Origin of the sequence: Dyella solisilvae (genome assembly GCF_003351225.1) — a bacterium.
Lineage (GTDB): Bacteria > Pseudomonadota > Gammaproteobacteria > Xanthomonadales > Rhodanobacteraceae > Dyella > Dyella solisilvae.
This window is the reverse complement of record NZ_QQSY01000001.1, coordinates 619795-676272: the sequence shown is the minus strand read 5'-3', so window position 1 is coordinate 676272 and position 56478 is coordinate 619795. Positions and strand designations below refer to the sequence as shown.

Genomic DNA, 56478 nt, shown 5'->3' with positions numbered 1-56478 from the left:
CGCATGGAATCCGGGGCGCATGTCTCCTAACTACGCCTATCGCCCGGCAGGAAGCCCGGGCATGGCCCACGCGCCTGCGGCGCATCCGGCTCCGGCACGGGCGCCGAGTGGTGGCCACAACGCTGACCCCAGGGCGCACCACTGATACCGCGGGCAAACGGTGCTGCCGTGCAGATCACGGGTCACACCAGGGATCAACGCCGCCATGCCTGTGCGGCGCAGTGCATCGATGGCTCGAGGGTCAGGACCCGTCAGGTGGATGAGAGGGAATAGGGCAGCCGAGCGCTTGCGCCAGCCGCTGGTGCGTAAGCATCCCCGTGACCGCTCGCGCGGCGCACGGGGATGCTCGGCACTTTCAGAACTTCCCTGAGATGCTCACGCCGTAGGTGCGCGGCGAGCCCGGGATGTAGGTCGGCAGACCAAACGTTTCGCCCGAGTTGCCCGCATCGATGAGGTACTTCTTGTTGCTGAGGTTGTTGCCCCACAGGCCCAGGTCCCAGCGGCCGTGGTCGAAGGTGATGCCGGTGCGCAGGTTGAACAGGCCATAGGCAGGCTGCACGTAGTTGGGGTTGTTGTCGTCTTCGAAGTACACCTTCGAACGCCACGTGTAGCTGGGGCGAACATAGACCGCGCGGCTGTCGTCCAGCGGGAAGTTGAGCAGCAAGCCGAGCGCCACCGAGTTGTCAGGCGCCAGGCGCAGGTGGTTGCCTGCGTACTGCTGCGGGTTGCCGTTCTGGTCGGTGTCGTCGAAACGTGCGTGCAGGTAGCTGTAGTTGAGGAACACACTGGCGTGCTCGCCCAGCAACTGCTGCAGCGACGCCTCGAAGCCCGGGCTGTGGGCTCGGCCTGAGTTCACCGTGACGTAGCGACCGCCCTGGATCACCTGGCTCTGGAAGTTTGTGTAGCTGTAGTAGAACGCCGAGAGATCGTAGAGGAAGTTGCCGTTGGCGGCCGCTCCCTTGAGGCCCGCTTCGTAGTTCCAGAGGATCTCCGCGGGCAGCACTGCGTTGTAGTAGCCGACGCCATTCGTGTTGATGTTGAAGGCGAGCACGTTCGGTCGGCGGCCGCGCGAGACGCTCAGGTAAGCGTTGGTGTCGTCCCCAAAGCGGTAGCTGCCGATCAGGCGCCCGACCACCGACGTGGTGCTCTCCTCGTTGGTGAGCTTGCCGCCGGTCGGCGGGAACAGGTCGTTCATCTCGGTGATGCCGTTCACGCCGACACCAAGCAGGGTGAGGGCAGGGCCGATGCCGGCCGCGTACGGCCCATAGGAGTTGAAGACCTGGTAGCCCGCGGTGATCTTTTCGTGCGACAGGCGCAGCCCGCCGGTCAGGTCGAACTGGTCGGTGACATGGAACGTGCCATCGGCAAACGCCTCGTAGGAGCGCGTGCTGCCGTAGTTTTCGTAGCCTTCGCGCTCATCCGGGTTGAGCGGGTAGCCCAGCAGAGGAACGCTGCTGTACGGCTGGTTTGGCTGGAAATCCGGCGTCAGCAGCGGAATCGGATTGGGCCCGAACAGCAGCTTGATGATAGGCGCCGACGCAGGTGAGATGGAGGGCGCGATGTTCACCAGCTGCACCAGCAGGCTGCGCTCGTCGGTGTTGAACGGAACCGCCTGGCTGCCGTTCTCGTAGAAGAAATTGGCGCCCATGAAGCCGGTGAAGCGGCCACCATTGTCGAAGTTGAAGCGCACTTCCTGGCTGGCCTGATGACTCTTGGAATGCTCCTGGAAGTTGAGCATGTCCACCTGCGAACCATCGGCGTCGAAGGTCTCGAGGGAATCGAACTTGCGCAGGCCGGTCACCGTGGAAAGCGACCAGCTGTCGCTCAGCACGAAGTTGCCCAGCGCGGTGAGGCCATACACCTTGCGGCGAATGCCCAGGGCGTCGCCCTCGTTGAGGTCGGCAGGTCCGAACACATCGGTCGAGCCATTGCGCGTGGGAACGGTGGCGCTGCGGAAATCCGTGCCCGGCGGTGCGTCGCGCTGGTAGTTGGCGATCAGGTCGATACCGCTCTGATCACCGGTCTTGATGTGCAGCGAGGCACGGATGGCCTTGGTGTCTTCGCCGTTGAGGCTGCCGCCGCTGAGGTTCTTGATGTAGCCGTCGTGCTCGCTGTCGTACACGGCGACGCGCGCGTCCACGCTGGAGCTGATGGGCGTGTTGAAGTAACCGGTCAGCAGCCGGCTGTTGAAGTTGCCGAACTCGGTCGTGAAGGCGCCGGAAGTGTTGTCCTGCGCCTTGTTCTGGATCAGCGAGATCGCGCCGCTCTCGGCGCCACGACCGAACAGCGTGCCTTGCGGACCGCGCAGCACCTCGATGCGGTCCATGTCATACAACGCAACCACCGACCCGCGGGAACGACTGATGTCCACGCCATCCTGGAAGATGGATACGCGCGACGGCGCGTTGGCCGAGCCATCGTCGGTGGTGATGCCGCGCACGGCGAAGCCGGGGTTGTTCGGGCTCTGCACCTGGATCTGCACGCCCGGCACGTAGCGGGCAAGGTCTTCCATGCGCGTGAGGCCCATCGTCTTCAGGAAGTTGCCGGAGAAGGCCGAGATGGAGATCGGCACGTCGACCACCTGCTGCTCGCGCTTCTGCGCGGTCACCACGATGCGGTTGAGGTTGACGGCATTCGAGGTCGACGGCGTGTTGGCGGTGGCGGGCGCGGCGGTGTCGCTGTTTGCGGGGCTGGATTGCGTGTGGCCGGTGAGCGGCAGGCCCGTCAGCAGGCACGAAATGGACAGCGACAACCATCGGCGGCGCGGCAAGCCCGCGCAGCCTGAATCCTTGATCGGCATGTTTTCCCCTTGGTGACGCGATGGACTCTCAATCGAGAGCAGTCCGCCATACTTGCGAGTATGTGTGGCGGTTCTGTCAAGGAATCATGACAGCTTCGCGTCAGGTTTGGCGATAGGGAGCCGCCTGTGACGGGGGCAACTCAGCCCAGCGGCAGTCCGCGCAGTTCCGTGCCTTGTGGCGTGATGCGAAGCAGCGAGCCCTGGTCGTACCAGTCGCCCAGCACGATGCGCTCGGCCGTCTGGCCGTCCAGGTCGAAGGCGTGAATGGCCGGGCGATGGGTGTGCCCGTGGATAAGCCGCGTCACGCCAGCGTGGCGCATGGCTTCGGCCACGGCGTTGGCATTGACGTCCATGATGGTCTCCATGGCGCTGCCGGTGTGCGCGCGGCTTTCCTCGCGGGCCTTGGCGGCGAGGGCGCGGCGGGCCGGCAACGGCATCGCGAGGACCTGCGCCTTCCACGCCGGCGTGCGCACCTGCTGGCGCACCGCCTGATAGGCGAGATCGTCCGTGCACAACACATCGCCGTGCATCAGCAGGGTGGGGCGACCGTACAGCTCGTGCACGGCGCCGTCGTCGAGCAGGGTCAAGCCAGCGCGCTGGGCGAACGCCTCGCCGAGCAGGAAGTCGCGATTGCCGACCATGAAGTACACCGGCACGCCGCTGTCGTGCACTGCACGGGTGGCGTTGGCGATGCGCGTGGGCAACTCGGCGTCGTCGTCGTCGCCGACCCAGGCTTCGACCAGATCGCCGAGGATGTAGAGCGCGTCGGCGGATCGAACCTCCGGGCCGGCGAGAAACGTCTCGAACAGGTGGGTGATCTGCGGCCGGCTGTCGTCCAGGTGCAGGTCGGAGATGAACAGCGTGGCCATCAGAACTCAGCCCTTGGTCTTGGCGGCGGGCTTGTCGGCTTTGGCTGGCTTCTCGGCAGCGGGCGCCGCCGGAGCGTTTTCGGTGGCCGGTGGCTCTTCGCCCACCACGTTGGCGCTGTCGATCGCGATCAGCGGATTGGGCACGTCACCGGCAAAGGGCCCCATGCCACGGGTGGGCAGGGCGGCGATCTTGTCGACCACGTCCATGCCCTTGACCACTTTGCCGAACACGGCGTAGCCCCAGGTCAGGCCGCTCTGGTTGCCCACGAAGTCGAGGCGGCGGTTGTCCACCAGGTTGAAGAAGAACTGCGACGTACCGGAGTTGGGATCGGCGCCTCGCGCCACCGCCACGGTGCCCCGCAGGTTGGACAGGCCATTGTCCGCTTCGCTGGGAATGGCTGCGCGCGTGCGCTTGGCCTGGAGGTCACGCGTATACAGGCCGCCCTGCACCAGATAGCCCAGGATGGCCCGGTGAAACACGGTGCCGCTGTAGAAACCATCCCGCACGTACTGCAGGAAGTTCGCCACGCTCTTGGGCGCCTTGTCGGGATAGAGCTCGATGGTGATGTCGCCCTGCGTTGTGTGCAGCACCACTTCCGGATGTGCGGCGGTGGCGGCGGCCGGCGCCGCAGGTTTGGCGGCCTGAGCGAGCAGCGCGAACGGCGAGATGAGCAGGAGCGTGGCGAGCAGCAGTCGGGTCATGGCAGGTCGGGCGGCGGATGGCATCGCGACATGATACGCGGCGAAGGCGCGCTGTGGTTCAGCGCGGACCAGCGGCATACGGGCGCCGCTCAGGACGGATGAACTTCCAGCAGCAGGCCCAGCTCGTTCATCGGCGACTGCTCCTGTTCCAGGTCGGCCTCGCTCAGCGGGTGCAGGTCGAGCCAGGCGCCCGGCACGCTCAGGCGCATGCGCTGGCTGGTGGCGGCCAGCTGCATCGGCGGGAGCGATTCGGCGCGGCGCGCGCGGCGGAACAGCACGGCCAGGCGCAGCAGGGCGGTGATGTAACGGGCGAGCTGGCGGTAGCGCTGTGGCAGCGCCAGGAAGGTGGCCTTGTCCGGCTTGCGGCGGTGGGCTTCGACGATGGCCGCCAGCAGTTGCTGCTCCTGGCGGGAGAAGCCGGCCAGGTCTGCGTGGCGCAGGATGTAGGCGCCATGGTGATGGTGCTGGCTGTGCGCGATGGCCAGGCCGATCTCGTGCACGCGCGCCGACCACGACAGCCACTCGCGCGCTTCGGCATCGAGCTTCCAGATACGTGCGACCTGGTCGAAGAACAGCAGGGCGGTCGATTCCACGCGTCGCGCCTGGGCGCGGTCCACGCCGTAGCGGTTGGCCAGTGCATCGATGCTGGCGGTGCGCGGGTCGGTGCCGCCGGCGCGGCCGATCAGGTCCCACAGCAGGCCTTCGCGCATCGAGCTCTCGCACACGCGCATGCGCTCGATGCCCAGCGCCTCGAAGGCGGCCTCGAAGATGGCCACGCCGCCGGCGATCACCGGCGCGCGGTCCTCGCCCAGGCCCGGCAGCTTCAGCGTGCTGATCTGGCCCTGGGCCAGCAGGGCGTCGCGCAGGGCGGCGATGGAGCCCGGGGTGATGCCGTCGTCGGACAGCCTCATCGCCTGCACCACCGAACCAATCGCCTTGGCCGTGCCGGACGAGCCGAAAGCCTCTACCCAGCCGGACTCGCGATAGTCCTCGGCAAACTGCTGCAGCAGCACGCCGATCTCGTTGTTGGCGCGCTGCCAGCGCTTGCGGTTGAGCTTGCCGCCGGGGAAGAAACGCAGGGTGGACGCGATGCAGCCGGCCTGCACGCTTTCCGTATGCATCGGTGCGATGCCTCGGCCGATGATGAATTCCGTGCTGCCGCCGCCGACGTCCATCACCAGGCGGCTCTCGCGTGAGGAAGGCAGATCGTGCGACGCGCCGAGGAAGATCAGTCGGCCCTCCTCGCGACCGGAGACGATTTCCACCGGATGCCCCAGCGCCGCCTCCGCCGCGGTGAGGAAGGATTGCGGCGAGGCCAGTCGACGCACGGTGTTGGTCGCCACGGCGCGCACGCGGATGGTGGGTACGCCGGCGATGCGCTGGCCGAAGCGGGCCAGGCAGTTGAGCGCGCGGGCGCGATGCTCCGCGTCCAGCGTGCCGTCGGCACGAAGTCCGGCGGCCATGCGTACGGTTTCGCGCAGGCGATCGATCACGCGCGGCTCGCCGTGTTCCACACGCGCCACCACCATGTGGTAGCTGTTGGAGCCCATGTCCACGGCGGCGATCAGTTCGCCGTCCTTGATCTGGATCTGATCGCCTTGGCTCATGCGGGGCTCATATCGGGCTGCAAGGCCCGAATTCTCTCACGCCACCGCCACGCCGCGAAGCCACGGCGGCCCAACGCATCCTCAATTGCTCGGTGGAACCAGCTTGTCCAGCAACCACTGCTGGGCGCTGTGGGGTGGCGTGGCGCCAACCTGGGCGCGCGCGTAGCGGCCGTTGCCGTCGAGCAGCCAGGCTTCGGTGTTGTCCGCCAGATAGTTGGCCAGCGTTTCCTCGTACACACGCTGGGCCAGGGCCGGATCCAGAATGGGGAAGGCCACCTCGATGCGGCGCTTGAGATTGCGCTCCATCCAGTCGGCGCTGCCGCAGTAGATCTCCGGCGCGCCGTCGTTGGCGAACCAGTACACGCGGCTGTGCTCGAGGAAGCGACCGACGATCGAGCGCACTCGGATGCGCTCGGATATGCCGGGCAGACCGGGTCGAAGGGTGCAGGCGCCGCGCACGATCAGGTCGATCTCCACGCCGGCCTGCGAGGCCCGGTAGAGCGCCTGGATCACGTGCGCCTCGTTGAGCGCGTTGAGCTTGGCCACGATGCGCGCGGGCTTGCCGGCCAGTGCGTGCGCGGTCTCGCGCTCGATCTTCTCCAGCACGCTGCGGTACAGCGTGAACGGCGAGTGCAGCAGGTGGTTCAACTCGATCACCGGCCCCAGCCCGGAGAGCTGCTGGAAGACCTTGTGCAGATCCTCGCCGATGCCCGGGTGCGCCGTCATCAGGCCGATGTCGGTGTAGCTGCGGCTGTTGGCCTGGTGGTAGTTGCCGGTGGAAAGGTGCACATAGCGGCGCAACATTTCCTCTTCGCGTCGCACGATCAGCAGCATCTTGGCGTGGGTCTTGAAGCCGACCACGCCGTACACCACCTGCACGCCGGCCTCCTGCAGGCGCGTGGCCAGGCGGATGTTGGCCTCCTCGTCGAAGCGCGCGCGCAGCTCGATCACGACGGTGACGTCCTTGCCGTTGCGGGCCGCTTCCACCAGCAAGTCCACCAGCGGCGTGTCTTCCCCCGCGCGGTAGAGCGTCTGCTTGATGGCCAGCACCGCCGGGTCCTGGCTTGCCTGGCGCAGCAGGTCGACCACCGCGGCGAAGGATTCATACGGATGGTGCAGCAGCACGTCGCGCTGGCGTAGCACCTCGAACTTGCAGCGGGCGTCCTTGAAGATCGCCGGCAGCTGCGGAATGAAGCGTGGGAACTTCAGCTCCGGCCGCTCCAGGCCGTCGTAGATGGTGCCGGCGCGGATAATGTTGACCGGGCCGTCGCAGCGATAGACGTCCGTTTCCTCCAGCTCGAAGTTGCTTACCAGCATCTGCACGATCGCCTTGGGGCAGTCGTTGCCGATCTCCAGCCGCACTGGTCGTGCATAGCCGCGACCGAGCAACTCCTCGCTGAGTGCGCGCGCGAGGTTGTCGACCTCCGCTTCCTCCACCATCAGCTCGCTGTTGCGGGTGACGCGGAACTGGTACGAGCCGGCCACCTTGAAACCGGGGAACATCAGGTCGACGAAGCCCTGCAGCAGCTCGGCGAGGAAGATGTAGTGCACGCCGCCGTCGGACACTTCGTCGGGCAGGCGGATGATGCGCGGCAGCGAGCGCGGCGCGCGCACCAGCGCCATATGACCCTCGCGGCCGAACGCGTCGCGACCCTTGAGCACGACGGCGATGTTGAGCGTCTTGTTGAGGATGCGCGGGAACGGGTGCGCCGGGTCCAGGCCCAGCGGCGACAGCACCGGCATCACCTCGTTCTCGAAATAGCCCTGAAGCCAGCGGCGCTGGCGGCTGGTCCAGCGGTCACGCTTGAGGAAGTGGATGCCCTCGGCATCCAGCGCCGGGCCGATGTCCTCCTGCCAGGTCTCGTATTGCTCGGCCACCAGGTCCAGCACGCGCGTGCGGATGCGCGAGAGCAGCTCGCCCGACGACAGGCCGTCAGGTCCCGGCGCCGCCGAACCGAACATGTGGTGGTGCTTGAGCATGGCCACGCGCACCTCGAAGAACTCGTCGAGGTTGTTGGCCACGATGCTCAGGTAACGCAGGCGTTCCAGCAGCGGTATGCGAGCGTCGCGCGCCTGGGCGAGCACGCGGAAATTGAATTCGAGGGCGGCCAGCTCGCGGCTGAGGTACAGCTCGGGCGGGGCCCGGTCGACGACGGGCGGTGGAGTGGCGGGTTTACGGCGCATCCAGCCATTCTGGCGCATGCGGCGCTGTGTTACATGGCGCAGTGCCGCGTAGTGTGATGGGCGTTCAGCCAGCCGTGGCCGGGAGCCCGGATGGGCGCCCGGCGGTACCCGACGCCGGGTTTATTCCGGGTCGGTGCTGCCCGGGGCCAGCAGGCGCTCGTTGCTGAACCAGCACGAGAAGGTCGAGCCGTGGCCCGGCTCGCTCTGGATGTCCAGGCGGGCCTGGTGCAGGTTCAGCACGTGCTTGACGATGGACAGGCCCAGGCCGGTGCCGCCGCTCTCGCGCGAACGGCTGGAAGAGACGCGGTAGAAGCGCTCGGTGAGACGCGCCAGGTGCGAGGCCGGGATGCCGTAACCGGTGTCGGTCACCGAATAGACCGCGCCCTCGGGCGTGCGCCGCCAGCGGATGGTGATGCGCCCGCCGGTGGGCGTGTAGCGCACGGCATTGCTCACCAGGTTGGACAGGGCGCTGTGCAGGTCCTTGATCGAGCCGAGCAGGTCCATCTCGGCGGTGGACTCGACGCTGATCTGGTGGCGGCCCTGGCTCAGCGCCTCGGCTTCCTTGCGGATGGTGGCCAGCAGCGGGGTCATCTGCACGCGCTCGTCCTGCACGTGATCCTGGGTCTCCAGGCGCGACAGGGTGAGCAGGTCCTCCACGATCTGGCCCATGCGCTTGGACTGCGCGCGCATTTCGTTGAGCACTGGCGCGAGCTCCGGCACGTCTTCCGGATCGATCAGTTCCAGATAGCCGTGGATGACCGTGAGCGGCGTGCGCAGCTCGTGCGACACGTTGGCCACGAAGTCGCGGCGGATCTGTTCGAGACGCGTCAGGTGGCTGATGTCGCGCGCCAGCAGCAGGCGCTGGCGACGGCCGAATGGCAGCAGGGTGACGTTGATGTGGCGGTTCGGGAGTCCCGGCGCCGCCACGTCGTTGAGCGGCTCGCGCGCGCCTTCCTTCAGCCAGGTGGCGAGCTCGGTGGTGCTCAGGCGCTCGTCAAGGTGTGCGCCGCGATCCTGCGGGCGACGCAAGCCGAGCAGGTCCTCGGCGGCGTGATTGAACCAGCGGACATGCTGCTCGTAGTCGAGCAGGACGACCGCATCCGGCAGGCTGCCGGCGGCGCTGCGCAAGTCGCGCAGACTGGAGGCAATGCGACGGGAGCGCGTCATGAAGCGGTCATGCTGGAGGGAGTGCGCCGTGGGGCTGTGCGTCATCATGTGCCGCGTTTGATGACGGATTCGGGTCAGGAGCAAGACGATTTCCACGATCGCGACCAGCGCGACACCGGTGGCCACGTGACCTCCCGCCAGCCAGCCCACCGCCGCGCCGACGAGCAGCCCGCCCGCAAGTGCGGCCGGCAGCATCCAGGGGCGGTCGAAAGTCTTGGGCATGGGGCGGTGGTCAAAGGCGCCGGGCCGGCGGTGCGCCAGCATCGGCAAAAGCCTGCGCTCCCGCAACAGTGGAAACGTCAGACGCTGGCGGAGAAGCGATAGCCCGCGCCGCGGACGGTCTGCACCATGTCGTCGAGCTTCCATGGTTCGAGCGTCTTGCGCAGGCGGCGGATATGCACGTCCACGGTGCGCTCCTCCACGTACACGCTGCCGCCCCACACATGGTCGAGCAGCTGCGCGCGCGAGTACACGCGTTCCGGGTGCGTCATGAAGAAATACAACAGGCGGTATTCGGTAGGGCCGATGGTCACCGGTTCCTCGCCGGCGAACACACGGTGCGCCGGGCCGTCGATGCGCAGGCCGCCGAGCTCCACCATGCCGGAGCCGTCATCACCCTGGCTGCGGCGCAGCACCGCCTTGATGCGGGCCACCAGCTCGCGGGTGGAGAAAGGCTTGATGACGTAGTCGTCGACGCCGGCCTCCAGGCCGTTGACGCGATCCATCTCCTCGCCGCGCGCGGTGAGCATGATGATCGGGACTTCGCGGCTCAGCTCTTCCTTGCGCAGGCGGCGCGCCAGGTCCAGGCCGCTGGTGCCCGGGAGCATCCAGTCGAGCAGGATCAGGTCGGGCACCTGTTCGGCGATGGCCAACTGCGCGGCGCGCGCGTCAGCGGCGTGAATGGCGTCCATGCCGGCCTTGCGTAGCGCAAAGGCGACCATGTCGCGGATCGAAGCTTCGTCTTCGACGATCAAGATGCGTTTGTGCACGCGATAGGGTCCGCTGTAGGGGCTATGACGCAATTATTGCAGCGGCCCAATGTTACGCTGCGATGACATTTCACGTAGCGGCCACGTGACAGCCATGTCAATCACAGGCGCCTCAGTGGCTTAGACGCGTCTCAGTGCGAGTTGCCGGAGGCGCTGAAACACACGCGGCCCTGGCAATTGCCGCCGTTCTGCAACGGCTGCTGGCTGTGCCCGTCGGGGTTGTCGTCGGTCTGCACCTTGCGCTTGTGCAGCTCCATCACCAGTGGGGTGAGCTCGCTGATGCGAGCCTGGATGCGCGCGCGCGCGTAGTAGTCGAGATCGGGGCGCTGCAGCAGGCGCTTGAGCTGCTCCATGGCGTCGAACGGTCGACCGGACAGGTAAGACGCATCGGCATACGCCTCGCCGGCGCGCACGGGGTCGCCGGCCTTGTCGCTGGCGCGGGCGAAGCTGCGATAGAGCTCGGGCTCGTCGTTGTTGTCGAGCATGGGCATCAACATCACCGCCGCCTGCCTGGCGTCGTCCTGGTTGCCGCCGTCGGTGAGGGCCTTGGCATAACCCAGGGCGATGGCGCGGTTTCGCGGCGACTGCTGGTTGAGAGCGGCGTACATGCTGACCGCCTCGGCGCGGTGGCCGGCCTGCAGCTTGGCGTCGGCCATCGCCATGCGCAGGATCTGGTTGTCCGGGTGGGCGGTCAACAGGGGCTGCAGCTCGTCCACGGCCTTGGCGCCGCGGTTGCTGCGAATCAGCGCCAGCGCATAGCCATACCGGTTCGAGGGCGTGTCGAAGCCATGCTCGTTCTGCAGGTTGGACGCGTAGTACGTGGCCATCTGGCCGGCGTCATTCGACAGCACGCGGATGCGCTCGCGCATCAGCAGGTAGGTGTCGAGATCGCCCTTGTGGTCGTGTTTGGCGATCGACGTCGCGTCCTTCACATAAGCGATCGGCGCGGTGCTTTTTTCCCACTGCGTCTTGTCCAGCGTGGAGCCGGACGGGCGCTTCATCTGCTGGGCAATCAAGGCGCCGGCGCGGGCCTTGGCGTCGCTGATGCGGTCCATCGTGACCGGGTGGTCCTGCAGCAGGGCGGGCACGTCGCCGAGGTCGCCGCCGGTACCCACGCGCAGGGTGTCTTCCATGCGTCCGAAGAACGCGGCCATGGCGTTGGGGTCGTAGCCGGCGTTGGCCAGCGTCTGGATGCCGGCCCGGTCAGCCTCGATCTCGTCCTTGCGGGTGAAGTTGATCTGCCGCTGCATCAGCAGACCCTGGCCACCCATCAGGATGGCGCCGGCCGCGTCGCCCGCGCCGGCGCCCGCGCCCGCCGCGATGGCGCCAAGCAGGATCAACGCCATCAGCGGCGTGTCCTTCTTGGAGGCTTCGAAGGCGCGCTCCAGATGGTTCTGCGTGATGTGGCCGATTTCGTGAGCGATCACGCTGGCCAGTTCGCTTTCGTTGTTGGTAAGGACGATCAGACCCGAGTTCACCGCGATATAGCCGCCGGGAGCGGCGAACGCGTTGATGATGTTGTCCTTGGCGATGAAGAACTGGAAATGGTCCTTGGGCTTCTCGCTGCCGGAGACCAGGCGATAGCCGAGGTCGTTGATGTAGTCGTCGAGCATGGCGTCGTCCAGCACCATGTCGAGCGCGCGCATCTGGCGCAGCATGGCCGCGCCATAGTCCTGCGCCTCTTGCGGGGAGATCAGCGCGTTGGCGGAGCTGCCCAGGTCCGGCAGGCGGACATCGCGGTCCTGGGCCTGGGCGCTCAGCGTCAGGCCGGCGCAAAGCAGGGCCGTCAGCAGCCGGGTGGGCGAAAACCGGTTCATGGGCGTCCTGCCCATGGGAAGTGCGTCTGCATGCCGTTTGCTGTCCTTGGCCAGGCCGCGCGCGGGCGCGCCAGGCCGTGGGCTGGGGTGGGTTCCAGCAGCGGATTGGGAGGGGCGTGGTGCCATGCGCATAGGTCAGCGACAATACCATTAGTGACATCGATTAACGGTGTCAGTTCAGCAACATCCGCTTGTTTCCCGGTGCGGCCAGCCCCATGTTGGCGGCGTCGTACTTTTTTTCGGTTCCGGAGTTTCCAGTGCCCAAGATTGAGGTCTATTCCACCGCGGTATGCCCTTACTGCGTGTCCGCCAAGAACCTGCTCAAGTCCAAGGGACTGGAATGGAGCGAAGTGCGCATCGACACCGACCCCGCGCAACGCGAGTTGATGCTTGCACGCAGCGGCGGCCGCCGTACGGTGCCGCAGATCTTCATCAACGACCACCACGTGGGCGGCTTCGACGACCTGGTCGCCGCCGATCGCAGTGGCAAGCTGGCCGAACTGCTGGGAACCGCCGCATGAGCAAGCCGACCGACGAGCAGGCCAGCAAGGACCGCGTGGCGGAATTCACTGCGTTCCGCCAGCGCATGAACGAGCGCATCCTGTCCGAGGACAACCAGGTGGTGCGCCGCTTCTTCGCGCTGGATACGCAGACCTACAAGCCCGGCGCACTGGATGTGAAGACCAAGGAGCTGCTGGGCCTGGTTGCCTCCATGGTGCTGCGCTGCGACGACTGCATCAGCTACCACGTCGCCCAGTGCAAGGAAGCAGGCGTCACCCGCGAGGAATTCTTCGAGACCTTCAGCGTGGGCCTGGTGGTGGGCGGTTCGATCGTGATCCCGCACCTGCGCCGCGCCGTGGACTTCCTGGACCAGCTCGAATCCGGCGCCACCGCCGCCGCGGACTGCAGCAGCCACGGTTGAGCCCCTGACAGAGCGGCGGCCAACTCCTAGCCGCCGCCTCTTGCCGCGATCTTGACGCGTGCGAGTTTATTCAATGCAGGCTGCGAGGATTTGCATCGGCGCGGGGCCGTCGCGCACTGGCTGCCTGACATGGCATGGGCGATAATTGACGGGATTTAAGCCCTGCCTCCCCACCTCTGCAGGGCTGCACGATTCACATCCCTAAGGAGTGTCCCCATGAGCAAGACCATTGCCGTGATTCCGGGCGACGGTATCGGCCCCGAGATCATGAACGCCACGCTGCGCGTGCTCGATGCCCTGGACTGCGGCCTGTCTTACGAGTTCGTCGACGCCGGCATGGTCGCGCTGGAGAAGAGCGGCGACCTCCTGCCGCAGCCGACGCTCGACGCCATCGCCAAGCACAAGGTGGCCCTCAAGGGCCCGCTGACCACGCCGGTGGGCGGTGGCTTCACCTCGATCAACGTGACCCTGCGTCGCCACTTCGACCTGTACGCCAACGTGCGTCCGGCGATCAGCTTCCCGGGCACCAAGGCGCGCTTCGACAACATCGACATCATCACGGTGCGCGAGAACACCGAAGGCGCGTACCTCTCCGAAGGCCAGTCGATTTCCGAAGACGGCGAAACCGCCATCTCGATGGTGCGCAACACCCGCAAGGGCTCCAGCCGCATCGTGCGCTACGCCTTCGAGCTGGCCGTGAAGAAGGGCCGCAAGAAGGTCACCGCGGTGCACAAGGCCAACATCATCAAGACCGCCTCGGGCCTGTTCCTCAACGTGGCGCGCGAAATCGCCAAGGAATACCCGCAGATCGAGTTCAACGAGATGATCGTTGACAACGCCTGCATGCAGCTGGTGATGAAGCCCGAGCAGTTCGACGTGATCGTCACCACCAACCTGTTCGGCGACATCCTGTCCGACCTGTGCGCCGGCCTGGTCGGCGGCCTGGGCCTGGCGCCGGGCGACAACATCGGCACCGAGGCTGCGATCTTCGAGGCGGTGCATGGTTCGGCGCCGGACATCGCCGGCAAGGGCATTGCCAATCCGTGCGCGCTGCTGCTGGCCGCCGCCGACATGCTTGACCATCTCGGCATGGTGGAGAAGGGCGACAAGGTGCGCAACGCGATCCGCGACGTGATGACCCACGACCGCGACAGCGTCACGCCGGACATCGGCGGCAAGGGCAGCACCGACAGCTTTGGCGACGCCATCGTCAAGCGCGTCCGCGCAGCCTGACGCAACCGCATCTGCTGCGAAAAAGCCCCTCGTCACGAGGGGCTTTTTTTTGCGAATTTATTCGCGTGTAAACGACTGATAAGCGCAGAAACGTGCGCGCCCGACTGCCAAGATCGTGCTGTGCGTATCGCCTTAAAATCGGCTCCCGCCCCTGCGGAAAGTGCACGCGATGCTTGCCCTGGCCGACCCGTGGTCGCAGCTTTTGAACTGGACGACGCTGCACCTGGTCGAGCCGGCGCTGCTGGCCTTGCACCTGCAGTGGCTGCATAGCCAGGCGCCCGATATCGGGCGGTACTTTGTGCTCACCGCCATCCAGGTCGTGATCATCGCGATGGTGCTGCGCCCGCTGGAAAACGTGTGGCCTGCGGAGCCATGGGAGCAACGTCGCACCACGGCGATCGATTGCCGTTACACCATGATCAAGCTGTTCCTGGTGCTGCCGCTGTTCACCTATCTGGTGCTGTTTCCCTTGAACCAGTGGATGGGCGGCGACAGCCATGGCGACGGCGTTGGCCTGGTCAGCATCCAGCAGGGCGTGCCCTGGTTGGGGCGTCATCCGGTGGTGTTGTTCCTGATGTATTACGCCATCTACGACTTCGTCTACTACGTCGTGCACCGGCTGCAGCACAGCATCCCGTGGTGGTGGGCGTTGCACAGCCTGCACCACAGCCAGCGCCAGCTCAGTTGCTGGTCCAACGATCGCGACCACTACCTCGACGACATGCTCGAGGCGTTGATCATCGCCGCGGTGGGCGTGGTCATCGGGGTGGCTCCGACCGAATTCGCCCTGCTGGTGCTGCTCGGCGAACTACTGCAGAACCTCGGCCATGCCAACATCCGCCTGACTTTCGGCCCGGTGCTGGGGCGGGTGCTGGTGGATCCGCGCTACCACCGTCTGCACCACATGCGCGTCGATCCTGACCGGCCGACACTGCACGCCTGCAACTACGCCTTCATCTTCCCGATCTGGGACATCCTGTTCGGCACCGCCCTCTACGGGGAGGCGACGCGTCCCACCGGGGTGTGCGATCCCACCGTGGATGCCGACAACCGCCATGGCATCCTCGCCCAGCAGTGGATGACGCTGCGGCGGTGCTGGGGCGCGATCAGCTGCCGCGCCGGGTGGACGCCGGGCGACGTCGCCTTCGATGAGCGTTACCGCCCGGTGTCGACGCGGCACATCGACCTGCATGTCCTGGAAAAGCACGGGCGACCCTGGCCGGCCGCCCACGCAGATACCGCCTCCTGGAACGGCGAGACGGCGCCTTGAGCTGGCCGTCAGGCGGCGTGCCTTGCGGCGGGCTTGTAGTGGCCGGGCTCGGACTGGAACGGGATCGCGACGCGGTTCCAGGCGTTGATGACGATCACCAGCAGGTCGAGCTTCACCAGTTCTTCCTCGCTGAACGAGGCGATGGCGCGCTGGTACACCTCGTCCGGCACGCCGTGCTCGCCCAGCTGCGTCACCGCCTCGGCCCAGGCCAGCGCGGCGCATTCACGCTCGGTGTAAAACGGGGCCTCGCGCCAGGCCTGCAGCAGGTAGAGACGCTGCTCGGTTTCGCCTTCGGCACGGGCATCCTTGCTGTGCATGTCGATGCAATAGGCGCAGCCGTTGATTTGCGAAACGCGCAGCAGGACCAGCTCGACCAGTGGGCGCTCCAGGCTGCTGGCATGCACGGCGGCGCTGAAATCCATCAGCGGTTTCATGGCCTGGGGATACTTGAGAACCGAAAGACGCTTGGACATGGATGACTCCTCGAGTGCGGCCACAGCGGCCGCTCATGACAAGGACGCGCCATCCGGTCCGTTCGTGACAGCCTTCAGGCGCGCCAGCTTGCCGGGATTGCGCAGTGCGTGCATCGCGGTGATCTGCTCGCCGTCGGTTTCGATCCACACCACGGTGGTGAGTTCGGCATCGACCCAGGTCAGCATCGCCGGCGCCCCATTGATCCAGCGCACCTGGTGCACGGCGCCGATCTCCAGGTTGCGCAGGCCCACCTGGGCATACAGGCGTGCGATGCGGTCGGCGCCATGCAGCGGACGCAGGGTGGCGCTGACCACGCCGCCACCGTCGGCCTCGTGCACCGCGTCGGCGGCGAACAGCGCCTGCAGGTTGGCGACGTCGGGCCGCTCCAGCGCGTCGCGGAAGCGCTCCAGCAGGCGAAGCTGGGCATGCGGCTCCAGCGTGAATCGGGGGCGACCCTCGCGCAGACGCTGGCGCGCGCGGTGGGTGCGCTGGCGGCTGGCGTCCTCGCTGATCTGCAGCATCGCGGCCGCCTCGGCGTGGCTGTAGTCGAACACCTGATTGAGCAGGAAGGCGGCGCGCTCTTCCGGGCTGAGGCGTTCCAGCAGGGCCAGGAACGACAGGCTCAGGCTCTCGCTGCGTTCGAGCATCAGCTCCGGCTGCTCTTCCTCGGCGACGAGGGGCTCGGGCAGCCAGGGCCCGGTGTAGTGCTCGCGTTCGGTCTTGGCGCGACGCAGGCGGTCCAGCGCCAGGCGCGTGGTCACCGTGACCAGCCAGGCCTCGGCGTCATCCAGGGTGGATGGGTCCTGCTGGTGCCAGCGCAGCCACGCGTCGTGCAACACGTCCTCGGCATCGGCGGGGGCGCCCAGCATGCGATAGGCCAGGCCGTACAGGCGCGGGCGGTGCTGCTGGAAGAGGGCGGTGGCGTGGTCCATGACGTTCTCCTGCGGGATACGAATCAAGGACGCACGACGACCGCCAAACGTGACCGCTCAGTGGATGAACGGCCGCGGCGCCATGAACAGCAGCCAGAGCAGGACCAGGATGCCCAGATACTTGGCCGTGCGGAACAGCTTGGGGTACTTCCGCTTGAACACGCGGTTGCGCTCGCGGCTGCGCTGGTTGAGCGCGAACACGCGATTGACGAAGCCGGTCTTCTCTTCCGGCGACTCGGTGTTGGGCGAGGCGGTGATCTTGCCCATGAACGCGCCGACGCGATGGTTGATCGCGCTCATCAGGCGCGTGCGCAGCGGGCGCTCCACGTCGGCGAACAGGATCACGCGGGTCTGGTCGGTGCGATTTTCGGCCCAGTGCACATACGTTTCGTCGAACACCACGTCCTTGCCATCGCCCCAGCTGTGCACCTCGCCATCGACGAAGATGCGGCAGTCCTCGGAATTGGGCGTGATCAGGCCAAGGTGGTAGCGCAGCGAGCCGGCGAAAGGGTCGCGGTGCGGATTGAGCTTGCTGCCCGGCGGCAGCAGGGCGAACATCGCCGCCTTCACGCTGGGGATGGAATTGAGCAAGGCCACCGTTTTCGGGCACAGCGTCTCGGCGGAGGCGAGCGGCTCGCCGTACCACTTCAGGTAGAAGCGCTTCCAGCCCTGCTTGAAGAAGCTGTTGAAGCTGGCGTCGTTGTTCTTCTCCGCCGCGCGGATGTAGCCCTCGTCAAACAGGTGCAAAGCCTCTTCGCGGATGGCTTGCCAGTTGGCCTGCAGCAGGTCGAGTTGGGGAAAACCGCGGCGATCGAGGATCGGCGTTGCTGGCACCGCCGAGAACGCGTACATCAGCAAGTTGTACGGCGCGAACACCGCCGAATGGTCCACCAGCTGGCGATCGAAGCGCAGCCTGCTGCGGCCGCGCAGATGCACCAGCAGCACGCACAGCGCAAACATGGCGAAAAGGATCAACAGGACGAGGCGTGCGGTGAGGATCATGGTGCGAATCGCGGCCGATGGGCGGAAACCCCCATTCTACTCCCTGGCGGGACCGGCCCCCGGCCGCGGTTCAGCCGGCATGCGGGTTCATCGCATCAGTGGCCCAGCACGTGCACCGGACCGCCGCCCGGCCGGTAGCTGCGTTCCAGTGCACGATGCACGTAGGCCACCGCGCGCCGCACCGCGGCTCTAGGCGCCTGTCCCTTGGCCAGCTCGGCGGCGATGGCCGAGGCCAGCGTGCAGCCGGTGCCGTGGCCTTCCAGAGGCAGGCGCGGGTAACGCAGCTCCAGCACGCCGCGCTCGTCATAGAACCGATCAACTACCTCGCGTTCCTGTGAGTGGCCGCCCTTGAGCAACACCGCCCGGGCGCCGAGTCCGAGCAGGGCCTCGCCGGCCTTATCGAACTGCTCGGGCTTGCGCAGCTTTCGGCCGAGCAGCGCCTCGGCCTCGGGCAGGTTGGGCGTGAGGATGTCGGCCAGCGGAATCAGCTGGTCCACCATCGCCTGCACCGCATCCTCGTCCAGCAGGCGCGCGCCGCTGGTGGAGATCATCACCGGATCAACCACCAGCCATGCAGGCCGGCGCCGACGCAGCTCGCGAGCCACCAGTCGGGTGACCGCCGCGCTGCCGAGCATGCCGGTCTTCACCGCGCCGATCGGGAAATCGTCGAAGACCGCCTCGAGCTGGCTGCGGATGTGTGCGAGCGGGACCGTGTGCACGGCGCTGACGCCTCGCGTGTTCTGCGAGGTGATGGCCGCGATGACCGAGAGCCCATGCACGCCTCGGGCGTGAAAAGTCTTCAGGTCAGCCTGGATGCCGGCCCCACCTCCGGAGTCCGAGCCTGCGATGGTGAGGGCGATGGGAGGGGCGGTGTGGGGCATGGCGAGTCTCTGGCGATGCCGCGGATTATCGCAGTTTGGCTTGTGGGACCAACCCGTCGGTCATAGGGTGGCTAGTGGTGACCGAGGCGCTGGATCCCGGCCTACGCCGGGATGACGATCAAGAGCGGGGGAGCCGGGTTCTGCCGTCATCCCGGCGTAGGCCGGGATCCAGTTACAGCAAGGTTGGGTAGAGATCGCGCCACTCGGGGTTTTCGCCTTCGATCAGACGCAGCTTCCAGGCTCGCCGCCACTCCTTCAGCTGCTTCTCCCGCAAAATCGCCGACTCCATGCTCTCGTGCAGCTCGTACCAGACCAGATCATGCACGTGATAGCGCGACGTAAACCCTTCCACGACGTCGCTGCGGTGCTGCCATATCCGCTTCGCCAAGGCACTGGTGACGCCCACGTACAAGGTGCCGTTGCGCCGGCTGGCCAGCATGTACACGCAAGGTTTTCGCCCGTCCATGGCGTGCTCTCCGCTGGACTCCGGCCCGCGCCGGAATGACAAGCGAAGATACGGCGATCCGGCTTCTGCCGTCATTCCGGCGCAGGCCGGAGTGGCTTTACAACAGCGCAGCTGGTCATCCAGCGTCAGCAACGCCCGCCGAAGCCGCACGCCCGACCAGCGGCCTGCCGGCGTTTGCCGGCAGGCCGTTCAAGCAACTACAACGCCTCCGACGCAAAGTCCGCCAGCCTCGAGCGCTCGCCGCGACGCAGCGTGATATGCGCCGAGTGGCCCCAGTGCTTGAAGCGGTCCACCGCGTAGGTGAGGCCCGAGGTGGTTTCAGTGAGGTAGGGCGTGTCGATCTGCTCCACGTTGCCGAGGCACACGATCTTGGTGCCCGGGCCGGCGCGGGTGATGAGCGTCTTCATCTGCTTGGGCGTGAGGTTCTGCGCCTCGTCGATGATCAGGTAGCGCGAGAGAAAGGTGCGGCCGCGCATGAAGTTGAGCGAGCGGATCTTGATGCGCGACGCCAGCAAATCATTGGTGGCCTGGCGCCCCCAGCTGCCGCCTTCCTCGGGATTGGCCAGCACTTCGAGGTTGTCGGTGAGCGCGCCCATCCACGGCGTCATCTTCTCTTCCTCGGTGCCGGGCAGGAAGCCGATGTCCTCGCCGACCGACACCGTGGCGCGCGTCATGATGATCTCGCGGTAACGCTGCTGATCCATCACCTGCGCCAGACCGGCGGCGAGCGCCAGCAACGTCTTGCCGGTGCCGGCAGTGCCGAGCAGGGTGACGAAGTCGATGTCCGGATCCATCAGCACGTTGAGCGCAAAGTTCTGTTCGCGGTTGCGCGCGGCGATGCCCCAGACGGCGTGGTTGGAGTGGCTGTGATCGTCCAGCAGCACCAGCGTGGCGCGCGTGTCGTCCACGTGCAGCACGCGCAGTTCGACGCTGTTGTCGCCGGGGAGATAGAGGCACTGGTTGGCGTACCAGTCCTCGTCCTCGTGACGGTCCAGCTTGTAGTACGTGCGGCCGCGCTCATTCCACGATTGCACTTCCGGGTGCTTGTCCCAGAAGTCTTCCGACAGCGCGGACGAGCCGGTGTAGAGCAGGGCAAAGTCGTCCAGCGCGCGGTCGTTCTCGTAATCCTCCGCATGAATGCCGTAGATCTTGGCCTTGATGCGCAGGTTGATGTCCTTGCTCACCAGCACCACCGCACGATCGGGGTTCTGGTCGCGCAGCTCGATCACCGCCGACAGGATCAGGTTGTCCGCCTTGCCGTGACCATTGGTGGTGCGTTGCTGGAAATACAGGCGGCCCACGCCGTTGCCGCGCTTGAGGTTCACGCCTTCGGGGTTGACCAGCTCCAGCCCGTTGCTGATGCCATGGCCGTTGCCGTGCTCGATCAGTTCGTTGAGGAAGCGGCTGACCTGGCGTCCGTTGCGCGAGACTTCCGAAGCGCCTTTCTTCTTCTCGTCCAGCTCCTCCAGCACTGTCATGGGGATGAAGACGTCGTGTTCCTCGAAGCGGAACAGCGAGGTCGGGTCGTGCAGCAGCACATTGGTGTCCAGGGCGTAGATGCGCTTGCTTCCGGTCATGCGGAAGGAACCTCTTGGGCGTGCGAGGTGGAGGAACCGCGGCATGCGGCATGCCGCGGGGAACCGGCCAAGGTGGCCGGCAAGCGGTGCACCGCATCGCTTGCCTGTCCTGCAGGACAGGCCACGATGAGGCGGGTGGAGCGATCGTCGATCACTTGGCGGGGATGGCGTCGAGCACGGCCTGGGCGTGTCCTGGAACCTTCACGTTGCGCCATTCCTGGGCCAGCCTGCCTTCGGGGTCGATCAGGAAGCTACTTCGTACGACACCCATGTGACGTTTTCCATACAGCACCTTCTCGTGGATCACGTCGAAGGCCTGGCACCAGGTCTCGTCCGGGTCGGAAACCAGCGGAAAAGGCAGTTCCTGCTTGGTGGCGAAATTGGCGTGGGATTTCACCGAGTCGCGCGAGACGCCGATGATCTGCGTGTTGCGCTTCTGGAAGGCGGGATAGAGATCGCGAAAATCCTTCGCTTCGTTGGTGCAGCCGGGCGTGCTGTCCTTCGGGTAGAAATAGACCACGACCCACTGGCCCTTGAGACTGTCGAGTTTCAGCTCGCCGCCGTCTCCGGTCGGACCCTTGAGCTTGGGGACTTTCTTGCCAACTTCGGGCATGACTTCTCCTGCGAAGCCAGGGCCGGCTTCGACTGGGGATTGAGAGTTGAAGGGAAGGCGGCAGCGAGGAACAGCGAGCAGGCGGCAGGCGACAGTCCTGCGACGGGTTTTGCCTGCCCAGCATGCTGCATGCGCGTGACTCCAGTGCTGCCTGGAGACAGAGACTAACGCTTGCGTCGAGGAATGACAGCTCTTGCGGGCGTTCCCGCCAGGGCGCATGCTGAGTCACCCGACACCCTGCATCGACGGGGCGCCCGTGGACCCGCGGTCTGGCCCTACAGACGACTCAGAACTTCACCGGGTCCATGATGGCATCGAGGTTCAGGCCATCGCAGAACTCCAGGAAATCATCACGCAGCGCGGCGATATGAGTGGCCGCCGGAATGCCGATGGTGATCTGCGCCTGGAACATTTCGGCGCCGGTCTGCATCGCTTGGTAGCGCAGCGAGCTGAGTTGTTCGATCACGATGTCGCGGCGATCGAAGAAGTCGATGATCTTCACCAGGATGCCCGGCCGGTCGGCCGAAATCACTTCGATCAGGTAAGGCAGCAGGTGCGAATGGTGTTCGCGCTGGCCCGTCCGGTAGTGCACCAGTCGCAGGTCTTCCTCGCGCGCCAGTTTCGTCAACGCCGACTCCAGCTTGGCCACGGCATCCCATGCGCCGGTGGCGAGCAGGGTCAGCGAGGTGTCCGGACCGATCGTCGCCACGCGGGCATCGGCCAGATTGCAGCCGGCCTCGGCGATGCGCTTGGCCAGGGCGAGCAGGGGCGTGCGCGGAGAGGGAGTCAGCGTCTGGATCAGCAGCTGGTTGTCACTGCTGGTGCGCGCGGAAGAACGATTCAAGGAGATCCACCTGTGGCGGCCCCCGCACGACGCGGGTTGGAAGATTGATCCGTCGAGCTTACTTGCCGCCGGCTGAGGGCCGCAAGTAAGCCGACTGGCCGCCTGATGCGCGCCGTTGGGCCATTGAAGCTGGCTGGGGCGAGTCATAGGATCGAGCGCTGCGGGAACAGGTTGCCGTGATCATCGACCACTCGGGAAGGAAGCCATGAAGCTGAAGACATCACTGTTGTTTGCAGTTGCACTGCTGTTGCCCCTCACCCTGGCCCAGGCCAAGCAGCCCACGCCGCCGAGCGTGAAAGCCGACACCAAGGATAAGTTCGCTCCGCTGGCGGATCAGGTCCGCGGGCAGATGCAGAGTGGTGGTCGCTTCGAATTCGTCACTGCGGACGAGCGCGGCACGGTGGACAAGGACCTCACCGGCATGGGCGCGCTGTTCGACAAGTTCGAAAGCGTGGACAAGATGGACGACAAGTCGAAGATCCAGCTCTACAACTACCAGTCCGAGGTCAACGCGATCCTGACGCGGCGTGACGGCGACCGGGAGATCTGCGAGCAGGCGCCGCCCACCGGATCCCTGATCCCCAAGACCACGTGCCGCAAGTACAGCGATATCGAGCGGGACCGCCGGGACACCATCAAGATGAAGGACGACATGCTGCACACCATGCTGCCCGCCAACAAGGTCGGCCACTAACTCCGCCGCGGGCGGATCGGCCCCGAATGAGCGCAACCCCGGCGGTGACCCCGCCGGGGTTTTTCGTGGGTGGCCCTTGCGGCCGCCCCCGCCCGGCAAGCCCCTGTATTGGCGGAAGAAGGTTTTCCAGTAACATGCAGGGCTTGGTTTTCCGCCGGAGCGGCTCTTGAACATTCGTGGAAGCATCTGTGCGCTGGTGACGCCGTTCGCGGCCGACGGCTCGCTTGATCTTGCGTCTTTCGCGCGACTGCTCGATTACCAGCTCGAGGGCGGCACGGAGGGTGTGGTGGTTGCCGGTTCCACCGGCGAGGCGCACATGCTCGAACACGATGAGTTCGAGCGCCTGCTGGCTTTCACGGTCGAGCGCGTCGCCGGGCGCGTCCCGGTCATCGCCGGTACTGGCGAAGCCGGCACCGCCAAGACGGTCGCGCTCACCCGCCGCGCCAAGGCGCTGGGCGCCGATGCCGCGCTGGTGGTCGCGCCTTATTACGTGCGCCCGACCCAGGAAGGCCTGCGTCGCCACTATCTCGAAGTGGCCGAGCAGGGTGGCCTGCCGGTGCTGCTGTACAACGTACCGACCCGCACCGCTTGCGACCTGTTGCCGGAGACCGTGGCCCAGCTGCGCGACCACCCGGCCATCATCGGTCTCAAGGAGGCCGTGGGGTCGGACGAGCGCATCCGTGCCTGTGCGGAACTTGCGCGCCCGGATTTCGTCTATCTGTCTGGAGACGACGGCACGGCGGCCAAGGCCATGCTTGCAGGGGGAGCCGGCACCATTTCGGTGGTAGCCAATCTGACGCCTCGTGCGTTTCGCATGTTGTGCGATGCGGCCACGGCTGGCGACCGGATCGAGGCGCAGCGCTGCGATGCGGCGCTGGCGCCACTGGTGGAGGCGCTCAACTGTGCGCCGAATCCGATCGCGGTAAAGGCTGGCCTGCCGTTGTTGGGCCTGGGATCGGCGGCGCCACGCCTGCCCCTGGTGGAACTGGAGGACGGTCCGTCCCGCGCGCGTCTGGGCGAAGCGCTGGCCGGTCTGGCATCCTTGGCGAATGCGGCCTGACGTCGTCGGGCAACTGATACTTCTACGGAATCTGCTTACATGAAGAAATCCCCGCTTGTCGTGGCCCTGCCAGTGCTGGCCCTATCCGCCATGTTGCTCTCCGGCTGCGGCATGTTCCGTTCGCAGAAGGCCTGGGAAACCGCCAAACAGGAATCGCCGCTGGAAATCCCGCCGGGACTGGATACGCCCTCCAGCAGCGCCGCCCTGGTGATTCCGGAGCAGGGCGCCAACAACCCGACCTCCAATGGCGCGACCGCCCGCCTCGGTGGGAGCAGTGGCACGATTGCCGACGGCTTCGTGATCAACGACAGCGTCGAGAACACCTATCGCCGCGTGGGCCAGGCCCTGGAAAACGGTGACATCGGCCAGGTGGTGGCGCATGACGACGACGCCCGTACCTTCACGTTGAGCGTGGTGGCCTCGGATGAGTCGACCCAGAAGAAGGGCTTCTTCAGCAGCATGTTCAACGGCAAGTCCAAGGAGACCGCCGATGCCCCGGGCGCCAAGCCCCACCAGGTGCAGCTGACTGTCGGCAGCAGCGGCGCCAAGGCCAGCGAAGTGCGCGCCCAGGGCGACGCCGGCGCCGTGGCCAAGGTGGTCGACACGCTCAAGGGTCGCCTTGGCGGCAGCTGAGGCGGTCGCATCCGACCACGAAAAACGCCGCCCTGGGGCGGCGTTTTTTTTGATGCTTTCGCGGAGAACCTTCGACCGGAGGGTCGCAAGAGGGCGGGCGCTCAGCGCTCCAGCAGGCCGATCTTGTTGGGCTTGTTTTCCCAGTCTTTCGCGTCAGCCGGGGCGTCCTTGCGCTCGGTAATCACCGGCCAGTTCTTGGCCAGATCAGCATTCAGCGCGAGGAACGACTCCTGCCCGGCGGGCACGTCGTCTTCGGGATAAATCGCGTTGACAGGGCATTCCGGCTCGCACAAGGTGCAGTCGATGCACTCGTCCGGATTGATCACGAGGAAGTTGGGACCTTCGTGGAAGGCGTCGACGGGACAAACCTCGACGCAATCGGTGTATTTGCACTTGATGCAGTTGTCGGTGACGACAAAAGTCATGCTGTCGCGCGCCTATTTCGGTATGGACGCGGCCCGTGCCAGGCCGGAAGTGGCGCTCCCTACGAGGTTCGAACTCGTGTTCCCGCCTTGAGAGGGCGGTGTCCTAGGCCACTAGACGAAGGGAGCGAAATGCACCGGAGCGCGCTAGTATAGCGGAATTGTTTCGCCCGGCAATGCCCTTGGGACGACTTTTGTCCTAACGTATGAACAGTTCCCTAGCCCCGGTGGGCCGTGAAGGGAACGGATGCGGCCTCGCCGGCCGCGACTGATCGCTTTGAACGGCGCCATCCGCCTGCAAGGATCCGAACCGCTTGAGTCACGACGCAAGGACCACTGTTACGCCTGCACTGCGCATCATTCCGCGCGAGCAGCACGTGATTTCGCGCAAGAACATCAGCAAGGCTGCCCTGCGCGTGCTGTACCGGCTCAACGAGGCCGGTTACCAGGCCTATCTGGTCGGCGGCGCCGTGCGCGATCTGCTGCTCGGCGGCCACCCGAAGGATTTCGACGTGGCCACCAACGCCACGCCGGAAGAGGTCAAGAAGCTGTTCCGCAACTGCCGCCTGATCGGCCGCCGCTTCCGCCTCGCGCATGTGGTGTACGGGCCGGAGATCATCGAGGTGGCCACGTTCCGCGGCACGGGTGAGGAAGAGGGCGAGGGCGACCGCCACATCGTCGATGGCCGCATCGTGCGCGACAACGTGTGGGGCACCATCGAAGAGGACGCGATTCGCCGCGACTTCCGCGTCAATGCGCTGTACTACGACATCAGCGATTTTTCGGTGCGCGACTACGTCGGCGGCGTGAAGGACGTGGAAGACCGCGTGCTGCACCTGATCGGCGATCCGGCCACGCGCTACCGCGAGGACCCCGTGCGCATGCTGCGCGCCGTGCGCCTGGCGGCGAAACTCAATTTCCGCATCGACGCCGCCGCCGCCAAGCCGTTCGGCGAACTGGGCCCGTTGCTGGCCGACGCCGCGCCGGCGCGCCTGTTCGACGAGTCGCTGAAGCTGTTCCTGGCTGGCCATGGCCTCAAGAGCTTCCATATGCTCGAGCAGACCGGGCTGCTGAAGTTCATGTTCCCCGCCACCGCTCGCGCGCTCAAGCGCGGTGACCAGGCGCTGCGTGAACTGATCGAACGTGGCCTCGCCAACACCGATGCCCGCGTCCTCGAAGGCAAGTCGGTGACGCCGGCGTTCCTGTTCGCCGTGCTGCTGTGGGGCGAAGTGCGCGACCTGGCGCACACCTGGATCACCAAGGGCGTGGAGTCCAGCGCCGCGTGGGAGCGTGCCGCCACGCGCGTGGTGGCCGAGCAGTGCCAGCGCGTGGCGATCCCGCGCCGGTTCACGCTGACCATGGAAGAGATCTGGGCGCTGCAGCCGCGCTTCGAGCAGGTGCAGCGCAAGCGGGTGTTCCGCCTGATGACGCATCCGCGCTTCCGCGCCGCTTTCGATTTCCTGCTGTTGCGTGCGGCCGAGTCGCCCGCAATCAGCGAGCTTGGCCAGTGGTGGGACCACGCCCAGCAACTGCCACATGAGACGCTGGCCGCCGCGCTCTCCGGCCATACGCCGCCGGGGCCGGTCAGCGCCGAACCTGCTGCGTCGACCAAGCCGCGTCGACGCCGTCGCCGCAAGCCAGCCGGCAAGGCCGGCGGACAGTCGGATCCGGCGTGACCGAAGCATTTGTTGCGCTGGGCAGCAACCTGGGTGACGCGCGCGCCCAGGTGCAGGAGGCCTTCGCGGCGCTTGCACGCCTGCCGGACACTCGTCTGTTGGCGCAGTCGCCGCTTTACCTGACACCGCCGTGGGGCGTGCTTGACCAGCCGCCTTTCGTCAACGCCGTGGCCAGGCTCGATACCACTTTGTCGCCGCACGCCTTGCTCGACGCGCTGCTGGCGATCGAACGGGCTGCCGGTCGCGTGCGCGACGGGCAACGCTGGGGGCCGCGCATTCTCGACCTCGACGTGTTGTACATGGATGGGGTGAGTCTGTCGGACGAGCGTTTGCAGCTGCCGCACCCGCGGATTGGTGAGCGCGCCTTCGTGCTGCTGCCGCTGAATGATCTGGCTCCGTCGCTGGAGTTGCCGGGCCAGGGGCGCGTGGCGGACCTGCTGGCAAGGGTCGATACCACCGGGCTCGAACGATTGCCTTGAGCCCTTCACGTCTCACGCGGGATAATCGGCGTCTGTTTCCGCCTCAAGGAACCCTTGTGTACGCGCAGAAAGCGAATGCACCCACCCGCAAGACGGTCACCGTGCCCTCCTTGCGCGCAATGAAGGCGGAAGGGCGCCGCGTGGTCATGCTCACCGTGTACGACGCGAGCTTCGCGGCTCAACTCGAACTGGCCGGCATCGACGTGGCGCTGGTCGGCGATTCTCTCGGCATGGTGGTGCAGGGCCAGTCCAGCACGCTGCCCGTGACGCTCGATCACATGGTCTATCACACCAGCATCGTGGCGCGTGGCCTCCATGCCACCCTGTTGGTGGCCGACCTGCCGTTCATGGCCGACCGCGACATAGCGCACGCACTCGAGGCCGGCGCCCAGCTGGTGGGCGAGGGTGGCGCGGCGATGGTGAAGATCGAAGGCGCCTCGCCGCACATCCTGGAGGCGATCTCGGCGCTGGTGGAGCGCGCCATTCCGGTATGCGCGCATCTGGGGCTGACGCCGCAGTCGGTGCACAAGTTCGGCGGGTTCCGTATCCAGGGGCGCGCGCAGGAGGCGGCCGACCATCTGGTCGAGCAAGCGCAGGCGGTGGAGGCGGCCGGCGCGGAACTGCTCGTGCTGGAGGGCATCCCCAGTGCGCTGGGCGAACGCATCACTCGAGCGGTATCCATTCCGACCATTGGCATCGGCGCCGGTCCGCATTGCGACGGCCAGGTGTTGGTGCTGCACGACATGCTGGGCGTCACCCCGGGCAAGCGACCCAAGTTCAGCAAGGACTTCCTCGCAGGACGCGACTCTGTGGCTGCGGCGATCGCGGCCTACGCCGAGGACGTGCGCAGTGGCGCTTTCCCGGCGCCGGAACACTGCTTCGACTGAAGCGACTGAGCAGAACAAACATGCAGACAGTGCAAGACGCCGCGGCGCTGCGCGCCGTGATCCGCGGTTGGCGCAACCAGGGCCAGACCGTGGGGTTCGTGCCCACCATGGGCAACCTGCACGCGGGCCATCATTCGCTGATCAAGCTGGCGCGCGCCCGCGCCGATCGCGTTGTCGCCAGCGTGTTCGTCAATCCGACCCAGTTCGGTCCGAACGAGGACTTCTCGCGCTATCCGCGCACCCTGGTGCAGGACCAGGTCGGTCTGGCCGAGCATGATTGCGATCTACTGTTCGCGCCCGAGGTGGCCACGCTCTATCCGTTCGGACCGGAAGGCAGCGTCAGCATCCACGTGCCGCAGCTCACTGAGACGCTGGAGGGCGCACATCGCCCGGGGCACTTCGACGGCGTGGCCACGGTGGTGTGCAAGCTGTTCAACCTGGTGCAGCCCGACCTGGCGGTGTTCGGCCAGAAGGACTTCCAGCAGCTGAAGGTGATCGAGCGCATGGTGCGCGACCTGTCGCTGCCGGTGAAGATCATGACGGCGCCCACCTTGCGCGCCGACGACGGCCTCGCGCTCAGCTCGCGCAACCAGTACCTGTCGGCTGACGAGCGCGCGCTCTCCATCCAGATCTACGCCACCTTGCGGCAGATGCGCGACCTGATCGCCAAAGGGCATGCCCGCGCGGTGGTCGAGCAGGCCGCCGCCTCAAAGCTGGCCCGTGCCGGTTTCGAGCCGGACTATGCCGCCATCCGCCGTGCCGAGGACCTCGCCGAGCCCGCCGATGGCGAGCGCGACGGCCTGGTGGCGCTGATCGCCGCCAGGCTCGGCACGACGCGCCTGATCGACAACTTGTTGTTCGACTGAGCGCCCCCAGATAGGGGCCGGGCCGGGGGAAGTTGCGATGCGACGTTCCCCGGCCGGATAATGGTTAGCTACGCAGGCTTTACCTGCCGGATACAGATGTCATGAACCTGAACATGCTCAAGGCCAAGATCCACCGCGCGACGGTGACCCACGCCGAGCTCCATTACGAAGGCTCCATCGCGATCGACGGCCTGCTGCTCGATGCCTCCGGCATCCGCGAGTATGAGCAGATCCATGCGTGGAACATCAACAACGGCAAGCGTTTCGTGACTTACGCGCTGCGCGCCGAAGAAGGTTCCGGCATCATCTCGGTGAACGGAAGCGCCGCGCATCGCGCCCAGCCGGGCGACCTGGTGATCATCGCCGCGTTCGCCCAGATGTCCGAGGCCGAAGTCGAGCAGTTCCAGCCGACCCTCGTGTACGTGGACGCGAACAATCGCATCTCCCACACCAACCGCTCCATCCCCAAGCAGATGGCGGTCGCCTGACCCAGGGCGTGGGGCTGCGCGCGCCTTGCGTGTAGCCCAAATTGTTGTTCCGTAGTCGCCGCTGAGCAGCACGCGGCGACGGCGTGGGTGGCTGCCAGGTCAAGCCGCGCGCATGGGACGTCTGCCTCGGAAATGAGGCTGTTCGCCCGTCGTCCCAGGTCATCACCCGGTCGAGTCATGACGTCCATGGCCTCGTAATTTCTTGCTTGGCGTCCGGGTCGATTCGCGAGCCGCCATGCGGAAAGTGTGAACAGGATCCAGCTCACCCGACTGCGACGGACCGGGTCCGGTTGCAGTGCAACAATCTGCTGGCGTCAGGGGGCGAGAGCTGCGTAAGATCGGCGTTCACTTCCGTCAAGCCTGAGCATCCATGTCGCCCGAGCGCCGTTCGTCCTTCCTGGCAGAGCACGTTGACCGTCTTGCACGCACCCACCTGCGTGACCTGCTGAAGGACGCCGCACGCGGCAAACAGTTGCGCCAGCGTGCCGGCCCGATCCTGCTCGACCTGAGCCGCCAGAAGCTCGATGGCCAGGCCCTGGCCGCCTTGGGCGACCACGTTGAGGCCAGTGGCTGGCAGGCCGCCCGCGATGCGATGTTCGCCGGGGCCCCTATCAACACCTCCGAAGGACGCGCGGTGCTGCACACGGCGTTGCGCGCCGGTGGCTCCTCGTTGCCGTCGCCAGCGCCGCGCGAGGCGCTGGAAGAGATCCAGCACACCTTGCAGCGCATCGACGCCCTGGTGCACGCGATCGGGCTTGGCGATGCCTCCGAATTTGGCGTCGCGCCCGGCATCACCGATGTGGTCAACATCGGCATCGGTGGATCCGACCTGGGGCCGCGCCTGGCCGTCGGCGCGCTGGCGCCGTACCACGTGCCCGGCGTGCGCAGCCATTTCCTCACCAATGTGGATGGGCAGTCGGCCTACGAGCTGATGCACCAGCTCGATCCCACGCGCACCCTGGTGGTGGTGGTCTCCAAGACCTTCACCACGCAGGAGACCTTGCTCAATGGCAATGTCATGCGCGAGTGGATCCGTCGCGCCTACCACGGCGACAACGCCAAGGTGTCCCGTCATTTCCTGGCGGTGACCGCGAATGTCACCGCTGCGGAGAGCTGGGGCGTGCCCGCGGCGCAGGTCTACCCGATGTGGGACTTCGTCGGCGGCCGCTTCTCGCTGTGGTCGGCGGTGGGCCTGTCGCTGGCGCTGGCGATCGGTTCGTACAACTTCCACGCGCTGCTGAAGGGCGCCGCGCAGGTCGATGACCACTTCCGTTCGGCGCCGTGGCAGACCAACCTGCCGGTGCTGCTGAGCCTGGTCGAGCTGTGGAACCGCAACGCGCAGGGCCGCTCCAGCCGCGCGGTGGTGCCGTACGCGGACCTGCTCACCGATCTCACCTCGTACCTGCAGCAGCTGGAAATGGAAAGCCTGGGCAAGCAGGTGACCCCGCAGGGCAAGCCGGTCGCCGAGGCGACGTCCCCGGTGGTGTGGGGCAGTGTCGGCACCAATGCGCAGCACGCGTACTTCCAGTCGCTGCACCAGGGTACCGACGTGGTGCCGCTGGAATTCATCGGCGTGGTGAAGCCGGCGCATGACCTCGAGGCCAACCACGATGCTCTACTGTCGAACCTGCTCGCGCAGGCGGCGGCATTGGCGCTGGGCAAGACCTTAGACGAGGCGCTCGCCGAAGCGAAGCATGGCAGCGACGAGGAGCGTCGCGTGCTTGCCGCCCAGCGCACCTTCCCTGGCGATCGCCCCAGCACGGTGATCCTGCTCGACGAGCTGACGCCCGAGAGCCTCGGCGGCCTGATTGCCCTGTACGAGCACAAGGTGTTCATGCTCGGCCATCTGTGGGGCATCAACGCGTTCGACCAGTGGGGCGTGGAGCTGGGCAAGTCGATCGCACGGCAGATCCTGCCGGCGTTGGACGGTGGCAGTGCCGATACGTCGATGTTCGATTCGGCCACGCGTGCGCTGATCGAAGCGATCCACGAGCGTCGTCTCGCGCCCTGACGACGCCTTGATCCAGGACTGCGCCCTGCGCGTGGTCGGGGCGCCGTGTCGTCATCGCGCGCTTTGCGCTGGAAGGTTGCGCCTGTGATGGCTCCGCTATGCCGCGTGCCGCTGCAGCGCCCATGCCACGTGCTCGCGCACGATGGCTGACGGATGCTCGGCGCGCGAAAGCAACGCCTGCCGTACTTCCTCTGTATGCGGCGCATTGCCCAGCGCCACGGCGATATTGCGCAGCCAGCCTTCGTAGCCTGTACGACGGATCGCCATGCCCTCGGTGCGCTGCAGGAACTCCTGCTCGCTCCAGGCGAACAGTTCGATCAGCTTGGCGCCGTCGAGCGCGTGCCTCGGCGCGAAATCCGGCTCGGTGGCGTCCTGTGCGAACTTGTTCCAGGGGCAGATCAGCTGGCAGTCGTCGCAGCCGAAGATGCGGTTGCCCATGGGTTCGCGCAGCTCTTCGGGAATGCTTCCGCGCAGCTCGATGGTGAGATAGGAAATGCAGCGGCGTGCGTCGAGTTTGTAAGGCCCGATGATCGCCTGGGTCGGGCAGATGTCGATGCAGCGCCGGCAGCTGCCGCAGTGGGCCGTGGCCGGCGTGTCCACCGGCAGCGGCAGGTCGGTGTAGAGCTCGCCGAGGAAGAAGTACGAGCCCGCCTGGCGGTTGATCAGCACGGTGTGCTTGCCGATCCAGCCCATGCCCGCGTTGCGCGCCAGCGCCTTCTCCAGCACCGGCGCCGAGTCGACGAAAGCGCGATAGCCGAAGTCGCCGATCACGCCATGGATGCATTCGGCCAGCTTCTGCAGGCGGTTGCGCATCAGCTTGTGGTAGTCGCGGCCCAGTGCATAGCGCGAGACGTAACCGCTTTCCGGGTCGTGCAGCACGTTCCATGCGTTGCGTGTGCCCGGGGGGATGTAGTCCATGCGCACCGAGATGACACGTATCGTGCCGGGCTCCAGTTCGGCGGGGCGGCTGCGTTTGTCGCCGTGGCGCGCCATGTAGTCCATCTCGCCGTGATTTCCCTCGCCCAGCCAGCGCTTGAGGTGCAGTTCGTCCTCGGTCAGGTTGGTGTTGGCAATGCCGGCGTCGGCGAAACCCAGCTCACGCGCCCAGCGCTTGATGTCGCTGGCCAGTGCGGCGTAGTCGTGGGGAGAGAGTTGCAGCGTGGACATGCGCCTATTGTAGGCCGTGCACGATCGGCGGCTGCGGCGCCCCATGCCTATAATCCGCGCATGACCGCCAGTGCACATCGCCAAGAGCTTTACACCGTCGAGCAGGTGCGTGCGCTTGACCGCCACGCCATCGACGACCTGGGTATTCCCGGCTACGAACTGATGGAGCGCGCCGCCGCTGCCGCGCTGGTGTGCCTGCGCGAGCACTGGCCCCACGCGCGCCGCATGGCGGTGTACTGCGGTGTCGGCAACAACGGCGGCGACGGCTTTCTGCTCGCGGCGCTGGCGCGTGAAGCGGGCCTGCAGGCTGCCGTGGTCGCGCTGGGCGACAGCCGAGGCGACGATGCCGAGCGTGCGCGTGAAGCGTACGAACGCGGTGGCGGCGAGGTGCTGTCGTGGGAGGGGCAGGACGAGCTTCCCGATGCCGAGGTGCAGGTCGACGCGCTGTACGGCACCGGCCTGCAGCGCGCGCTGGCGCCCGAGGTGGCGCAGTTGGTGCGGCAGATTCGCGCCAGTGGCCGGCCGGTGCTCGCGCTCGACGTGCCTTCCGGCATCAATGCCGACACGGGCGAGGCGCCAGGCGAGGCCATTCGCGCCGACGTCACCATCAGCTTCATCGCCGCCAAGCGTGGCCTGTACACCGGGCAGGCCCCCGGCTACACGGGGCAGTTGCAACTGGACGGGCTCGGTCTGCCCGCCGCGCTGTGGCAGGGCCGCGAGGCGGACGCGGTGCTGATGCAGCCCGCTGCCCTGCCGCCGCGACCGCGGCAGTCGCACAAGGGCGACAACGGCCACGTGCTGGCCATCGGTGGGGAACACGGCACGGCCGGGGCGATCCGCTTGTGCGGCGAGGCGGCGCTGCGCGCCGGCGCCGGGCTGGTCAGCGTGGCGACGCGTGCCGAGCATCTGCCCGCGCTCAACAGCGCGCGACCCGAATTGATGGCGCATGCGGTGGATGGCCCGCAGGCGCTCGAGCCGTTGCTGCCCCGAGCCACGGTGCTGGCCGTGGGGCCAGGCCTAGGGCAGGGCGCCTGGGGGCATGCGCTCTGGCTGACGGCGCTGGATGCCGGCATCCCATTGGTGCTCGATGCGGATGGACTCAACCTGCTGGCGCAGGAGCCGCGCAAGTTTCATGGCCTGGCCGTGCTCACGCCGCATCCGGGCGAAGCCGCGCGGCTGCTTGGTCGCGATACCGCCTCGATCAGCGCCGATCGCTTTGCAGCCGTGCGCGAGCTGGCCCGACGTTACGATGCGGTGGTGGTGCTCAAGGGGGCCGGCAGTCTGGTGGCCGATCCAACTGGCCACGTCGCGCTGTGCCCGTGGGGCAACCCTGGCATGGCGTCGGGCGGCATGGGCGACCTCCTGACCGGCATCGTGGCGGCCTTGCTGGCGCAAGGCTGTTCGCTGTGGGAGGCAGCCTGCCTGGGTGTCGGCCTGCACGCGCGGGCTGGCGACCTCGCTGCGCGGCGAGGAGGCGAGCGTGGTCTCATCGCCAGCGACCTGCTGGAACCCTTGCGCGGGCTGCTCAACGGACGCGAGTCATGACCGAACGACGCTGGGAACTACCTGACGAGGGGGCCACGGCGGCCCTTGCCACCCGCCTGGCGGCGGTGCTGGACGAGGGGCTGGTGGTCTACCTGCACGGCGATCTCGGCGCCGGCAAGACCAGCTTCGCGCGAGCCCTGCTGGGCGCGCTCGGGGTGGGGGAGCGCATCAAGAGCCCGACCTACAGCCTGGTCGAGTCCTATAGCGCCCAGGGGCGGCCTGCGTGGCATCTGGATCTTTACCGCATTGCCGATCCCGGCGAACTGGAGTGGCTGGGTCTGGACGCCTTGTACGACCCCGCGGCCCTGGTGCTGGTGGAGTGGCCCGAGCGGGGCGCCGGAGCCCTGCCGGCGGCCGATCTGATCGTCCACCTGGGTTACGCGGGAGCCGGCCGCAGTGCGGTGATGGAGCCGCGCAGCGAGCGTGGCGCGGGCGCCCTGGCCCGGCTGTCCCGGGTCGATGCGGGGGACGTCGCCTGACCGTCGATCCGACCTAAGTATCGGACCTGCTTGAGAATTTTGTCGAGGCGCGATGGGTGGACGAAGCCTTCAGTTTGCGTGGGTTGCGGCCGATAGCTGGAGGCCGTCTGACAAAATGATTGCAGGTTATGGATATACAAGGGAAAACCTCTTGCATTCAGCAAGCGGCTGGGCTTCAATTCCGCCCCATGAAGGGATATAGGACGCATCCTGCCGTGTTGGGCGCCGTGGCCTTGCTGGCCTTGGCGCCTTTTTGCGTCTCCCGCGCGGCGGATGTGAAGGCGGCCCGGGTCTGGGCAGGCCCCGAATACACCCGCGTGGTGCTCGATGTATCTGGCCCGGTCACCTACAAGCTCAGCCAGGACGGCGACCAGCTGGTTGTTGACGTCAACGACAGCTCCATCGCCAGCAGTTTCAGCTCGCCGTCCGCGCAGGGCCTGTACAAGGGCCTCAGCGGCGCGCGCCAGGGCGGCAATGTGCGCCTGACCGCCACGATCGCCCCCGCCAGCACGGTCAAGAGCTTCCTGCTCAAGCCACAGGCCGATTATGGCTACCGGCTGGTGGTCGACCTGTACCCGGGCAGCGGCGCGGTGGCCGCCAAGCCCAGCACGTCGCCATCCCGCGATGACAGCGCGGCGCCCGTGGCGGCCGTCGTCACGCCGCTGGTCGACACCGCTCCGACGCCTGTGCCGGCGCGCGCCTCCGGCAAGTCCAGTCTCAAGCCAACCCAGAGCGGCATGGCTTCCACCCGCGCGGCGGCCGCCATGCTCAACGGCGAGCGCAAGGTGGTGATCGCCATCGACGCCGGCCATGGCGGTGATGACCCGGGCGCGCATGGTCCCGGCGGCACGCTGGAGAAGAACGTCACCCTCGCCGTGGCGCGGCAGCTGGCCGACCAGATCAACCAGCAACCGGGCATGCGCGCGGTGCTGACCCGCAATGCGGACTTCTTCATCCCGCTGCAGCAGCGTTACCAGATCGCGCGCAACAACTCGGCTGACCTGTTCGTGTCGATCCATGCCGACGCCTTCATCAACGGCGATGCAAAGGGCTCGTCGGTATGGGTGCTGTCGCCGCGCGGCAAGACCAACATGGCCGCGCAATGGCTGGCGGACGGTGAAAACCGCGCCGACCTGATCGGCGGCGTGACGCTGGACGACAAGAACGATGGCCTTGCCGCCGTGCTGCTGGACCTGCAGCAGGGCTATTCGATGCAGGCCAGCGAGTCGGTGGCGGGCAACGTGCTCAAGGCGCTTGGTGGACTGGGGCCGACCCATCGCGGCTACGTCGAGCGCGCCAACTTCGTCGTGTTGCGCTCGCCGGACGTCCCGTCGATCCTGGTCGAGACCGCCTTCATCAGCAATCCGGACGAGGAGCGCAAGCTGCGCGATCCTTCGCATCAGGCGCACCTGGCCACGGCCGTGATGAGCGGCGTGAAGAGCTACTTCGAATCGACCCCGCCGCCGGGCACCTGGTTTGCCGCCCAGGCAGGCCGCCGCAATGGCGTCGCGGCGGTGGCCTCTGCGCAGGGCGATGACGACACCTCCGCGCGCGCCAACAAGGCTGTGGCCCAAGCCATGGCGTCCTCCTCCGACAACGACAGTCGCTCGGATGACGGCGTGCGCGACCTGCACCGCGTCGAGCGTGGCGAAAGCCTGCGCAGCATCGCGCGCCAGTACGGCGTGAGCGTCAACGCACTCAAGAGCGCCAACCGCATCGACAGCGACAGCAGCGTCCATGCAGGCATGGTGCTCACCATCCCTGCGGGATGAGAAACGAGTGAAGAGGAGTGAGAAGTGAGAGAGGGCAGGCAAGTCCTTGCTTTTTCTCACTTCTCACTCCTCTGAACTCACTCCTGCGCTTTCCCCTTCCGCCGGCAGGCCTTAAGCTTCGCCGATGCCCGTGATCCGTCCGCTTCCCCCCGAACTCATCAACCAGATCGCCGCCGGCGAAGTGATCGAGCGTCCTTCGTCCGTGGTCAAGGAGCTGGTCGAAAACAGCCTCGATGCCGGCGCCATGCGCGTGGAAGTGGATATCGAACAGGGCGGCGCGCGGCTGATCCGCGTGCGCGACGACGGTTGCGGCATCTCGCCGGACGAACTGCAGCTGGCGGTGGCCTCGCATGCCACCAGCAAGATCGGCAGCTTCGATGACCTGGAGCACGTGGCCAGCATGGGCTTCCGCGGCGAAGCGCTGGCGTCCGTCTCGTCGGTGGCGCGCTTTGCGCTGACCTCACGCGCGCAAGGGCAGGACACTGCGTTCCGCATCGAAGTGGACGGCGGCAAGATGCAGGCGGCGCGCCCCGCGCAGCATCCGCAGGGCAGCAGCGTGGAAGTGCGCGACCTGTTCTACAACGTGCCTGCGCGACGCAAGTTTCTCCGTGCCGAGCGCACCGAATTCGCGCATATCGATGACCTGCTGAAGTCGCTGGCGCTGGCGCGCACCTCGGTGGAGTTCCGTCTCAGCCACAACGGCAAGCCGGTGCGCATCCTCAAGGCGGCGCGCGACGAGCACGCGGCGCTGCTGCGCGTGGCCGAAGTGATGGGCGAGGATTTCCCCGCGCAGAGCCTGCGCGTTGACCACGCCGCTGCCGGCCTGCATTTGTCCGGCTGGGTGGGCCTGCCCACGGCCTCTCGTTCGCAGGCCGATTCGCAGTACTTCTACGTCAACGGCCGGCTCGTGCGCGATCGCATAGTGGCGCATGCCGTGCGCCAGGCGTATGCGGACGTGCTGTTCCACGGCCGGCACCCGGCATTCGTGTTGTACCTGGAGCTGGATCCCGCCGGCGTGGACGTCAACGTGCATCCGGCCAAACACGAGGTGCGCTTCCGCGAGCAGCGCCTGGTGCATGATTTCCTGTTCCGCACGCTTCATGAGGCGCTGGCGCAGACGCGTGCAGGGCAGGTGGGTTTGCCTGCACAGGACCAACCCATGCCCGCCGCCGCGTCGTCCTACAGCTTTTCAAGCACGCCCGCCACGGGTGGACCGGCCTGGCCGAACGCCTTCAGCCAGAGCCGGCTCAGCCTGGGCGTGCGCGACGAGCCGCTCGCCGACTATGCCGCCCTGCTCGGCGCGTCGCCGACGGCGGCGCCGCAAGCGCCGCTGGCTTTCGCCGCCAATGCGCCCATGCCGGAAGTGTCGGACGACCAAGCGCCGCCGCTGGGATTCGCCATCGCGCAACTCAAGGGCATCTACATCCTTGCCGAGAATGCGCAGGGCCTGGTGCTGGTGGACATGCACGCCGCGCACGAGCGCATCACCTATGAAAAGCTCAAGACCGGGCGTGCATGCAGCAACTTGCGCTCGCAACTGATGCTGGTGCCGTTGAACGTGTCGGTGAGTGCGAAGGAAGCTGCCGCTGCCGAAGAACACGCCGATGCGCTGGCCGAGTGGGGGCTGGAACTGTCGCGCAGTGGGCCGTCCGGCGTGGTGGTGCGAAGGATCCCCGCGCTGCTGGAAGGCGCCGACGTCGCGCAACTGTGCCGCGACGTGCTGGCCGAGCTGGCCCAGCACGGCAGTTCGCGTCGCCTGCAGGAACTGGAAAACGAACTGCTGGCGACCATGGCGTGCCACGGTTCGGTGCGGGCCGGCCGGCGACTCACCACGCCCGAAATGAATGCGTTGCTGCGCGAGATGGAGGCCACCGAACGCTCCGGGCAGTGCAATCACGGCCGTCCGACCTGGACCCAGCTGAGCCTGACCGAGCTGGACAAGCTGTTCCTGCGCGGCCGCTGATCAGCGACCAGTAGCGCCCTGCAGGAGGGCGCCCTGTGCGCGACCACGGCGAGGCGACATCACCATCCCGCAGGTTTTTTTCGCACGTGCGCGGCCCCATGATGAACGCATGACATCGCGCCCGTGCTTGCCTCGACGCCAAATGGATGGCCATACTCGTCGTCCGAACCCGACGGGGCTTGCCATGTTGCGTACCGCCGTTATCGCTTTAGCCTTGAGTGTTGGAGTTGTCACCGTGCATGCCCAGACCACCAGCGCCGCCGATGCGGCCCAGATCTCCCAGCAGGTCCAGCAATGGCAGCAGCAACGCCTGGCCAGCCTCACGGCGCCGAACGGCTGGCTGACGCTGATCGGACTGGAGTGGTTGAAAGAGGGGGCCAATCGGATCGGCAGCGCCGCCGGCAACGACATCGTGCTGAAGGCGGGCCCGGCGCATCTGGGCGTGGTGACGCTGGCGAAGAATGGCAGCCTGCATCTGGTGCTCGACGCGCATAGCGGCGCCACCGTCGACGGCAAGGCCGTGCACGAGGCGACCCTGGTGGATGATGCCCATGCGGGCGAAAGCGGCCCGACCCTGGTGAGCTTCGGTTCGGCGAGTTTTATCGTGATCTCCCGCGATGGCCGCCTGGCGCTGCGCGTGAAGGACAGCGACGCGGAGACGCGCGCGCACTTCGCCGGCCTGGACTATTACCCGATCGACCCGACGTGGCGCATCGTCGCCGACTGGGTGCCGTTCGACCCGCCGCATGAACTGGAAATCGGCTCGGTGCTGGGCACGATCAACAAGGAAAAGGTGCCGGGCAAGGCCGTGTTCCACCGCGACGGCCACACCTACGAGTTGATGCCGATCCAGGAAGAGCCGGACTCACTGTTCTTCGTGATCGCCGACCGCACGTCCGGCCGCGAAACCTATGGCGCCGCGCGCTTCATGTATGCGGATCTGCCGAAGGACGGCAAGGTCGTGCTCGATTTCAACCGCGCCTACAACCCGCCGTGCGCGTTCACGCCGTACGCCACCTGTCCGCTGGCGCCACCGGAAAACCGGCTGGACCTGGCCATCACCGCGGGCGAGAAGAAATACCGCGGCGGGCATTGAGCGAGGAGTGAGTGAAGAGGAGTGAGTAGTGAGAGAAAGCCACTCTCGTTTCTCACTCCTCTTCGTTATTTACTGGCCCTTGAACACGGCCTTGCGCTTTTCCAGGAACGCCGTGGTGCCTTCGCGCATGTCCTCGGTGGAGAAGGCGAGGGCAAACGCCTGGGTTTCGAATTCCAGGCCCTGGTCGATGCTGGTCTCACCACCTTGCAGCACGGCATCGAGAATGCCGGCGGCAGCCAAGGGCGCCGCAGCGGCCAACTGGTCGGCGAGCGCGTTGACGGTCTCGTCCAGCGCTTCGGGCGCCACCACGCGGGTGACCACGCCCAGCTCATAGGCGCGCTGGGCGCTGATGGGGGCGCCGATCAGGCAGAGCTCGAGCGCCGCTCCACGGCCGGCCAGGCGCAGCAGGCGCTGGGTGCCGCCGAAGCCGGGGATCAGGCCGAGGTTGATCTCAGGCTGGCCGAACTTGGCCTTCTCGCTTGCTACACGCAGGTGACAGCACATGGCAAGTTCCATGCCGCCGCCGAGGGCAAAGCCCTGCACCCGGGCGATGACCGGCTTGCCCAGGCGTTCGACCAGGCTCATCAGCCGCTGGCCCGCGCGGGAGAAGCCCTGAGCCTGCACTGGCGTATAACCGTTCATCTCGGCGATGTCGGCGCCTGCCACGAAGGCCTTCTGGCCCGCCCCGGTCAGCACCACCACACGCACGGCGTCGTCCTGGGCTGCCTGGGTAAAGGCCAGCGTCAGCTCGTTGAGCGTCTCGCGGTTGAGCGCGTTGAGCTTGTCCGGGCGGTTGACGGTGATCGTGCGCACCGCGCCGCGATTGGCGATTTCCAGGTTGCGATAGGCCATGACTACACTCCGGCAGGTAAAGTGATCATGGTAACAGCGGGAACCTTTGGAGCCCCCGATGTTCTCAGCAGGAGCGCCCATCCCCGGGGCGCTCGCTGTACGATTCGCCCGGACCGCTTACGATGGGAGCTCCGGCTGCAATGGAGATAGGCATGGCACGACTGCGTTGGCTGGCTCTGGGCATCCTGATATGGGGTGCGGCAGCGCATGCGCAGAACAGTGCGCAGGCGGCGGACGTGGCGACGGTCAAGCTGGACAAGATCAAGCTGTCCTATGCCATCGGCTACCAGATCGGCAGCCAGTTCGCCAACGGCGATCCGGATATCGACATTCCCACCCTGCAAAGGGCGATCCAGGACGCGTATTCGAAGAAGCGTCCTACCGTGTCCATGCAGGACATGCACGACCAGCTGCAAGCGCTGGACCAGCAGATGCGCACCGAGGCCATGGTCAAGTTCAAGAGCCTGGCCGAGGCGAACGCGCGCAAGAGCGCCGAATACCTGGAGCACAACCGGCAGAAGCCAGGCGTGATCCAGCTGCCCTCGGGCATCCAGTACGAGGTGCTGAAAAAAGGCACGGGCAACCGGGATGTGCCGGTCGGCTCCGTGGTCACCGTCAATTTCCGCGCGATGCTGATCGACGGCACCGAGTTCGACAGCTCCTGGGCGCATGGGTCGCCGGTGAGCTTCGTGGTCAACAACAAGGTGATCCCGGGCTGGCAGGAGGTCATCCAGCGCATGCACGTGGGTGACCTGTGGAAGGTCACGGTGCCTCCGAACCAGGCCTATGGGCTGCGCGGCGATCCGCCGCGGATCGGCCCGAACGAGGCGCTGGTGTTCGAGATCGAGCTGCTCGAAATCAAGTCCTGAGAGCTCCGGCGAGTTCAGCCGGGTCCGATTCTGGCAAGCTGGGTGGCCGGACGACTTATCATGTCGTGACCCTGTCGCCGCTGTCCCCCGTTTGAGCATGCCCTCCGATCCCTGCGAACCCGCTGTTGATGCCCTTCCCCTCACGCCGTGCGTCGGCGTGTGTCGACTCGACGAGCATGGTTTTTGCATCGGCTGCCAGCGCACGGGCGAGGAGATCGCGCGTTGGCGCAGCATGGGAGACGACGAGCGCATGCACCTGATGCGCGCCGTGTTGCCCCTGCGCAAAGGTTCGCAATGAGCGAATTGCTGGCCGATCTGGGCTCGGCGCTGTTGCCGCTGTCCACGCCGCCTACCGGCGAGGGCTGGAACCACACCGACATGGCCGGACTGCTGGGCGACACGCCGCGCCGGCCTGCGGCGGTGCTGGTGGGCGTGCGCGAAGGCGTGCAGCCGCGCATCGTGCTGACGGTACGCACCGACCACTTGCAGGATCATGCCGGGCAGGTGGCGTTCCCGGGAGGACGCACTGACCCGGGCGACGCCGATGCCATCGCCACCGCATTGCGCGAGAGCGAAGAGGAGATCGGCCTGGCGCGACGGCTGGTCACGCCGATGGGCTTCCTCGATCGCTTCGAGACAATCAGTGGCTATTGCATCACGCCGGTGGTGGCGCGCATCGATCCCGAGGCCCGGTTGTACCCGGCGCCTGCCGAAGTGGCCGAAGTGTTCGAGGTGCCATTGTCGTTCTTCCTCGAGCCGGCCAATCTCAGGCGCTACACCATGGATTTCCGTGGCCATCGCCGAGATATGGTGGAATTCGTGCATGGTGGCCATCGCATCTGGGGCGCCACCGCCGCGATGGTGTTCAACTTGCTGAGAAGGATGGGGCGAGCATGACTATCAAGACCACCTTGATTGATGTCGATGATCTGGCCGCGCTGCCCGTGGATGCGGTGCTCATCGTGGATTGCCGTTTCGAGCTGATGGCGCCGGGCACTGGTGCGCGCGACCCGGGCAAGGGCGAGCGCGACTACCTCGAGGGGCATATTCCCGGCGCCGTTTACGCCAGCCTCGATACCGATCTTTCCGATCTGTCGCGCCAGTCCGAAGGATTGGGGCGGCACCCCCTGCCGTTGGAGCTGGCGTTCTCCCGGACGCTCGCGCGCTGGGGCTGGCGACCCGACCTGCAGGTTGTCTGTTACGACGCGGCCAGTGGCTCGCTGGCTGCCGCGCGGCTGTGGTGGCTGCTGCGACTGGTCGGCGTGCACAAGGTGGCGGTGCTGGATGGCGGTTACCCCACGTGGGTGGCGGCCGGCCTGCCGGTGGAAGCCGGCGAGGTGACGCGCGCGCCGGCCCAGGTGTCGCTGCACTTCGATCGCAGCCTCTATCTGACGGACCATGCAAGCCTGCGCGAAGACCCCGCGCGCCTGCTGCTCGATGCACGCGCGGCGCCACGCTACCGTGGTGAGGTGGAGCCCATCGATCGTGTTGGTGGCCATGTGCCCGGCGCGTTCAACCGGCCGTTTTCGGAGAACCTCGCAGCCGACGGACGCTTCAAGCCGGCCGCTGCGTTGCGCGAGGAATTCCTCGCCTTGCTCGGCATGCATACGCCGGGCGACGTGGTGCACATGTGCGGCTCCGGCGTCACCGCGTGCCACAACCTGCTGGCGATGGAATACGCCGGCCTGACCGGTTCACGCCTGTATGCACCGTCGTGGAGCGGGTGGGTGAGCGACGCGGCGAGGCCAGTGGCCAAGGGCGATCTCCCCGGCTGAACCTGGTCCCAGGTTGCTGCTGGAGCCCCCTGTGGGCGACCGCATTGCTGCGGGTAGCCACTACGTCCGTTTGTCTCGCGCAGGGTCCGCCACTGAAGCGGTGAAGGAGGATCAGTCCTTCTTCTTCAGTCGAGCCACCAACTGCTGCAGGACAGCCTGAGTTTCCGGATGGAAATACGCCTCGAGGAACTGCTCCATCGGCAGCGCGTCCGGATCAGCCCAGAGCGTGGTGAGGTCGGCGCGTGCAAGGGCGCGCGTCGTGAGCATCGCGTTGGAGGGCAGGGCGAGCATGCCCTGCATCCAGTGGATGGCGCGGGTAACGACTTCATCGACGCCAGTGAGTTCGTCCACCAGGCCGCAAGCCAGCGCCTCGGCGGACTCGATCATGGCGCCGGCCACCATCAGCCGTTCGGCCCGATACGCGCCCACGACGCGGCGCAGGGCCATCTGGATGGGTTCAGGCACGACCAGGCCCACCTGCACTTCGTTGAGGCCGATGCGGAAGGGACCCTCCGCCATCACCCGGTAATCGCAGAACAGCGACAGCACCGCGCCGCCTGCCGGGCTATGGCCGGTGATCGCGGCCACGATCGGCACCGGCGACATCGCCAGCTTGGAGGCGGTGTGGAAGAACTCTCGCCAGAAAGCGCGCACGCCCTCGCGGTCGCAGCCGAGCAGGGCCGGCACGTCCACGCCCGCCGAGAACAGGCCCGGAGCGCCGGATAGCACGAGGCCTCGCGCCCCGGAGGCCAGGGCGGCATCGATCGCGTCGCGAATGCCACGCAACAAGTCGGTGTTGAGCGCGTTGACCGGCGGGCGCGCCAGGTTGATCTCGGTGATGGCGTCGTGCGTGATGACGTTGAGCATGAGGACCTGGCGTGTGTGGAGGTAGATGGAGAGCGAGAGTAGCAAAGGCAGGGCAGGTGCTCTCGCTGCGGTGCATCGATTCCTGATCGCCTGGCCATCTAACCGGGCAGTGGGGCCGCTCTTGTTTCACTTACAGCGCGTCGTCAGCAGGCTGCGCATGCGGCCCGCACGGCTCGTCATCCCCGCGCAAGCGGGGATCCAGTGTCTTCGCTTTGGAGGGCGATAAAGACGCTGGATGACCAGCTTCGCTGTTGTGGAGCGCCTCCCGCTTGCGCGGGAATGACGGGCCAAAGATGCGGTTCTTCGATGCGCTCTACTGCGGGTGCTCCTCCGCCGTCCACTGATAACGCACCGCATAATCCAGCGTGGCCTTGCCACCCGCCGGCACGGTCACCTTAAACTCCAGCGTATCTGTGGTCTGCTTGCTGGGCTTGCTGCTGGAGGACACGAGAGTCCATTGGCGCCAGCGTGCAGGATGTTCGCGCACGGTGATCGTGCGCGCAGCGTTGCTCGCGTTGGTCAGGGTGATGCGGAATCCCTCGTTGAGCGTGTGGCCCGCCTTGTCCACGTTGAACGCGGTGCGCTCGCGCTCGCCGCGCAAGTCGAAGGCCTCGCCCAGCACGACATGGACGTCGCCACCCTTGGGCGTGTCGTTGATGCGGCCTTCGCCGATGAATTGCGGCGTGCCGTTGCGGTCACTGGCGAGGACGCGCAGAAAGCCGGCCGGCAGGCTGTCGAATGCGCGCAGCTGCAGCGTGGTGGTGACGGCATGGTTGTCGATGAGCATAAAGTCGCGGGCGATCATCGGCTGTGGCGGCATCCAGCCGCCGCCGTTCTCGAACACGGCGCTGCGTTCGCAGTCGATGTTGCGCGTGGCGTACAGCGGTACCTGACTGACGCTGCCGTCCGGCAGGTCGACAGCGGCGGGCAACGCATAGGTACGGAAGTCTGCAAGCGTGTCTTGCTCGGGCAGCGCGGAGCCACCCACCTTGGCGTGCATGGCGAAGGCAGTCGGCGCGGCCGCCATCGGGCGCGGCGCCGCTGACCTGAGGATGCGTGGCTCGCCGGCGACCAGGGTGAGGTGCACGTCCTTCCAGTCGCGGCCGCTGCGGTTGGCGACGCTCGCGCGCGACTCGAACTCCAGCTTGCAGGTATTGCCGGGTTGCAGCGTGCCTACGTAGGCGGCGCGCCAGCCCAGGCCGCCGGTGGGGTAACTCAGCGTGGCCTGCGCCTTGCCGGCACGACTGGCGTCGACGCGCAGCTGCAGGCTGGAACCGGTCTGGAAGTGACCCTGCGCCCGCACCGAGGCGTATTCGCGGACCAGGCTGGTGCGTCCGGAGGCGTCCTCCACCAGCAGGCCGTTGCTGGCGCGCAGCAGGGTGCCGGTGGCGAGCGGCTGGCCGCTGCTCCCCAGTACTTCCACCGGCTGACCGACCAGACTGCCCAGCGCGGCATTCTCGCCCTGGGCGAGCAACAGGTGCTGGGATACCACATGGGCGGCATCGCCATCGACGGTGAGCGCCAGCGCCTCAGGATCAAGGAACTGAGGGAGGCCGCCCAGGCTGATGTCCTGCATGCCGGCCTTGAGTTGCAGTTCACGCGGTTCCCGCGCGACGGCGTAGCCGGCGCCCACGCTGCCGCTGTCGCCCGCGCTGTAGAGCGCGGCGTCGTCGCTGCGATAGAGGGTGAGGCTGGTGGCTGTGGGGGCGGCGGCCGCGGCAGTGCAGCTGCTGGTGGCGATGGCGAACGCGAGGGTGCGGAGGCGTAGGGGGATCACGGTCGAACTCCATTCGGGTGGTCGCCGCCGATGGTACGGATGCCGCATGAAGCTGGGGCATCCGTCGATCCGTGGCCTTAACCCCGAATGGAGTTGGCCTCGTTCAAGCGCTCGCCGCGGCGGCGTCGCGGATCGCCTGGGGCAGCGGCACCGGCTTGCCGGTGGTGGGGTCCATCCACACCATCACCACCTTGCCATCGCTGTAGAGGCAATCCGCCTGCTCGGTGTCGACGATACGATGGGCCAGCGTGATGGAGCTGTTGCCCAGACGCTCACACCTGAGTTCCACCTGCAGCTGCGCCGGCCACTCGATCGGGCGGCGGTAATTGATTTCGCTGGCGGCCAGCACCGGCATCGAGTGCTCGTCGAACCAGCCCGGCACGTGACGCAGCCACTGCAGCCGGGCCTCTTCCAGGTAGGTGAGGTAGTTGGCGTTGTTGACGTGATTGAACGCGTCGAGGTCGCGCCAACGCACGCCGATCGGCGCAATGAACAGAGGGCGCGGCGTCGCCACCGACAGCTCAGCGGCGGGCGCGGCGGCGTTGCTGTCCGGTGCTTCGGCCTTGCGGGCCCGCGTGCGTTTCTCGGGCGCGGGTTGCGGGGAACTCATGCAATCTTCTTCCGTAATGCAGGTTTGCTCTTGCCGTTGCCCTCGGCCTTGGCCGCCTTGGCTGGCTTCATGTCGAGGTGCGAGGCAAGGAAGTGTCCGGTGTGCGAACCAGGCGTGGCAGCCACCGTCTCCGGTGTGCCGGTCACGAGGATGCGACCACCGCCGGCGCCGCCCTCCGGGCCGAGATCGACCAGCCAGTCGGCGGTCTTGATCACGTCGAGATTATGCTCGATCACGACCACCGTGTTGCCCTGTTCGACCAATTGGTGCAGCACGTCGAGCAGCTGCTCGATGTCGTGGAAATGCAGGCCGGTGGTGGGCTCGTCGAGGATGTACAGCGTGCGGCCGGTGTCACGCTTGGACAATTCCTTGGACAGCTTCACGCGCTGCGCTTCGCCGCCCGAGAGCGTGGTCGCGCTCTGGCCGAGCTTGATGTAATCCAGTCCCACCGCGCGCAGGGTTTCCAGCTTGCGCGCGATGGTCGGCACGTTTTCGAACAGCTTGAACGCGTCCTCCACCGTCATGTCGAGCACGTCGGCAATCGTGTGGCCCTTGTAGTGGACTTCCAGCGTTTCGCGGTTGTAGCGCTTGCCGTGGCACACGTCGCAAGGCACATACACGTCCGGCAGGAAGTGCATCTCCACCTTGATCATGCCGTCGCCTTCGCAGGCCTCGCAGCGGCCGCCGCGCACGTTGAAGCTGAAGCGTCCTGGCGTGTAGCCGCGCGCACGCGCTTCCGGCACCTGCGCGAACAATTCGCGCAGCGGCGTGAACAGGCCGGTGTAGGTCGCGGGATTGGAACGCGGGGTGCGGCCGATCGGCGACTGGTCGATGTCCACCACCTTGTCGAACAGCTCCAGGCCGTCGACCGACTGGTACGGCGCCGGCTGTTCGCTGGAACCGTTCAGTTCGGCGGCGGCAAGACGGAACAGCGTGTCGTTGATGAGCGTCGACTTGCCCGAGCCCGACACGCCGGTGACGCAGGTAAACAGGCCGGCGGGAATCGCCAGGTCGACGTTTTTCAGGTTGTTGCCGCTGGCGCCCTTCAGGTGCAGCCACGAATCAGCGTCCAGCTGCTGGCGGCGCTCGGTGGGCACCTTGATGCCGCGCTTGCCGGACAGGTACTGGCCGGTGACCGAGCGCGGCGTGGACAGGATGTCCTTGAGCGAGCCCTGCGCCACCACCTCACCACCGTGCACGCCGGCGCCGGGGCCGATATCGAGTACATGGTCAGCCATGCGGATCGCATCCTCGTCGTGCTCGACCACGATCACCGTGTTGCCGAGGTCGCGCAGGCGCGTCAGCGTGCCCAGCAGGCGTTCGTTGTCGCGCTGGTGCAGGCCGATCGAGGGTTCGTCGAGCACGTACATCACGCCGACCAGGCCGGCGCCGATCTGCGATGCGAGACGGATGCGCTGCGCCTCGCCGCCCGACAGCGTGTCGGCCTGGCGATCCAGCGTGAGGTAATTCAGGCCCACGTCGTTGAGGAAGCTCAGGCGCTCGCGGATCTCCTTGACGATCTTCACTGCGATCTCGCCGCGCCAGCCGCTCAGCTTGAGCTGCTCGAAGAAGGCCAGGGAGTCGTCGATCGATCGCGCGGTGAGCGAGGGCAGGGCGTGGTCAGCCACGAACACATTGCGGGCGGAGCGGTTCAGGCGCTGCCCCTGGCACTCGGGGCAGGGCTGGTCGCTGATGTACTTGGCCAGTTCCTCGCGCACGGCGGGCGACTCGGTTTCCTTGTAGCGCCGCTCCATGTTCGGAATGATGCCTTCGAACGTGTGCTCGCGCGTGACGCGGCCACCGCGCTCGGTGAGGTACTTGAACGCGATGGTTTCCTTGCCGCTGCCGTACAGGATGGCCTTCTGCACATCGGCCGGCAGCTTGCGCCACGGGGTGTCGACGTCGAACTTGTAGTGGCTCGCCAGCGACAGCAGCAGCTGGAAGTAATGGGCGTTACGGCGGTCCCAGCCGCGGATCGCGCCGCCGGCCAGCGACAGCTCCGGATGCGCCACTACGCGGGCGGCATCGAACACCTGGGTCACGCCCAGTCCATCGCAGGTCTGGCAGGCGCCGATCGGCGAATTGAACGAGAACAGGCGCGGCTCCAGCTCTGGCAGCGAGTAGTCGCACACCGGGCAGGAGTAGCGCGAGGAATACAACTGCTCCTTCGCCGAGGTGTCGTCCATGTCGGCCAGGATCACCAGGCCGTCGCCCAGGCGCAGCGCGGTCTCGAACGACTCGGCCAGGCGCTGCTTGATGTCATCGCGCGGACGGAAGCGGTCGATCACCGCCTCGATGGTGTGCTTCTGGCGCAGAGTCAGCGGCGGCACCGCGTCGAGGTCGTACACCGCGCCGTCGACGCGGGCGCGCACGAATCCCTGCGCGCGAAGCTGGTCGAACACCTGCACGTGCTCGCCCTTGCGCTCGCGGATCACCGGGGCGAGCAGCATGAAGCGCTTCTCCGGGTCGAGCGCCAGGGTGGCGTCGACCATCTGGCTCACCGTCTGCGCTTCCAGCGGGATGCCGTGGTCGGGACAGCGCGGTGTGCCCACGCGGGCGTACAGCAGGCGCAGGTAGTCGTACACCTCGGTGATGGTGCCGACGGTGGAGCGCGGGTTGTGCGAGGTGGATTTCTGCTCGATGGAAATCGCCGGCGACAGGCCTTCGATGTGGTCCACGTCCGGCTTTTCCATCATCGACAGAAATTGCCGGGCGTAAGCCGACAGCGATTCGACGTACCGACGCTGGCCTTCGGCATAGATGGTGTCGAACGCCAGCGAGGACTTGCCGGAGCCGGACAGGCCGGTGATCACGATCAGCCGGTCACGGGGCAGGTCCAGGTCGATGTTCTTCAGGTTGTGCGTGCGCGCACCGCGGATGCGGATGGTGTCCATGTCGCCCGGAAGGGTTGGGGAAAGGGAAAAACTGCACTATATCAAACTAACCAGGTTAGTTATTGGCTGCCTGACGCCAAGCTGGCCGTCTTCAGGGAAGACGGGCCGGACTGTGGCTTAATAGGATCTTTGGCCAGGGTCGGGCCCAGTTTTCGATAGAGAGTGCGGATGGTTAAGTGGATGAGATGGGGCGCCGCTCTGGCGCTTGCAATAGCGGGTGGGCAGGCATGGGCCACCGCGGCGCCGGCCAGCGAGGCGCAGGTGCGCCAGCTGATGGACGTCGTGGGCGTGGGCAAGATGCTGGCCCAGATGAATTCACAGGCGATCACCACGTTGCAGCAGTCGATGCCGTGCGTGTCGCCGGATTTCTGGCAGAACTACATGGACGCCAACCAGACCCAGCTGTTCATCGGGCGTCTGGTGCCGGTCTACCAGCACCATTTCACGGCCGATGAGCTGGACGGTCTGCTGAAGTTCTACCGGTCGCCGCTGGGCCAGAAGGTCATCAACGAGATGCCCACCACCATGGCCGAAGCCAACCAGGCCGGGCAGCAGTGGAGCCACGAGCGCAGCGACCAGATGATCGCCGAGCTCAAGCAGATGGGCAGCCTGGACGCCAATGGGCGTTGCCCGGCCAAGATCGCGGCGGCCCCGGTGGCGGGCGCGGCGGCGCTGGCCGGCGTGGCAGCGCATCAGGCCGACGAGGCGGATGCAGAAGAGACTCCTGCCAAGGCCACGAGCAAAGCGCCGGCCAAGTCCAAGACCACGGCGCACAAGGCTCCGGCCAAGACCACAGCCAAGAAGCCGGCCACCGCGAGCAAGACGCCCGCCAAGGCCGACAGCAAGCCCGCTGCCAAGACCGAGGCGAAGTCAGACACCAAGTCGGATGCCAAGCCCGACGCCAAGGCGGCTCCCGCCAAAGCGCCGGCTCCGGCCAGCCCTTCGGCCAGCCCATCGGGCGGTCAGTGAGGGCAGGGGCTTGCGGGCAGGATTGGTCAGTATTTGACCAATGGCTCGCGCCCTCGCTATAATCCCGAGTTCGCCGGTGTCCATTTGGGCCTGGTGAACCCAAGAGAATAACGACAGAAGGGATATTCCCATGAGTTACGCAGTCATCAAGACCGGCGGCAAGCAGTACCGCGTTCAGCAGGGCGACGTCCTGCGCGTGGAGCTGCTGAACGCCGAAGAAGGCGCCGCCTTCACCTTCGACCAGGTCCTGCTGGTCGGCGCCGGTGAGTCGATCACCGTCGGTGCACCCGTTGTGGCCGGCGCCACCGTCAGCGCCACCGTGCGCAAGCACGGCCGTGCCGACAAGGTCCGCATCATCAAGTTCCGCCGCCGCAAGCACCACAAGAAGCAGCAGGGACATCGTCAGCATTTCACCGAAGTCGAGATCACGGGCATCAACGCCTGAGCAACTGGAGCATTGAGTCATGGCACATAAAAAAGGCGTAGGTTCCAGCCGCAACGGTCGCGATTCGAACCCGAAGTACCTCGGCGTGAAGGTTTACGGTGGCCAGGCCATCGAAGCCGGCAACATCATCGTGCGTCAGCGCGGCACCAAGTTCCATGCCGGTACCGGCGTGGGCCTGGGTCGTGACCACACGCTGTTCGCCCTGGTCGACGGCACCGTCGAATTCAAGGCTCGCGGCGCCGAAGGTCGCAAGTTCGTCAGCGTCGTCAAGGCTTAAACCCCTTCGATGTTGCAGCGAAGGCCCCGCCTCGGCGGGGCCTTTGTTTTTATAGGGAAGCAGGTGGGTGATTCGGGCGGCGCACGGCGCAAGTACCGGTTTCCCTTATGATGCAGCACGGCTGCGTATCCGATTCCCAGTCTCCCTTTCCCCGGATTCCTCCCATGAAATTCGTCGACGAAGCCATCATCAAGGTCCTGGCCGGTGACGGCGGCAACGGATGCATCAGCTTCCGTCGCGAAAAATTCATCCCCTTTGGCGGTCCCGATGGCGGCGACGGCGGCAGCGGCGGCTCGGTGTGGCTGGTGGCCGACGAAGGCCTCAACACCCTGATCGACTTCCGCCACCAGCGCTCGTTCAAGGCCGAGCGCGGCCAGAACGGCATGGGCAGCCAGATGTACGGCAAGGGCGGCGAAGACACCTTCATCCGCGTGCCGGTGGGCACGGTCGTCACCAACGTCGACACCGACGAGACCATCGGCGACCTCACCCAGCATGGCCAGCGCCTGCTGGTGGCGCAGGGCGGCAAGGGCGGCCTCGGCAACATCCATTTCAAGAGCTCGGTGAACCGCGCGCCCCGCAAGTCCACGCCGGGCACGCCGGGCGACGTGCGCGAGCTGAAGCTGGAGTTGAAGCTGCTGGCGGACGTGGGCCTGCTGGGCTTCCCGAACGCCGGCAAGTCCACGTTCATTCGTGCCGTGTCCGCAGCAACGCCGCGCGTGGCCGACTATCCGTTCACCACGCTGCATCCGAACCTGGGTGTGGTCAGCCTGGGCACCGACCAGAGCTTCGTGATCGCCGATATCCCCGGCCTGATCGAGGGCGCTGCCGACGGCGCTGGTCTGGGTATCCAGTTCCTGCGCCATGTGTCGCGCACCCGCCTGCTGCTGCACGTGGTCGACATCGCGCCGATCGATGGCGCGGACCCGGTGGAGCAGGTGCGTGCCATCGAGCAGGAGCTGGAGAAGTTCGATCCCGAGTTGCTGCAGCGTCCGCGCTGGCTGGTGCTCAACAAGGCCGACGTGCTGCCCGAAGATGAGCGGCAGTCCATTGCCGAGGACATCGTGCAGCGGCTTGGGTGGGAGGGGCCGTGGTTCCTGGTCTCCGCCATTGCGCGAGAGAACACCATGCCGGTATGCCAGAACGTGTGGCGCTTCCTGGAGGCCGAGCAGCTGGCTCATAAGGAGCGTACGGACATGCTGCCGGGAGATGTGCGGCAGCGGGGCGAGTGAGTTACGGCTCGTACAGGCGTTGATCCAAAAAAAAGCGGCCGATTGGCCGCTTTTTTTGTCATTCCGGCGCACGCCGGAATCCAGTCGCGGTGAGCACGATTGTCGCCCCAGGTTTAAATTGCATGCCCCTGTATCACGGCGACAATCCCGCCGTGAGGCGCTGGATTCCGGCCTGCGCCGGAATGACGATCAAAAGAAAAGTCGGCATGCGCCGACCTGCTCTCATGAAGCAAAAAAAGCCGGGTTGCGCCGGCCTGCTTTTGTGGAACAACAAAAAAGCCGACATGCGCCGGCCTGCTCTTATGGAACAACAAAAAAGCCGGCTTTCGCCGGCTTTTTCGCCAACCCGAAATTCAGAACGCGGAGCTGGCTTACGCCAGCTCGCGGATCTTCGCGTTGAGGCGGCTCTTATGGCGAGCAGCCTTGTTCTTGTGGATCAGGCCGCGGGCGGCGTAGCGATCCATGACGGGCTGCGCGGCGGCGAACGCCTCGACGGCAGCAGCCTTGTCCTTGTTCTCGATGGCCTTGACGACCTTCTTGAGGGCGGTGCGCACCATGGAGCGGGCGCTGACGTTGCGCAGGCGGCGCTGCTCGGACTGGCGCGCGCGCTTCTTCGCGGACTTGATGTTGGCCAAGGTAGAACTCCGGAATAGCTGGGTTGGAAAAAGACGGCGATTATGCGATGAATGCGCCGTTACGTCAACCGCTTAGCCGAATGTCAAGCACCAAGCCTGCTGCGGCGCGCTTTGACGGGCGCCGATTGGGGAAGCGGAAGCCCGCATTATGCCATGAAGGGGCCGTGATCTCGCCCACAAGCGCTGTCACACTATGCGCCTTTCAGCCGGGGGAGGGGATCCAGCCCGGCGCGTCGTCTCACCTGCAAAGGCACCGTCTCTACGCATGAAGTCTCCCAGCATGTTCCGTGGGCTGCTGTCGTTCAGCAGCATGACGATGATTTCGCGCGTGCTCGGGCTGGTCCGGGACATGTCGATCAATGCAGTGTTCGGCGCCAACGCGGCCACGGACGCGTTCTGGGTGGCGTTCCGCATTCCCAATTTCATGCGCCGCCTGTTTGCCGAAGGCTCGTTCTCGACGGCCTTCGTGCCGGTCTTCACGGAAGTGAAGGAGAAGCGCAGCCATGACGATCTCAAGCAGCTGATGTCGCGCGTCTCAGGCACGCTGGGAGGCGTGCTGCTGGTGATCACCGCAGTGGGGGTGATCTTCGCGCCCCAAGTCGCCGCGCTGTTCTCGCAGGGCGCCGCCGACACGCCTGAGAAGTTCGCGCTGACTACCCAACTGCTGCGCCTGACCTTTCCGTTCCTGTTGTTCGTGTCGCTGACCGCGTTGTGCGGTGGCGCGCTCAACAGCTTCCACCGCTTCGCGCTGCCGGCGCTGACGCCGGTGATCCTCAACCTCTGCATGATCAGCGGCGCGCTGTGGCTCTCGCGCTATCTGCATCCGCCGATCATGGCGATGGGCTGGGCGATCCTCGCCGCCGGCGTTCTGCAGTTGCTGTTCCAGTTGCCCTCGTTGAAGGGCCTGGACCTGCTGTCGCTGCCGCGCTGGGGCTGGAGCCACCCGGATGTGCGCCGCATCCTCAAGCTGATGGTGCCGACCCTGTTCGGCTCCTCCATCGCGCAGGTCAACCTGCTGCTTGATACGGTGATCGCCGCCTACCTGATGACCGGCTCGCAAAGCTGGCTGTCCCAGGCTGATCGCTTCCTGGAGCTGCCGCTTGGCCTGTTCGGCGTAGCGCTGGGCACGGTGATCCTGCCGTCGCTGTCGCGTCATCACGTCACCACCGACCGCGACGGTTTCTCCAAGGCGCTGGACTGGGGCCTGCGCATCACGCTGCTGATCGCGGTGCCGGCGATGTTCGCGCTGATGCTGCTGGCGCGGCCGCTGGTGGCCACGCTGTTCCAGCATGGCCAGTTCACGCCGTTCGACACCCGCATGGCGACACTGTCGATCACTGCGCTGAGCTTCGGGCTGCCGGCCTTCGCCCTGGTGAAGGTGGCGCTGCCGGCGTTCTATTCGCGCCAGGACACCCGGACCCCGGTGCGGGCCGGCGTGGCCTCGCTGGTCGCCAACATGGTGCTCAACGTGCTGTTCGTGGCGCTGCTGTACGTGCTGTGGGCGAAGCCCGAGCAGCGCGAGCTGCCTTGGATGGACGGTATCGCCGCGGTGCCGGGCCTGCACATGGCGCTCGGCATGGCCAGCGCCCTGGCCAGTTACCTCAACCTGGGCCTGCTGTGGTACTGGCTGCGGCGCGCCGGCGTCTACCAGCGCCAGCCGGGCTGGGCGCGCCACCTGCTGCGTCTGGTGGTGGCCTGCGCGGTGATGGTGGCGGTGCTGCTGGTGGGCATGTGGATGTGGCCGGACTGGACCTCTGCCGACAAGTGGACCCGCGTGTGGCGTCTGGCCGTGCTGGTGCTCGCCGGCGGTGGCGCCTACGCGGTGACGCTGTTCGCGGCGGGTTTCCGCCTGCGTGAGTTGCGGGGCGTCTGATCGGCTTCTGGCTCCTCATTCCAACGAACGTTGGGATGATGGCGCTGACGGACGGTGGCAAGCACCGAAGCGACGAGGGCGCGTGCTCCAGCCGCTATACTCGCCCGATGATGAGACTTTCCAGGGATGTTGCCGGCCCCAGTCTGGCGCCCGGCGGCAGTGTGGTAGCCGTCGGGGCGTTCGACGGCCTGCATCGTGGACACCAGGCCTTGCTCGCCCGGGTGCGTGAGCGAGCGCGTGAGCTTGGCCTCACGCCCGTGGTGGTGAGCTTCGAGCCGCTGCCGCGCGCGTTTTTCTCGCCGGAGCCGGTGGCTCGGCTGTCCAGTGTGCGCGAGAAGCTTCGCGGCTTCGAGGCCGCCGGGATGGCGGACGCCCTGCTGCTGCGCTTCAACGCTGCGTTAACGGCGATGCCTGCCGAGGATTTCGTCCGGCGCGTGCTGGTTGAACGACTGGCGGCCCGCGAAGTATGGGTGGGCGCCGACTTCCGCTTCGGCCACAAGCGCGGCGGCGACGTGGCGATGCTGGAGGCGATGGGGCACGACCATGGCTTTACCGCCCGCATCATGCCCTCGGTGCTGCTGGACGGCGCCCGCGTGTCGGCCAGCCGGGTCCGTCTGCTGCTCGCTGCGGGTGAATTCGCCGGCGCCACGCCGTTGCTCGGTCGCCCCTTCGTAATCGAGGGCAAGGTCGAGTACGGCAAGCAGCTGGGACGCGACCTGGGCTATCCCACCGCCAACATCCATTTGCGCGACCGGGCCAGCCCGGTGCACGGCATTTTCGCCGTGCGGGTGGGGCTGGGCGACGGCGAGTGCAGCTGGCCGGGCGTGGCCAGCCTGGGCGTGCGTCCCACGGTGAACGAGGTCCCCGAGCCGCTGCTGGAGGTCCATCTGTTCGACTTCGAAGGCGATCTCTACGGCCAGCGCATGGCGGTGGAGTTTGTGGCCAAGCTGCGCGATGAGCAGAAATTCGACGGGCTGGAGGCTTTGACCGTCCAGATGGCCAAAGACGCCCGCCAGGCGCGCGAACTGCTCGGCATGAATCCGAGGCTCAGCGAGGCGTAAGGCCGTCAAATCCGGTAACGTTGGCGTTTCCGCCCCGGTCCACCGGCGGGCGCCGCAGGCAAGTGACGGCGCCGGCAGGACCGCGCCAGAACCCGATCAGAGCATCCCCAGGCAATGACCCAGGATTACAAAAACACCATCAACCTGCCGCAGACGGAATTCCCGATGCGCGGCGACCTGCCCAAGCGCGAGCCCAAGTGGCTGGCCGACTGGCAGCAGGTGAACCGCTACGTGCAGATCCAGGAGCGCGCGGCGAACCGCGACAAGGTGTTTGTGCTGCACGATGGCCCGCCGTACGCCAACGGCGCGATCCACCTGGGCCATGCGGTCAACAAGGTGCTCAAGGACGTGGTGGTGAAGTCGCGCCTGCTGGCCGGCTATCGCGCGCCCTACGTGCCGGGTTGGGATTGCCACGGCCTGCCGATCGAAGTGGCGGTGGAGAAGAAGTTCGGCCGCGTCGGCGACAAGCTCGACGCCGCCGCCTTCCGCCAGAAGTGCCGCGAATACGCGCAGCAGCAGATCGACCTGCAGCGTACCGACTTCAAGCGCCTGGGCGTGCTGGGTGACTGGGAAAACCCGTACCGCACCATGGACTTCAAGTACGAAGCCGACATGGTGCGCGCGCTGGCGAAGATCGTCGCGAACGGCCACGTCGTGCGCGGCGCCAAGCCGGTGTATTGGTGCTTCGACTGTGGCTCCGCGCTGGCGGAAGCCGAAATCGAATACGCCGACAAGACCTCGCCCGCGGTGGATGT

The 56478-nt window shown here is 66.5% G+C and carries 52 protein-coding genes, 1 tRNA gene and 1 pseudogene (2 of these 54 cut by a window edge); 29 read left to right on the top strand and 25 right to left on the bottom strand.

The genetic code is table 11. The features are described from left to right. Nucleotides 1–145, top strand: partial view of a YXWGXW repeat-containing protein gene (locus DVT68_RS02950; protein WP_114823543.1) — the final stretch only. 980 nt of this gene lie to the left of the window's left edge; only the last 145 of its 1125 coding nucleotides appear in the window; the start codon falls outside the window, past its left edge; the stop codon is at nt 143–145. 210 nt (nt 146–355) lie between these two features. On the opposite strand, the gene DVT68_RS02945 is transcribed toward DVT68_RS02950, so the two are convergent. The 8 genes from DVT68_RS02945 to DVT68_RS02910 form a co-directional block, all read right to left on the bottom strand. Continuing rightward, nucleotides 356–2800 carry a TonB-dependent receptor gene (locus DVT68_RS02945; protein ID WP_114823542.1) on the bottom strand — a complete coding sequence of 815 codons (2445 nt, stop codon included), beginning with the start codon at nt 2798–2800 and terminating at the stop codon, nt 356–358. A gap of 140 nt (nt 2801–2940) precedes the next feature. Continuing rightward, complete coding sequence (gene lpxH / locus DVT68_RS02940) at nt 2941–3669, bottom strand: UDP-2,3-diacylglucosamine diphosphatase (RefSeq protein WP_114823541.1); 729 nt, start codon at nt 3667–3669, stop codon at nt 2941–2943. A 6-nt stretch (nt 3670–3675) separates the two neighbouring features. Beyond that, entirely contained in the window at nt 3676–4371 is a 696-nt protein-coding gene (locus tag DVT68_RS02935; protein ID WP_114824358.1) for a peptidylprolyl isomerase, read from the bottom strand. Nucleotides 4372–4460: 89 nt separating this feature from the next. Then, nucleotides 4461–5978, bottom strand: a complete 1518-nt coding sequence (locus tag DVT68_RS02930) for a Ppx/GppA phosphatase family protein (protein ID WP_114823540.1) — start codon at nt 5976–5978, stop codon at nt 4461–4463. Between the two features lie 81 nt (nt 5979–6059). Then, nucleotides 6060–8162 (bottom strand): polyphosphate kinase 1, encoded by a 2103-nt coding sequence (ppk1, locus tag DVT68_RS02925; RefSeq protein ID WP_114824357.1) that lies wholly within the window; start codon nt 8160–8162, stop codon nt 6060–6062. Nucleotides 8163–8282: 120 nt separating this feature from the next. Then, nucleotides 8283–9551 (bottom strand): phosphate regulon sensor histidine kinase PhoR, encoded by a 1269-nt coding sequence (gene phoR, locus DVT68_RS02920; RefSeq protein WP_114824356.1) that lies wholly within the window; start codon nt 9549–9551, stop codon nt 8283–8285. A gap of 77 nt (nt 9552–9628) precedes the next feature. Continuing rightward, nucleotides 9629–10318, bottom strand: coding sequence for a phosphate regulon transcriptional regulator PhoB (phoB, locus tag DVT68_RS02915; RefSeq protein WP_114823539.1), 690 nt, complete (start codon nt 10316–10318; stop codon nt 9629–9631). A 131-nt stretch (nt 10319–10449) separates the two neighbouring features. Next, nucleotides 10450–12135, bottom strand: a complete 1686-nt coding sequence (locus tag DVT68_RS02910; RefSeq protein WP_114823538.1) for a M48 family metalloprotease — start codon at nt 12133–12135, stop codon at nt 10450–10452. A gap of 257 nt (nt 12136–12392) precedes the next feature. Here DVT68_RS02910 and grxC point away from each other — a divergent pair, with 257 nt between their 5' ends. From grxC to DVT68_RS02890, 4 genes are all read left to right on the top strand, one after another. Beyond that, nucleotides 12393–12656 carry a glutaredoxin 3 gene (gene grxC / locus DVT68_RS02905; RefSeq protein ID WP_114823537.1) on the top strand — a complete coding sequence of 88 codons (264 nt, stop codon included), beginning with the start codon at nt 12393–12395 and terminating at the stop codon, nt 12654–12656. Next, nucleotides 12653–13057: a carboxymuconolactone decarboxylase family protein gene (locus tag DVT68_RS02900; protein WP_114823536.1), complete on the top strand. Its 405-nt coding sequence runs from the start codon at nt 12653–12655 to the stop codon at nt 13055–13057. The genes grxC and DVT68_RS02900 overlap by 4 nt, the downstream gene beginning before the upstream one ends. Nucleotides 13058–13273: 216 nt before the next feature. After that, nucleotides 13274–14290, top strand: a complete 1017-nt coding sequence (locus tag DVT68_RS02895; protein WP_114823535.1) for an isocitrate dehydrogenase — start codon at nt 13274–13276, stop codon at nt 14288–14290. A gap of 169 nt (nt 14291–14459) precedes the next feature. Beyond that, nucleotides 14460–15560: a sterol desaturase family protein gene (locus DVT68_RS02890; protein ID WP_114823534.1), complete on the top strand. Its 1101-nt coding sequence runs from the start codon at nt 14460–14462 to the stop codon at nt 15558–15560. Between the two features lie 8 nt (nt 15561–15568). On the opposite strand, the gene DVT68_RS02885 is transcribed toward DVT68_RS02890, so the two are convergent. The 8 genes from DVT68_RS02885 to DVT68_RS02850 all read right to left on the bottom strand — a co-directional run bounded on the left by DVT68_RS02885 (nt 15569) and on the right by DVT68_RS02850 (nt 22355). Then, on the bottom strand, nt 15569–16033 hold the full coding sequence (locus DVT68_RS02885) for a carboxymuconolactone decarboxylase family protein (RefSeq protein WP_114823533.1): 465 nt from the start codon (nt 16031–16033) through the stop codon (nt 15569–15571). A 33-nt stretch (nt 16034–16066) separates the two neighbouring features. Next, nucleotides 16067–16966 (bottom strand): RNA polymerase sigma factor SigJ, encoded by a 900-nt coding sequence (sigJ, locus tag DVT68_RS02880; RefSeq protein WP_114823532.1) that lies wholly within the window; start codon nt 16964–16966, stop codon nt 16067–16069. A gap of 57 nt (nt 16967–17023) precedes the next feature. Continuing rightward, nucleotides 17024–17968 carry an aspartyl/asparaginyl beta-hydroxylase domain-containing protein gene (locus DVT68_RS02875; protein ID WP_114823531.1) on the bottom strand — a complete coding sequence of 315 codons (945 nt, stop codon included), beginning with the start codon at nt 17966–17968 and terminating at the stop codon, nt 17024–17026. A gap of 95 nt (nt 17969–18063) precedes the next feature. Continuing rightward, entirely contained in the window at nt 18064–18849 is a 786-nt protein-coding gene (thiD, locus tag DVT68_RS02870) for a bifunctional hydroxymethylpyrimidine kinase/phosphomethylpyrimidine kinase (protein WP_114823530.1), read from the bottom strand. A gap of 172 nt (nt 18850–19021) precedes the next feature. Continuing rightward, nucleotides 19022–19315, bottom strand: coding sequence for a GIY-YIG nuclease family protein (locus tag DVT68_RS02865; RefSeq protein WP_114823529.1), 294 nt, complete (start codon nt 19313–19315; stop codon nt 19022–19024). A gap of 197 nt (nt 19316–19512) precedes the next feature. Further along, the gene (locus DVT68_RS02860) at nt 19513–20892 is read right to left on the bottom strand and encodes a PhoH family protein (RefSeq protein WP_114823528.1); all 1380 of its coding nucleotides are present in this window, start codon (nt 20890–20892) and stop codon (nt 19513–19515) included. Between the two features lie 151 nt (nt 20893–21043). After that, on the bottom strand, nt 21044–21505 hold the full coding sequence (locus DVT68_RS02855) for a peroxiredoxin (protein ID WP_114823527.1): 462 nt from the start codon (nt 21503–21505) through the stop codon (nt 21044–21046). A 286-nt stretch (nt 21506–21791) separates the two neighbouring features. Next, nucleotides 21792–22355 carry a glycine cleavage system transcriptional repressor gene (locus DVT68_RS02850; RefSeq protein ID WP_114824355.1) on the bottom strand — a complete coding sequence of 188 codons (564 nt, stop codon included), beginning with the start codon at nt 22353–22355 and terminating at the stop codon, nt 21792–21794. A gap of 199 nt (nt 22356–22554) precedes the next feature. On the opposite strand from DVT68_RS02850, the gene DVT68_RS02845 reads away from it, so the two are divergent. The 3 genes from DVT68_RS02845 to DVT68_RS02835 all read left to right on the top strand — a co-directional run bounded on the left by DVT68_RS02845 (nt 22555) and on the right by DVT68_RS02835 (nt 24736). Then, nucleotides 22555–23043, top strand: a complete 489-nt coding sequence (locus DVT68_RS02845; RefSeq protein WP_114823526.1) for a hypothetical protein — start codon at nt 22555–22557, stop codon at nt 23041–23043. A 166-nt stretch (nt 23044–23209) separates the two neighbouring features. After that, nucleotides 23210–24103: a 4-hydroxy-tetrahydrodipicolinate synthase gene (gene dapA, locus DVT68_RS02840; RefSeq protein ID WP_114823525.1), complete on the top strand. Its 894-nt coding sequence runs from the start codon at nt 23210–23212 to the stop codon at nt 24101–24103. Nucleotides 24104–24142: 39 nt separating this feature from the next. Continuing rightward, on the top strand, nt 24143–24736 hold the full coding sequence (locus DVT68_RS02835) for a hypothetical protein (protein WP_114823524.1): 594 nt from the start codon (nt 24143–24145) through the stop codon (nt 24734–24736). Between the two features lie 101 nt (nt 24737–24837). On the opposite strand, the gene fdxA is transcribed toward DVT68_RS02835, so the two are convergent. Both fdxA and DVT68_RS02825 read right to left on the bottom strand, forming a co-directional pair. Beyond that, on the bottom strand, nt 24838–25161 hold the full coding sequence (gene fdxA, locus DVT68_RS02830; protein ID WP_114823523.1) for a ferredoxin FdxA: 324 nt from the start codon (nt 25159–25161) through the stop codon (nt 24838–24840). Between the two features lie 50 nt (nt 25162–25211). After that, nucleotides 25212–25287 (bottom strand) — tRNA-Glu (locus DVT68_RS02825). Between the two features lie 185 nt (nt 25288–25472). Here DVT68_RS02825 and pcnB point away from each other — a divergent pair. The 6 genes from pcnB (at nt 25473) to pgi (ending at nt 31565) form a co-directional block, all read left to right on the top strand. Beyond that, complete coding sequence (gene pcnB, locus DVT68_RS02820) at nt 25473–26834, top strand: polynucleotide adenylyltransferase PcnB (RefSeq protein ID WP_114823522.1); 1362 nt, start codon at nt 25473–25475, stop codon at nt 26832–26834. Beyond that, a complete protein-coding gene (gene folK / locus DVT68_RS02815; RefSeq protein ID WP_114823521.1) occupies nt 26831–27313 on the top strand; it encodes a 2-amino-4-hydroxy-6-hydroxymethyldihydropteridine diphosphokinase in 483 nt (160 codons plus the stop codon). The genes pcnB and folK overlap by 4 nt, the downstream gene beginning before the upstream one ends. Before the next feature lie 56 nt (nt 27314–27369). Beyond that, nucleotides 27370–28200 carry a 3-methyl-2-oxobutanoate hydroxymethyltransferase gene (gene panB / locus DVT68_RS02810; RefSeq protein ID WP_114823520.1) on the top strand — a complete coding sequence of 277 codons (831 nt, stop codon included), beginning with the start codon at nt 27370–27372 and terminating at the stop codon, nt 28198–28200. A gap of 20 nt (nt 28201–28220) precedes the next feature. After that, complete coding sequence (panC, locus tag DVT68_RS02805) at nt 28221–29066, top strand: pantoate--beta-alanine ligase (RefSeq protein WP_114823519.1); 846 nt, start codon at nt 28221–28223, stop codon at nt 29064–29066. Nucleotides 29067–29167: 101 nt separating this feature from the next. Continuing rightward, entirely contained in the window at nt 29168–29554 is a 387-nt protein-coding gene (panD, locus tag DVT68_RS02800) for an aspartate 1-decarboxylase (protein WP_114823518.1), read from the top strand. A 370-nt stretch (nt 29555–29924) separates the two neighbouring features. Next, nucleotides 29925–31565, top strand: a complete 1641-nt coding sequence (pgi, locus tag DVT68_RS02795; RefSeq protein WP_114823517.1) for a glucose-6-phosphate isomerase — start codon at nt 29925–29927, stop codon at nt 31563–31565. A gap of 96 nt (nt 31566–31661) precedes the next feature. Here the strand turns inward: pgi and queG are convergent, their stop codons facing one another. Next, entirely contained in the window at nt 31662–32732 is a 1071-nt protein-coding gene (gene queG / locus DVT68_RS02790; RefSeq protein WP_114823516.1) for a tRNA epoxyqueuosine(34) reductase QueG, read from the bottom strand. A 60-nt stretch (nt 32733–32792) separates the two neighbouring features. On the opposite strand from queG, the gene DVT68_RS02785 reads away from it, so the two are divergent. The 5 genes from DVT68_RS02785 to DVT68_RS02765 all read left to right on the top strand — a co-directional run bounded on the left by DVT68_RS02785 (nt 32793) and on the right by DVT68_RS02765 (nt 39587). Continuing rightward, a complete protein-coding gene (locus DVT68_RS02785) occupies nt 32793–34277 on the top strand; it encodes an NAD(P)H-hydrate dehydratase (protein WP_114823515.1) in 1485 nt (494 codons plus the stop codon). After that, nucleotides 34274–34756, top strand: a complete 483-nt coding sequence (gene tsaE / locus DVT68_RS02780) for a tRNA (adenosine(37)-N6)-threonylcarbamoyltransferase complex ATPase subunit type 1 TsaE (RefSeq protein ID WP_114823514.1) — start codon at nt 34274–34276, stop codon at nt 34754–34756. The genes DVT68_RS02785 and tsaE overlap by 4 nt, the downstream gene beginning before the upstream one ends. Nucleotides 34757–34944: 188 nt before the next feature. After that, nucleotides 34945–36528: an N-acetylmuramoyl-L-alanine amidase gene (locus DVT68_RS02775; protein ID WP_114823513.1), complete on the top strand. Its 1584-nt coding sequence runs from the start codon at nt 34945–34947 to the stop codon at nt 36526–36528. Between the two features lie 124 nt (nt 36529–36652). After that, the gene (gene mutL / locus DVT68_RS02770) at nt 36653–38491 is read left to right on the top strand and encodes a DNA mismatch repair endonuclease MutL (RefSeq protein WP_114823512.1); all 1839 of its coding nucleotides are present in this window, start codon (nt 36653–36655) and stop codon (nt 38489–38491) included. A 184-nt stretch (nt 38492–38675) separates the two neighbouring features. After that, entirely contained in the window at nt 38676–39587 is a 912-nt protein-coding gene (locus DVT68_RS02765) for a DUF1684 domain-containing protein (RefSeq protein WP_114823511.1), read from the top strand. Between the two features lie 69 nt (nt 39588–39656). Here DVT68_RS02765 and DVT68_RS02760 read toward each other — a convergent pair whose 3' ends face one another. Then, nucleotides 39657–40439, bottom strand: a complete 783-nt coding sequence (locus tag DVT68_RS02760; protein ID WP_114823510.1) for an enoyl-CoA hydratase/isomerase family protein — start codon at nt 40437–40439, stop codon at nt 39657–39659. 152 nt (nt 40440–40591) lie between these two features. Here DVT68_RS02760 and DVT68_RS02755 point away from each other — a divergent pair, with 152 nt between their 5' ends. From DVT68_RS02755 to DVT68_RS02745, 3 genes and pseudogenes are all read left to right on the top strand, one after another. Then, entirely contained in the window at nt 40592–41308 is a 717-nt protein-coding gene (locus tag DVT68_RS02755) for an FKBP-type peptidyl-prolyl cis-trans isomerase (RefSeq protein WP_233523319.1), read from the top strand. A 97-nt stretch (nt 41309–41405) separates the two neighbouring features. Next, nucleotides 41406–42205, top strand: a pseudogene (locus DVT68_RS02750) (NUDIX hydrolase). Further along, the gene (locus DVT68_RS02745; protein ID WP_114823508.1) at nt 42202–43083 is read left to right on the top strand and encodes a sulfurtransferase; all 882 of its coding nucleotides are present in this window, start codon (nt 42202–42204) and stop codon (nt 43081–43083) included. Before DVT68_RS02750 ends, DVT68_RS02745 begins: the two are co-directional and overlap by 4 nt. Nucleotides 43084–43194: 111 nt before the next feature. Here DVT68_RS02745 and DVT68_RS02740 read toward each other — a convergent pair whose 3' ends face one another. The 4 genes from DVT68_RS02740 to uvrA form a co-directional block, all read right to left on the bottom strand. Beyond that, complete coding sequence (locus DVT68_RS02740; protein ID WP_114824354.1) at nt 43195–43950, bottom strand: enoyl-CoA hydratase/isomerase family protein; 756 nt, start codon at nt 43948–43950, stop codon at nt 43195–43197. A gap of 313 nt (nt 43951–44263) precedes the next feature. Next, entirely contained in the window at nt 44264–45727 is a 1464-nt protein-coding gene (locus DVT68_RS02735) for a DUF4139 domain-containing protein (protein WP_233523318.1), read from the bottom strand. Between the two features lie 103 nt (nt 45728–45830). Further along, the gene (locus tag DVT68_RS02730) at nt 45831–46337 is read right to left on the bottom strand and encodes an acyl-CoA thioesterase (protein ID WP_114823506.1); all 507 of its coding nucleotides are present in this window, start codon (nt 46335–46337) and stop codon (nt 45831–45833) included. Then, a complete protein-coding gene (gene uvrA, locus DVT68_RS02725; protein WP_114823505.1) occupies nt 46334–49231 on the bottom strand; it encodes an excinuclease ABC subunit UvrA in 2898 nt (965 codons plus the stop codon). The genes DVT68_RS02730 and uvrA overlap by 4 nt, the downstream gene beginning before the upstream one ends. Nucleotides 49232–49411: 180 nt before the next feature. Between uvrA and DVT68_RS20820 the strand changes: the two genes are divergently transcribed. From DVT68_RS20820 to cgtA, 4 genes are all read left to right on the top strand, one after another. Then, complete coding sequence (locus tag DVT68_RS20820) at nt 49412–50200, top strand: DUF2059 domain-containing protein (RefSeq protein WP_325050399.1); 789 nt, start codon at nt 49412–49414, stop codon at nt 50198–50200. A 130-nt stretch (nt 50201–50330) separates the two neighbouring features. Beyond that, nucleotides 50331–50645, top strand: a complete 315-nt coding sequence (rplU, locus tag DVT68_RS02710; RefSeq protein ID WP_111983695.1) for a 50S ribosomal protein L21 — start codon at nt 50331–50333, stop codon at nt 50643–50645. Between the two features lie 19 nt (nt 50646–50664). Further along, the gene (gene rpmA, locus DVT68_RS02705; protein ID WP_038616501.1) at nt 50665–50922 is read left to right on the top strand and encodes a 50S ribosomal protein L27; all 258 of its coding nucleotides are present in this window, start codon (nt 50665–50667) and stop codon (nt 50920–50922) included. Between the two features lie 164 nt (nt 50923–51086). Further along, nucleotides 51087–52154 carry an Obg family GTPase CgtA gene (gene cgtA / locus DVT68_RS02700; RefSeq protein WP_114823504.1) on the top strand — a complete coding sequence of 356 codons (1068 nt, stop codon included), beginning with the start codon at nt 51087–51089 and terminating at the stop codon, nt 52152–52154. 371 nt (nt 52155–52525) lie between these two features. Here cgtA and rpsT read toward each other — a convergent pair whose 3' ends face one another. Further along, a complete protein-coding gene (rpsT, locus tag DVT68_RS02695; protein WP_038616506.1) occupies nt 52526–52789 on the bottom strand; it encodes a 30S ribosomal protein S20 in 264 nt (87 codons plus the stop codon). A 265-nt stretch (nt 52790–53054) separates the two neighbouring features. On the opposite strand from rpsT, the gene murJ reads away from it, so the two are divergent. The 3 genes from murJ to ileS form a co-directional block, all read left to right on the top strand. Then, a complete protein-coding gene (gene murJ, locus DVT68_RS02690; RefSeq protein WP_114823503.1) occupies nt 53055–54662 on the top strand; it encodes a murein biosynthesis integral membrane protein MurJ in 1608 nt (535 codons plus the stop codon). Between the two features lie 107 nt (nt 54663–54769). Further along, nucleotides 54770–55723 (top strand): bifunctional riboflavin kinase/FAD synthetase, encoded by a 954-nt coding sequence (locus tag DVT68_RS02685; protein WP_114824353.1) that lies wholly within the window; start codon nt 54770–54772, stop codon nt 55721–55723. A 114-nt stretch (nt 55724–55837) separates the two neighbouring features. Beyond that, nucleotides 55838–56478, top strand: the beginning of a protein-coding gene (gene ileS, locus DVT68_RS02680) for an isoleucine--tRNA ligase (protein ID WP_114823502.1). 2227 nt of this gene lie beyond the right edge of the window; 641 of the gene's 2868 nt are visible here — the first part of the coding sequence; it begins with the start codon at nt 55838–55840; its stop codon lies beyond the right edge, outside the window.

Bases quoted from the DNA above. Each gene is read 5' to 3' on its own strand.
- tsaE (WP_114823514.1), top strand. From the start codon at position 34,274: ATGACCGAACGACGCTGGGAACTACCTGACGAGGGGGCCACGGCGGCC.
- DVT68_RS20820 (WP_325050399.1), top strand. From the start codon at position 49,412: ATGAGATGGGGCGCCGCTCTGGCGCTTGCAATAGCGGGTGGGCAGGCA.
- DVT68_RS02890 (WP_114823534.1), top strand. From the start codon at position 14,460: ATGCTTGCCCTGGCCGACCCGTGGTCGCAGCTTTTGAACTGGACGACG.
- DVT68_RS02685 (WP_114824353.1), top strand. From the start codon at position 54,770: ATGATGAGACTTTCCAGGGATGTTGCCGGCCCCAGTCTGGCGCCCGGC.
- DVT68_RS02860 (WP_114823528.1), bottom strand. From the start codon at position 20,892: ATGACCGGAAGCAAGCGCATCTACGCCCTGGACACCAATGTGCTGCTG.
- DVT68_RS02760 (WP_114823510.1), bottom strand. From the start codon at position 40,439: ATGGCCTATCGCAACCTGGAAATCGCCAATCGCGGCGCGGTGCGCACG.
- DVT68_RS02775 (WP_114823513.1), top strand. From the start codon at position 34,945: ATGAAGGGATATAGGACGCATCCTGCCGTGTTGGGCGCCGTGGCCTTG.
- DVT68_RS02895 (WP_114823535.1), top strand. From the start codon at position 13,274: ATGAGCAAGACCATTGCCGTGATTCCGGGCGACGGTATCGGCCCCGAG.
- DVT68_RS02785 (WP_114823515.1), top strand. From the start codon at position 32,793: ATGACCGCCAGTGCACATCGCCAAGAGCTTTACACCGTCGAGCAGGTG.
- thiD (WP_114823530.1), bottom strand. From the start codon at position 18,849: ATGCCCCACACCGCCCCTCCCATCGCCCTCACCATCGCAGGCTCGGAC.
- panC (WP_114823519.1), top strand. From the start codon at position 28,221: ATGCAGACAGTGCAAGACGCCGCGGCGCTGCGCGCCGTGATCCGCGGT.
- DVT68_RS02755 (WP_233523319.1), top strand. From the start codon at position 40,592: ATGGCACGACTGCGTTGGCTGGCTCTGGGCATCCTGATATGGGGTGCG.
- rplU (WP_111983695.1), top strand. From the start codon at position 50,331: ATGAGTTACGCAGTCATCAAGACCGGCGGCAAGCAGTACCGCGTTCAG.
- murJ (WP_114823503.1), top strand. From the start codon at position 53,055: ATGAAGTCTCCCAGCATGTTCCGTGGGCTGCTGTCGTTCAGCAGCATG.
- DVT68_RS02740 (WP_114824354.1), bottom strand. From the start codon at position 43,950: ATGCTCAACGTCATCACGCACGACGCCATCACCGAGATCAACCTGGCG.
- sigJ (WP_114823532.1), bottom strand. From the start codon at position 16,966: ATGGACCACGCCACCGCCCTCTTCCAGCAGCACCGCCCGCGCCTGTAC.
- DVT68_RS02900 (WP_114823536.1), top strand. From the start codon at position 12,653: ATGAGCAAGCCGACCGACGAGCAGGCCAGCAAGGACCGCGTGGCGGAA.
- lpxH (WP_114823541.1), bottom strand. From the start codon at position 3,669: ATGGCCACGCTGTTCATCTCCGACCTGCACCTGGACGACAGCCGGCCG.
- ppk1 (WP_114824357.1), bottom strand. From the start codon at position 8,162: ATGCGCCGTAAACCCGCCACTCCACCGCCCGTCGTCGACCGGGCCCCG.
- DVT68_RS02835 (WP_114823524.1), top strand. From the start codon at position 24,143: ATGAAGAAATCCCCGCTTGTCGTGGCCCTGCCAGTGCTGGCCCTATCC.
- DVT68_RS02935 (WP_114824358.1), bottom strand. From the start codon at position 4,371: ATGACCCGACTGCTGCTCGCCACGCTCCTGCTCATCTCGCCGTTCGCG.
- DVT68_RS02885 (WP_114823533.1), bottom strand. From the start codon at position 16,033: ATGTCCAAGCGTCTTTCGGTTCTCAAGTATCCCCAGGCCATGAAACCG.
- mutL (WP_114823512.1), top strand. From the start codon at position 36,653: ATGCCCGTGATCCGTCCGCTTCCCCCCGAACTCATCAACCAGATCGCC.
- DVT68_RS02875 (WP_114823531.1), bottom strand. From the start codon at position 17,968: ATGATCCTCACCGCACGCCTCGTCCTGTTGATCCTTTTCGCCATGTTT.
- DVT68_RS02730 (WP_114823506.1), bottom strand. From the start codon at position 46,337: ATGAGTTCCCCGCAACCCGCGCCCGAGAAACGCACGCGGGCCCGCAAG.
- panD (WP_114823518.1), top strand. From the start codon at position 29,168: ATGAACCTGAACATGCTCAAGGCCAAGATCCACCGCGCGACGGTGACC.
- DVT68_RS02865 (WP_114823529.1), bottom strand. From the start codon at position 19,315: ATGGACGGGCGAAAACCTTGCGTGTACATGCTGGCCAGCCGGCGCAAC.
- phoR (WP_114824356.1), bottom strand. From the start codon at position 9,551: ATGCCCAAGACTTTCGACCGCCCCTGGATGCTGCCGGCCGCACTTGCG.
- fdxA (WP_114823523.1), bottom strand. From the start codon at position 25,161: ATGACTTTTGTCGTCACCGACAACTGCATCAAGTGCAAATACACCGAT.
- rpmA (WP_038616501.1), top strand. From the start codon at position 50,665: ATGGCACATAAAAAAGGCGTAGGTTCCAGCCGCAACGGTCGCGATTCG.
- DVT68_RS02855 (WP_114823527.1), bottom strand. From the start codon at position 21,505: ATGCCCGAAGTTGGCAAGAAAGTCCCCAAGCTCAAGGGTCCGACCGGA.
- DVT68_RS02945 (WP_114823542.1), bottom strand. From the start codon at position 2,800: ATGCCGATCAAGGATTCAGGCTGCGCGGGCTTGCCGCGCCGCCGATGG.
- queG (WP_114823516.1), bottom strand. From the start codon at position 32,732: ATGTCCACGCTGCAACTCTCTCCCCACGACTACGCCGCACTGGCCAGC.
- DVT68_RS02930 (WP_114823540.1), bottom strand. From the start codon at position 5,978: ATGAGCCAAGGCGATCAGATCCAGATCAAGGACGGCGAACTGATCGCC.
- DVT68_RS02910 (WP_114823538.1), bottom strand. From the start codon at position 12,135: ATGAACCGGTTTTCGCCCACCCGGCTGCTGACGGCCCTGCTTTGCGCC.
- cgtA (WP_114823504.1), top strand. From the start codon at position 51,087: ATGAAATTCGTCGACGAAGCCATCATCAAGGTCCTGGCCGGTGACGGC.
- uvrA (WP_114823505.1), bottom strand. From the start codon at position 49,231: ATGGACACCATCCGCATCCGCGGTGCGCGCACGCACAACCTGAAGAAC.
- pgi (WP_114823517.1), top strand. From the start codon at position 29,925: ATGTCGCCCGAGCGCCGTTCGTCCTTCCTGGCAGAGCACGTTGACCGT.
- DVT68_RS02765 (WP_114823511.1), top strand. From the start codon at position 38,676: ATGTTGCGTACCGCCGTTATCGCTTTAGCCTTGAGTGTTGGAGTTGTC.
- DVT68_RS02745 (WP_114823508.1), top strand. From the start codon at position 42,202: ATGACTATCAAGACCACCTTGATTGATGTCGATGATCTGGCCGCGCTG.
- DVT68_RS02845 (WP_114823526.1), top strand. From the start codon at position 22,555: ATGAAGCTGAAGACATCACTGTTGTTTGCAGTTGCACTGCTGTTGCCC.